The following is a 53,423-nucleotide window of genomic DNA, read 5'->3' as shown; positions in this document are numbered from 1 at the left end:
CGCAAGTTATTGATGAGCCAATTATAGAAAATACTAAAAGAGATGATGAAGATTCTAAAAAAGTAATTGAAGTAGAATCAGAATCAGAGCAAGAAGTTGAAAACCTTAAAGAAGCTAAAGAAAGGTATTTCCAAAGAGAAAATTTACGAGGTAAATTTGAAGATTACGAAGATGAAATAGAAGCTAATAAGGAATTTGATCCTGTTAGTAATAAGATAAGAGGTAGTATAGGAGAATATTTTGAATCAATCGTAGAGGGATTCGATAGGGATTATGATAGTATAAATGAGTTAAAATATACTAAGTGGTACAAAATACCTGTACATGATTTACATGAAATGTGCAATATGTCTAACTATAATAAGTATACATTAGCTTATTATCCAATGTTAAATTACTATCCTTATATAAAGAAATATGGATATTTTATGCTTGGCTATAAATGCGATTCGCAAGGAAATCTAAAACATATAATTTATGCAATTCCAGGAAAAAAGGATAAGGATGAACAACCTTATGATGGAAGAACTGGCTTTGTTACATGGGTTAACTTAAATGGCAAGGATAAGGATGGTTGTTGGTTAATGTTTTACGATTTTAAAAATTCTACAGTTGTTGTTCCAATGAAATAGTAGAATTTTAGGTGAAAAACATATGTTGAACTAAAGGAAAATATAAGATAATATGTAAAGTAAATTGCTAATATTGGAATAAAGTATTATAATTATCTTTATTAGGAGAAGCATAAGCTTCTCCTATTATTTTAGTATAAAAGTAAAAGGAGAAACGGATGTTAAGAATATTAAAAAGACATATCTTACTAGGGCTTTTAATAATAGGTATATTGAATTTCTCTGGATGTGCAGCACTTGAAAGTATAGAGAAAAAGTTAGGGTTAAGAAATGATTATTTTGATTATTTAAACTCAAATGAAGTAGAACAAATAAGTATACAGAGTACTAGAGATACAGGATTTAAATTTATAGTAACTGATGAAAGTGCTATAAAAGAAATGTCTAGCTTTTTATCTAAGGCTAAAATAAGTGAAAATAAGTCAACCTTAGAGCCAGACTATAAGTTTGAATTTGATTTAGGTGATGAAGTAAAAGAATTTTATTATGTTGTAGGAACTGATGAAGGAAATTTTTATAATGATGAAAATACATTTTCTGTTTCAAAAAGATTAGATGAAGCCATTATAAAAAATCTTTCATTTATAAGAAAACCTAGAGACTTCGATTATATATATTATCAATCTATTTTAGATGTATTACAAGTCGTTGATAAAAATAATGATATTAATGATTATAAAGTTGGTATTAATATAAAGGGAGATATGGATTGTTTAAAATATATATTTTCCACTGATTTAAATACATTTATGCAAAAGGCAAATCAAATTATACCTAATGTAGAATTGGTAGATAATAATGAAGGAGATTTTGATATTGTATTTACAGTTAAGAATAGAGGGTATGATAGTACTAATTTTAAGACTCTAATTACTGTAGCTAATAAGAAAGAAAATACAGAGATAAAATATTATGTTGTAGCAACTAATGAATTTAAAGAGTGGGATATACAAGTATTAGAAAGTAAACCTGACAATTGGTAGAAATAAAAAAATTATTTTAACTTACATAACAGATTAGGCTTTTGGAAATAATAATATTAAAATTTGTTAAAGGGGTTGAAATTATGAATGCATTTGTAGATAAGGATACTTGTATTGGATGTGGATTATGTCCATCAATATGTCCATCAGTTTTTGAGATGGATGACGATGGTAAAGCAGTAGCTAGAACTAATCCTGTACCAGCTGAAAATGAAGATGATGCAAGAGATGCTGAATCAAGTTGTCCAGTAAATGCAATAAGCCTAGATTAAAAATATACCATATAGCTTTAAGCTATATGGTATATTTTTAATGAAATAACTCTTCATAAATTATCAATTGAAGTTTTGATATCTAAATTAAAGATTTAGAAAATCATTTATGTTAATGATATATTTGATTTTAATATTTTAATTAATTGTTCCACAGGTAAAAATGCTAATAATACTAAACAAATTAGAAGTTCACCACCTACAGCAAGTCCATTTACAGCTAGAGAGTAAATTATAGGAGACATTCCTGATGGGGCATAAGAACCAAAAAATATTACTCCAGAAATAAAGTGACAAACAAATCGTAGGAGCATTCCTAATGTAGCGCCCCAATATTTATTTCTAAAGAGTCCTGCAACTCCAACTGCCATAAATGGTAAGGGATAATCAAATAGAACTTGAATTGGATTAAGGATATATGGATCAATAATTAATTTAAATACTCCAAATAAAAAACCAGTAAATAAGCCTATTGCTGGACCATAAACAAAAGAAATTAACATTATGGGAATCATACTTCCTAAAGAAATACTTCCACCACCATTTGGGAGAGTGTAAATTTTTATCATATCCAAAATGAAAGCAAGAGCAATAGCTAGTCCTATTCTAGTCACCAATTTTGAATTAAACTTTAATGATTTAAACTTTATAAGAGCAATTAATAAAATTGCACAACCTATTAAAGTAATTAGTGTAAGTGGATTACTGAAAAGTGTTTTGAAATTTTCTTGTAATATTGCTAGAAAATTTGACATAAAAAAATACCTCCTTATTTTGCGTAAGAGGGTACCGTGGAATGAGAATATAAAAAAACTCTATTATGGCTTTCCTACGCTGGAATTATCCAGATCAGGTTATAAAAGGGTTGATGAAAATTCATCTCTCAGCCTTAGGGCACCCCTAGCAACTTAAATATAATTTAATTTTAGGTAGAAATTTACAAAAAGTCAACAGTTTTATTTACCAACTGACAAGGTTTATAATTTGTATTGCAAGAATTACTATATAAATTAGATAAACTTATGTTACTACCTATTGGCATAAGTGTTTCAAAAGAAGTTAAAGGCATTGTTATAATAGAATCATCTTCTAATAAAATAAAAGCATCATTGCCAGTATAATCTAATATCATTCCTTTCATATTTAACACCGTCCTAAATAAGTTTATATTAGTTTATACATAAATAATAATAAAAATACATCTAAGAAAAATTCTTAGATGTATTTTTATAAATAAAGATCCTTATAAACAATTTGAAAGACCCTTAATGATTCTTCTATTTTATGTTTAAGTAATTTTTTTCTATTAGCAAATTCTATTTCACCTAATGGGGTTAAAGAATAAAATTTTTGAAATTTCTTTTTAGGATCATCCCATTTACCAATAACTAATCCTTCTTTTTCTAACTTTTTTAATAGTGGATATATTCCCCCAGTGCTAGGAGTCCATAATCCGTTAGTTCTTTCAGAAACCTTAGTAGAAATTTCATTACCGTTTGTGGGGCCAGATTTTAGTATATGAAGAACATATATAGGAAGTAATCCTTTAGTGAATACTTGACCAACAGCTTCTTTTTCTTTTTGAACCTTTTTTAGTTCTGCAAGTTTAGCCTTATATTCATCATATAATCGTTTCTCTTCAGCTTTTAAATCTTCAAGATTATTAAAGTCAAAATCACTCATAGATTATTTAACCATCTTTACAGAAAATCCCATCAACCCTGGACCACCATGAATGCCAAGAGAAGGACTTATTTCTGCAATTTTTATAGAGACTACATTTGTTAAATCTTTAAGTGAATTCATATATTTAATAGCTTCATCCTCACAACCTGCGTGTAAAACGGCAACTTCACATTTACCTTTGGCTAAGTATCCTTTTAATAATTCAGTCATTTTTGATAAAGATTGTTTTCTTCCTCTTACTTTTACAACATTATAAAAAACCCCATCTTCATCTGTAGTTATTATAGGCTTAAGATTTAGTAATTCACCAACAGTTCCAGCAAGTCTACCAATTCTTCCACCCTTTTTTAAATATTCTAATGTATTAATAGTAAAGTAACCAATAATTCTCTTTCTTATTTCAGGTATTTCTTTAACTATTTCTTCAAAAGATGTACCTTCTTTTATAAGTTTAGCAACTTCTAAAACTATTTCTCCTTGAGGGTATGCTAAGATTTTTGAGTCGTAAACAAAAGAAGTAAGCTTCGGATGATCTTCTAAAGCTAATCTTATTGCATTGAAGCTTCCAGAAAGACCACTAGAAATTGAAATATAAATTACATGAGTATAGCCTTCTTCTTCTAATCTATTTAAAGTTTCTTCAGTATCTTGAGCACTTGGTAAGGAAGTTTTAGGAACTTCTTTTTCTAAGTTATCATATACTTCTTGAGGTGAAATATCTATTCTATCTCTATAATCACCGTTAGAATAAATTATTCTAAGTGGTAATAGATTTATGTTATTTTCTTTTAATGTATTTAAATCAAGATCACATGCGCTATCTGTTATTAAAGCAATTTTTTGCATAAAAAATCCTCCGAAAATTTAATTTTATAAATTTAGTATATCATAGCAGATAATATTATCAATAGTGATAATGAAAAATAATTATCACTATTGATAAGCACTTTTTTTATATAAAATTTGTTTAAAAGTAGAGGAGAATAAAAGTTATACTAGAATTATATACTATATATTGTGTGTTAAGAATAAAATATACAATATATAGTGTAAATTCGTAGGAGGCGGTTATTTTGATATATGTAGTAAAACGGGATGGGAGAGAGGTTAAATTTGATAGTAATAAAATTGTTAATGCAATAAAAAAGGCAAGTGATGAAATTGGAGAGCAATTAGGAGAACAGCAAATATTAGAATGTATACAAAGGGTTATTGAATATATTCAATTGGCACAAAAAGAAAAAGTATCAGTAGAAGAAGTACAAAATTTAGTTGAAAAAGCCTTAGTTGATAGTAATCATAAAAATATTCAAAGAGCATATTCCTCTTATAGAAGAGAAAGAACTAGAATTAGAGAAATTAAATCAGACTTAATGAAAGCTATTGAAAAAATAGGAATAGAAACTGATAGAGACAATGCTAATGTTGGAAATAATTTTAGTTCTAAGTTGCTAAGAATAGCTTCAGAATCCAATAAGTGGCATAATCTTTATAATATGCCTAAATATCTAGCAAAAGCACATGAAGTAGGTGAACTCTATTTTCATGACCTTGATTCTTATAATTTAACTACAAACTGCCTTCATATACCTACAGGGGAAATATTAAAAAGAGGTTTTAACACTGGATATGGAACAATAAAGCCACCTAAACGTATAGAGACAGCTGCAGAATTATCTTGTATATTATTACAATCTACTCAAAATGATATGTTTGGAGGACAATCTCATCCGGATTTTGATAACGATATGGCTGAATTTATTGAACCAACAAGAAAGGAAATAAGAAAAGAATTAATTTCATATGGAATTGAAGGAGAAAAGCTAGAAAAATTAGTAGAAGAAAAGTTAAGATTACGAATACATCAAGCTATGCAAGGAATTGTATATAATTTAAATACTATGCATTCTCGAGCAGGATCACAAGTACCTTTTTCTTCTATAAATTTAGGTATACCAAATTCTAAGGATGCAGCTTTAGTATGTGAGATATTTTTAAAAGAATATGAAAAGGGGTTAGGAAAGGGTGAACAACCAATATTCCCCAATATAATTTTCAGGGTAAAGAAGGGAGTAAATAGGGAAATAGAAGACCCTTATTATTATTTATATAAATTAGCTTGTGAAGTAACATCGAAAAGAATGAATCCTACATTTATGAATATAGATGCAGATTTTAATAAGGAATATTATGATCAAGGATATTTACCAGCAACAATGGGATGTAGAACGTATTTAATGAAAAATATTAATGGAGAGCCAGGATGTAAGGGAAGAGGAAATATAGCACCAATAACTATTAATTTACCTCGTATAGGAATAGAAGCAAATAAAGATATAGATAAATTTTTTCAAATATTAGAAGAGAGATTAATATTATCAAAAGAAGCATTACTTCATAGATATAGTGTCCTTAAAAATTTGAGAGTTAAAGACTTGCCTTTTGTAGCAGGACAGGGGCTTATGAAGGGTTCAGAAGGCTTAGAAGCAGAGGATTCAATTGAGCCAATACTTAAACAAGGAACTTGGGGAATTGGATTTATTGGCTTAGCAGAAACATTATATTCTTTATTGGGGTGTCATCATGGAGAATCACAAGAAGCTAGAGAATTAGGATTAAGAATAGTGGGATTCATAAGAGAATACACAGATAGACTAATAGAAGAAACTAAGCTTAACTGGAGTTGCTATGCAACACCGGCGGAAGGATTATCTGGAAAATTTATAAAGAAAGATAAAAAGATATTTGGAATAATAAAAGGAGTAACAGATAAGGAATATTATACAAATAGTTTTCATATTCCTGTAAATTACAACATATCAATAAAAGATAAGATTGATATAGAAGCACCATACCATAAGCTTTGTAATGCAGGACATATTTCGTATATAGAAGTAGATGATTCACCTTCGCCAGAAAATATAATGGATATAATAAATTACGCATATAAACATACTAATATAAGTTATATAGGAGTAAATTTTCATATTAGGTACTGTAAAGATTGTGGTGAAACATTATTGAGTAATGAAAGTAAATGTCCTAAGTGCAATAGTAGAGATATACAGGGAGTTTCAAGAGTAACTGGATATTTAAGTCTTGATGAAAGATTTGGACCAGGAAAATATGAAGAAAGAATTGATAGAAAATCTCATACTGGAAGTTACAAAAATAATTATCAGGTATTATAAATAGTTTTAAAACCTTCATATAAGTTATATTGATATAACTTATATGAAGGTTTACAAAAAATGAAGGAAGTATAAAAATAGTTGCATAATTTAAAGGTATAATTAGTATAATATCAATTATATTTCTAAAAAATGAATTTAAAATTAAAAAACTTGCAATTATTAGAAAAAAGTATTGTTTTTTTATTGAGAAGTTCCTATAAATATGATATAATGGTAAAAAAAGGTATATATAAAATAAAGAGGTATAAACTTACCTCTATTTTTTATAAAACAAATTATGAAATATATACCGAAAATAAGGGGGCAAAAAAATGGCTATTACTAATGTCGATGGGGATAAAAAGATATATATAGTCGATACAACTCTTAGAGATGGGGAGCAAACAGCAGGAGTTGTTTTTGCAAATGAGGAAAAAGTAATTATTGCAGATATGTTAAGTGATCTTGGGGTTGATCAACTAGAGGTAGGAATTCCTACTATGGGTGGAGATGAAAAAGAAGCAATTACTCGAATTGTAAAAAGAAATAATGGCAAAAAGAGCATAATGGCTTGGAATAGAGCTGTTATTAGTGATATTGAACAATCTATAGATTGTGGAGTTGATGCAGTAGCAATTTCAGTATCAGTATCTGATATTCACATTAAACATAAACTTAAGACATCAAGAGAATGGGTACTGGAAAATATGATTAAATCAGTTGAGTTTGCAAAGAAAAATGGTTTATATGTATCAGTAAATGGTGAAGATGCTTCAAGAGCTGACAATGAATTCTTAGTGAAATTTATTAATGAAGCTAAGAAAGCAGGAGCTGATAGATTTAGATATTGTGATACAGTTGGAATAATGGAGCCATTTTCTATAAGAAAAAATATTGAGGAATTATATAAAAAAACAGGCTTTGATATAGAAATGCATACGCATAATGATTTTGGAATGGCTACAGCAAATGCTATTGCAGGAATATTGGGTGGAGCAAATTATGTTGGTTTAACTGTAAATGGACTTGGTGAAAGAGCAGGGAATGCAGCATTGGAAGAAGTATTAATGGCTCTTATATATGTTTATGGTTATAAGGTTGATGTAAATACAAAGATGTTTAGAGAGGTTTCGGAGTATGTTGCGCAAGCATCTGGTAGAGATCTTCCTATTTGGAAAGCTATTGTTGGAGATAATATGTTTGCTCATGAGTCAGGAATACATGCAGATGGAGCAATAAAGAATCCGAAAACTTATGAGGCGTTTGATCCAGATGTTGTTGGATTACAAAGACAAATTGTTATAGGAAAACATTCAGGTAAAGCGGGGATAATAAATAAGTTTAAGGAATATAATATTGAATTAAATGATGAAGAGGCAAAAGGAATACTAGAAATGGTAAGAGCTGCTTCTGTTAGATTAAAGAGAACATTATTTGATAAGGAATTAGTTAAGCTTTATAAAGAGTACAATCGATTAAATAAAGAAAAAGATAAGGAGAATTAAAGATGATAAAGTTATTTTCAAATGGTGTTTATCTTATTAATAATAAGGACATAGTAGAAGATTGCAATGAAATTAATTTAATATTAAAAAATAAACTTGGTAACAATTATATAAGTAAAGAGAATGCTAAAAAAAATACTATTGCTTATAATATTTTAAAAGAACATAATACATCAGAAGATATGGACAAACTAAAAATAAAATTTGATAAATTAGCATCTCATGATATTACTTTTGTGGGAATAATTCAAACAGCAAGAGCATCTGGGTTAGAAAAGTTCCCAGTACCATATGCCTTAACAAACTGTCATAATAGCTTATGTGCAGTTGGAGGAACAATAAATGAAGATGATCATATGTTTGGACTTTCATGTGCAAAAAAGTATGGTGGAATATATGTACCACCACATCAAGCAGTAATTCATCAATTTGCTAGAGAAATGTTATCTGGGTGTGGAAAAATGATATTAGGCTCTGATAGTCATACTCGTTATGGTGCTTTAGGAACTATGGCAATTGGAGAAGGTGGTCCTGAGATAGTTAAACAGTTATTATGCAAAACTTATGATATTAATAGACCAGAGGTAGTAGGTGTGTATTTAACAGGTTCACCTCAAAAGGGAGTTGGACCACAAGACGTTGCCTTAGCTATAATTGGAGCTGTTTTTGAAAATGGATATGTTAATAATAAAGTAATGGAATTTGTAGGTGACGGAGTTGCAAATCTAAGTGCTGATTTTAGAATTGGAATTGATGTTATGACTACTGAAACAACATGTTTATCATCTATATGGAAAACTGATAATAAGATAAAAGAGTTTTATGATATTCATGGAAGAGTAGATGAATATAAGGAATTAAATCCAGGAAGTGTAGCATACTATGATGGGATGATTTATGTTGATTTAGCTGAAATTAAGCCAATGATAGCTATGCCATTCCATCCAAGTAATGTTTATAGTATAGAAGAATTAAATACAAATCTAAATGATATATTAGCAGATGTTGAAAAGAAAGCTGGAATTAGTTTAGATAACAAGGTTAAATTTACATTAAGAGATAAGATTCATAATGGTAAGCTTTATGTTGAGCAAGGTATAATTGCAGGTTGTGCAGGTGGAGGATTTGAAAATATATGTGATGCAGCAGATATTTTAAGAGGTACTTCAATAGGTAGTGACGAGTTTTCATTAAGTGTTTATCCAGCTTCTCAGCCAGTATTTATGGAACTTGTTAAGAATGGTAGGATTGCAGATATTATGGCTACAGGTGCTACTGTGCGTACAGCATTCTGTGGACCTTGCTTTGGAGCAGGAGACGTCCCAGCAAATAATGGATTAAGTATACGTCATTCAACAAGAAACTTCCCTAATAGAGAAGGATCTAAGATAACTAATGGACAAATTGCATCAGTTGCATTAATGGATGCTAGATCTATTGCGGCAACAGCAGCTAATAAGGGATATTTAATAGCTGCTACTGATATAGATGTTAATTTTACAAAACCAAAGTATTATTTTGATAAATCTATATATGAGAATCGTGTTTATGATGGTGTAGGAAAAGCAGATCCATCAGTAGAAATTAAATTTGGTCCTAATATAGTAGATTGGCCTAAAATGTCAGCTTTAACTGATAATTTATTGTTAAAGGTAGTTTCTGTGATTCATGATCCAGTTACTACAACTGATGAACTTATTCCATCAGGTGAAACTTCATCATATCGTTCTAATCCATTAGGTTTAGCTGAATTTACTTTATCACGTAAAGATCCAGCATATGTTGGAAGAGCTAAGGAGATTCAAAAAGCTGAAAAAGCAAGAATAGCAAATGAATCACCAATTGATGCTGTTAATGAATTAGCTCCTGTATTTACTTCAATTAAAGAAGTATTTACTGATGTTAATAATGAAAACACTGGAATAGGAAGTACTATTTATGCTGTTAAACCTGGTGATGGATCAGCACGTGAGCAAGCTGCATCATGTCAAAAAGTATTAGGTGGATGGGCTAATATAGCTAAAGAGTATGCTACAAAAAGATATCGTTCTAATTTAATAAATTGGGGTATGCTTCCGTTTGTTTTTAAGGAAGATATATGTTTTGATAATGGAGACTATTTGTTTATACCTAATATAATAGAGGCAATTAAGGAAAAGAAGACTTTTATAAAGGCATATGTAGTTAATAAATCAATGAAAGAATTCGAGTTAGAATTAGGTGAACTTACAGATGATGAAAGAGAAATTATATTAAAAGGATGCTTAATTAATTATTATAAAGCATAAAATTATAATGCTTTTGGAGGTTTATTAAAAATGAATAAAACTGTGAGGTTAGCAGGAATAGCTTATGAAAGTTTAGTAAATGGACCTGGAATGAGAAGAGTATTTTTTGCACAAGGATGTAAACATAAATGTGAAGGTTGCTTTAATCCAGAAACACATAGTTTTGATGATGGAGAAATTATGGATATGGATAATTTAATAAAAGATGTTTTAGATAATCCTATGTTAAAGGGAGTAACTTTCAGCGGAGGTGATCCAATAGAGCAAGCTCACAGTTTTGCTTATATGGCAAAAGCATTTAAAGATTCCAATTTAAGTATATGGTGCTATACTGGATATACATTTGAGGAACTTCTAGAAGCTATGAAAGTAGATACATCACTAAGAGTTTTTTTAAATAATATAGATGTATTAGTTGATGGGAAATTTGAAATAAATAATAAAAAGGAAGGATTAAAGTATAAGGGATCAAGCAATCAAAGAATAATTGATGTGAAAGAAAGTCTTAAGCAAAATAAAGTAGTAATAATGAACTTATAATAGCGTAAAATCTAGATAATATGGGAATTAAATAGTTTATATGGAATTATTATATAAGTATAGATCTATTGGATTAAGATAAAAATATTATTGTAAAATAAATATTTATCTTAGGAGGAATGAAAGATGTCATCAAACAATAATAATGGTAATAGAAATTTAGTTCCAGAAGCTAAGCAAGGGTTAAACAGATTAAAAAATGAAGTTGCATCTGAAGTTGGATTACAAAATTATGAAAATATAAATAAAGGTGACCTTACTTCAAAACAAAATGGTAGTGTTGGTGGCGAAATGGTTAAGAGAATGGTTGAAAGCTACGAACAAAGTATAAAATAATAAAAATTATATAGTATATAACAAAAAGGAGATTATATTATTAATCTCCTTTTTGTTATTATATATTTTATTAATATTTAGATGTAAAAAAAAGCGCTTGCGCGCTTTTTTAATAATGGGGGGATGGGAACCTGTATATTACAGGTTTTATATTTACATTATAATTATGTACTTAATCGTAAGTTTTTATTCAAATAAATATAAAAAATAAAAATAACTCTAAATAAAAAACTAACAAGTATAAACTTGCTAGCTTTTTATTTAAACTTTAGAAGTCAGATTGACCAGTAGTTCTTGGGAATGGTATAACGTCTCTAATATTTGACATACCAGTAATGTACATTATTAATCTTTCGAATCCTAATCCAAATCCAGCGTGCTTAGTTTCTCCGTATTTTCTAAGCTCTAAATACCACCAGTAATCTTCTTCATTAAGACCTAATTCAGCCATTCTAGCCTTTAAAACATCAAGTCTTTCTTCTCTTTGGCTACCACCAATAATTTCACCAATTCCAGGAACTAAACAGTCAGTAGCTGCAACAGTTTTTCCATCATCATTAAGTCTCATGTAGAATGCTTTAATGTCTTTTGGATAATCTGTAACGAATACTGGCTTCTTGAATATTTCTTCAGTTAAATATCTTTCATGTTCAGTTTGAAGATCAACTCCCCATTCAACTGGATATTCGAATGTCTTACCACAGTTCTTTAACATTTCAACTGCTTCAGTGTAAGTAACTTTTCCAAAATCAGAGTTTACTATATGATTTAATTTATCTAATAGTCCTTTTTCAACGAATTGGTTAAAGAATGCCATTTCTTCTGGACATTCATCCATAACATATTTAATAACGTATTTTAACATTGCTTCTGCTAATTCCATATCGTCTTGTAAATCAGCAAATGCTATTTCAGGCTCAACCATCCAGAATTCAGCAGCATGTCTAGCTGTATTTGAGTTTTCAGCCCTAAAAGTTGGACCGAAAGTATAAACATTTCTAAATGCTAAAGCAAATGTTTCTGCATTTAATTGTCCAGAAACAGTAAGATTAGTTTCTTTACCAAAGAAATCTTCTTTGTAATCAACTTTTCCATCTTCAGTTCTTGGAACATTATCGAAGTCTAAGGTAGTAACCTTAAACATTTCACCAGCACCTTCACAGTCACTTCCAGTTAAGATTGGTGTATTTGTATATACAAAGCCTTGATCTTGGAAGAACTTGTGGATAGCATAAGCAGCAACAGAACGAACTCTAAATACTGCTGAAAAAGCATTACTTCTTGGTCTTAAATGAGCAATTGTTCTTAAGTACTCAAAAGTATGTCTTTTCTTTTGTAATGGATAATCAGAATCTGACATTCCTTCGATGATTACTTCTTTTGCTTGAATTTCAAATGGTTGTTTAGCTTCTGGTGTTGCAACTAAAGTACCAACAACTTTTATTGATGAGCTAATTGGTAATTTAGCAATATCCTTAAAGTTTTCTAATTTGTTATCAAAAACAACTTGAATATTTTTAAAGAAAGACCCATCATTTACTTCGATAAACCCAAATGCGTTAGAAGCTCTTAAAGTTCTTATCCATCCAGCAATTGTTACTTCTTTAGATAAGTATTCATTAGTGTTTCTATAAAGTGATTTTACTAAAACTACGTTTTTCATAATAACCTCCTGTTAAAAAATATTTTTATTATTTCAAATTTAAATAAAAGCAATAAAAAAATCCCTTCATCCCATACAAATGGGACGAAAGGAATTACTTACGTGGTACCACCCAAATTGCCTAATAAAAAGGCCACTTAGTAAATTAATAACGACATTTAGCCGTCTAAGCCTAATTAAGTGAGATTTTAAATTTAAATCTAGTTAATGGAATTTATATCTTTACAATAGAAAAAGATTATTCCTTTGTCACTTGTTCGGTTAGAAACTCGGAGATGTTCTTCACAGCTGATTTCGTATAAGGCTTACACCATCCCTTACTCGCTAAAACTACCTTCAAAAGTTACTCTTCTCGTCATAGTCAGTAAAATTTTGTGATTTTATTAATACGATTTTACAACACTTTGCTAACATTTGCAACTCAATTTCATAATATATATTTAAAGAATGTTTTTAGGAGAAAATAATGGCTAAAAAAGATTTCTTAGAACAAAAATATTGTGAAATTAATCAATTGAAAAATTTGCTACAAACATATCCAAAAGAATATTGTGAAACAATAATTAAGGTAATGGAGAATGTTTTTAAGGAAATAACAGAATACTTAGATGATGAAAGGGAGAAGCTCAAAACTACAGTAAAAAAGGTACAATCTAAAAGAGTATTTACAGTAAAGGAATTAGCTAAATACAATGGAAAAAATGGCGCAAAATCATATATTTCAGTAGGAGGAATAGTCTATGATGTGACTAATATATCAAAGTGGCATGGTGGTAATCATTATGGAGTAATAGCCGGAAAGGTGCTTGATAAAGAATTTGCTCAATGCCATGGAAATAAGATATCAATAATGAAACATGCTGCAGCTGTAGGCGTGTTAGATACAAATAAAAAGCGAGAAGAGAATATTAGTAATAATGAAGAATCGGAAACTGATTCTAATAGTAGGGAAGAGTTAAGATACTATAGATTAGAAGATATATGTAAATTTGATGGGAAAGATGGAACTCTAGCATATGTAGCTATTAATGGAACTGTATATGATGTTACATCTATGAGAGAATGGATTAATGGAAATCATTATGGATTAAGTGCAGGAAGAGATTTAACATCATATTTTGAAACATGCCACAAGGATGAAAAAGATATATTGAAAAAATTACGAATTGTTGGAACAATAATCGAATAATATTGCGAACTAAAGCGTTAATGCCGTGATGCCGAAAATTAATGATATAACCTGCATTAAGTCATATAATTTCGCTAAGAATTTATATTATTATTTCCATAAAATTAGCTAAAGCTTCGAAGTTCGCTATCGCTTACCTCAGCTTCTTAACGCTAATTTTATTACAATAATAATTAAATTCTAAAGCTTATTATATAATACTTTCTTCCGGTTATATCATTAATTTTTCTCTATCACTAGCTTTAAAGCTTAGGTCTGCAATTTAAAAGCGAAAAACCTATAAAGTTAATGTTCTGTGCTATAAATTATTTTGATAGAATAATTATCTTTTAATTTAAAAAGTTTTGTTTTATTCAGGTTAAAATACTTTTAGTTAACGACTTGTCATATAAAATGTAGCAAAAGACATTAACTGTAAGGGGTTATGTTATAGGTAGTTACGTGAAAAAAGAAAAAATGAAATATTAATTTGGAAGGGCAATTGAAATTAAGCCGTAGAATTTAATAATTGATGGAGTAAAGTTGCGTAAAGAAGTTTTTACTGTTTGAGCGAATGGCGAGTTTAAAAACTTTAGCAAACTTTACGGAATCAATTATATAAATTCTAGGTGAAAATTTCACGGTTACTGGAAAATAAATATTTCATTTTTTCGCTTCTACGTAACGAACAATTTAGTTATAAGTTTATTCTTTTCCGGTTTCGTAAGATGATGTAATGGCTGATGGAAAGTTTAGCATAGTACAATCTTTAACTATTCTTTTAAATTCGTATTCTAAATATCTAAATGTAACTTTAACCTCTCCATTTTCTTCAATTTCAATTATTGCATATGTGGGATTAGGTTTTCCTATTTTTGGCTTTCCAACACTACCAACGTTAATTAGCAGTTTATCTCCGTACTTTTTTGCACAAGGTATATGAGTGTGAGCACATACTAAAACATCATCTTCTAATTGATTCATAACTTCTATTGTGTTAGCTGCATCTTCGAATAAATAATCATTGATTGCATTAGGACTTCCATGAGTAAATAGAAAATTTACTCCGTTAAATGTATAGTTAAGTGAAGTTGGTAATGAATCTAAGAAGTATTTGTTTGCAATTCTAACTTCGTTAGTTGCCCAAGGTAATGCAAATGAGTTTATTGCTGTGTTTCTAATATAGGTATAGTCACCATCTACTACTGATGCATCATAGTTACCTTTTATACATGGAATTTCTCGTCTTTTAATTAGTGCTACAACTTCATTTGGATGAGGGCCATATCCAACTAAATCGCCTAAACAAATTATTTTATCAACTTTTTGTTCATCTATATCTTCAAGAGTTTTCATTAGTGCATAAATATTTCCGTGAATATCTGATATAACTGCTACTTTCATTTTACTATCCTCCAAGTACTCAAAATTAGACTATTTATATTATTATTACTAAAAAATAGAGATAAATTTTATAAAATAATTATATCATTATAAATAAAAAAAACGATAAAAGTAGCAAATTAAATTATGGATAATATGAAAATTTTAAGTTATTATAAAGACTATAAGATGAAATAATATATGGAGGTGTTACATATGAAAGATTCTAGGGTTAAGAAAGTATTAATAAAAATGGAGGAAAATAAAATTCCACAATTAATAGTTACTTCAGCGGAGTCTATATTTTATTTAACAGGAAAGATGATTCGTTCTGGTGAAAGATTAATAGCTTTATATTTGGATTCTAAAGGCAATCATAAATTTATAGTAAATAAGTTATTTCCTATACATGAGGATTTAGGTGTAGAAATAGTTTGGTATGATGATATAGAAAATCCAATAGATAGGTTAGCTAGTATAGTGAAAAAAGATGAAGTATTAGGAGTTGATAAGAATTTACCAGCACACTTCTTAATAGATCTTATGGGAAGAAATGTTGTAAAAGCTTTTGTTAATTCATCACCTATTATAGATACTTTAAGAATGATAAAGGATGACGAAGAAATCCAAATAATGAAGGAATCATCAAGAATAAATGATGCTGTTATGTTAAAGCTTTGGAAGAACTTAAAGGCAGGTTTTTCTGAAAAGTATTATGCGAATCTTTTATCTGAGATTTATGAAGAAGAAGGTGCTTCAGGATTTTCGTTTTCACCAATAATAGCAACAAGTCCTAATGGTGCTGATCCACATCATGGAACAGGTAAAGATAAAATAAAAGTTGGAGATAGTGTAGTTTTAGATATTGGAGGAAAATATAAAAATTACTGCTCAGATATGACTAGAACTGTATTTATAGGCAAAGAGCCAAGTAAAGAACATGCTGAAGTTTATAATATAGTAAAGAGCGCAAATGAAAAAGCAATTTCTATAATTAAAGAAGGGGTTAAATTCTCTGATATTGATAAGGCGGCTAGAAATTTAATTACTGATGCTGGATATGGAGAGTATTTTACTCACAGAACAGGTCATAGTATAGGTATTGAATGTCATGACTTTGGAAATGTTAGTTCTGTTAATGATGATGAAGTTAAAGCTGGTATGATATTCTCTGTTGAACCGGGAATTTACTTAAAGGATAATATAGGGGTTAGAATTGAAGACTTAGTTCTTGTAACTAAGGATGGATGTGAAGTATTAAACTCTGTTACTAAGGAAATCACAGTATTATAATCTTAAAATAATGAATAGTATAAATTTAGGGATTTTGAGTTTTTTATAAAATATAAACACGGTAGCTATCTTAAAAACATATACTATAATTGCGATATTTATAGTGCTGGAGAATTTATAATATGTGCACTGCTATTACATTACAATCTATGCAAGGTGAAAATTTTTTTGGAAGAACCATGGATTTTTCCTATCCAATTGAAGCAGGACTTTATGTAATACCTAAAAATTACGAATGGTATAGTACTGAAACAATGAAAAATTATATTGATAACTATAGCTTTATTTGTATAGGACAAAAAATTGATGATATGTTAGGGATTTTCGATGGAGTAAATGAAAAAGGATTTGCTGCAGCAGCTTTATATTTTAATGGTTATGCCTATTATGATTTACCAATAGAGAATAAAAATCCAATTACTTCTTTAGATTTTATACATTATATTTTAGGATGTTGTAGCACAGTAGATGAATTAAAGAGTTTATTAAAAAAAATAAGTATCATAGGTCAACCAGATCCTGTTACAAGAACATCAGCTCCATTACATTGGATTGCTACCGATAGAAGTGGTAAATGTGTTGTTATTGAGCAGACCAAAACAGGTCTTAAGATAATTAATAATCCAATAGGAGTTATGGCTAATAGTCCTGATTTTGGTTGGCATATGACTAATCTAAGAAATTATATGAATGTATCAGTTGATCAACAAAAGGAAGTTTACTGGGGAAATGTATCTTTAACTCCTTTCGGACAGGGTACAGGAAGTATACCTCTTCCAGGAGGATTTACATCACCTGAGCGTTTCGTTCGTACGGCATTTCTAAAAACTCATTCACAAGTTCCTAAAAGTCGTTCAGAAGCAATTATGACGTGTTTTCATATTATGAATAGCGTTTCTATTCCTAAAGGAATTATAATAACAGATAGGGGAACATATGATTATACAAAATATACTGCTTTTATAAATACTAATACATGTGAGTATTACTTTAAAACCCATGAAAATGATCAAATTATGATAGCAAGTCTTAGGGATTATTGTATGAATATTACAGAAGCAACCTTTATAGGCAGTATTATACAGCTTCCTATATTAATGGAATGTTTTGAGTTAAAAAGTTAAGTGTCAAGTACTTAACTTTTATATTAGTTGATAATATTATTAAAGCTACACACTAAAAGTGTGTAGCTTTAACTAATTATATTATTTCAATTACTCTATTCATTAACTTTATAAAATCATTTTTAACTCTAGCAGAAGTTTCAATAACTTCTTCATGGTTTAAAGGTTGATCTAATATTCCAGCGGCCATATTTGTTAAGCAAGAAATACCAACTGTTTTAATACCACAGTGGTTTGCAACAATTACTTCTGGAACAGTTGACATACCAACTGCATCTCCACCCATAATTTTTGCAAATCTTACTTCAGCAGGAGTTTCGTAAGTAGGTCCAGAGAACATTACATATACTCCTTGTTGTAATTTTATTCCTAACTCTTTACCAGCTTCTAGAACCTTATTTCTAAGTTCTAAGTTGTAAGCTTCAGACATATCAGGGAATCTAGGTCCAAATTCATCAATATTATGTCCAAATAAAGGATTTGATCCAGAAAAATTAATATGGTCAGTAATAACCATTAAATCTCCAGCATTAAAATCTTTATTAACAGCTCCAGCAGCATTTGTAACTATAAGTTTCGAAACGCCTAAAAGTTTCATTACTCTTACAGGAAAAGTTACTTTATCTAAAGAATATCCTTCATAGTAATGGAATCTTCCTTGCATAGCAACAACTTGCTTGTTTCCAAGTTTACCAATAACTAATCTACCAGCATGACCTTCTACAGTTGATGTAGGAAAGTTAGGAATATCTGAATAGTTATAATACTCTGCATCTTCAATGGTATCTGCTAATGAACCTAATCCAGACCCAAGTATTAATCCTATTTCTGGTTTGTATTTACTTTCTTTTAAAATAAAATCAGCTGAAGCCTTAATTTGAGTTAATAAATCCATAAAAATCACCTCGTTATTTTTCTTTTGCTTTATTTAAAAGTATTTCGCCAACTTTAACAACGTCTCCAGCACCTACTGTAAGGATTAAATCCTTAGGTTTAACCTTTGATGCTAAATAATCTGCAACTTCATCATGACTATGAAGATTTATACAACTTAATCCTGTTTTTCTTATAGAATCTCCAAGTTCATCAGATGAAACTAAGCCTGTATCTTTTTCTCTTGCAGCATAAATATCCATTAGAATTAGTTCATCAGCAGAAGAGAAGCAAGTTGTAAATTCATCAAAAAGTGTTTTTGTTCTAGTATAAGTATGTGGTTGGAATACACAATATGTTTTATTGTGATTAATAAGTTTGGCCGTATCTAAAGTTGCTTTTATTTCAACAGGATGATGAGCATAATCATCTATTATAGTAGCACCATTAAATTCGCCTTTATATTCAAATCTCTTATGAGCACCCTTACATTCAGCTAATCCGTTAATTATAGATTCTTTAGGAATATCTAATATTAAAGAAGTACATATAGTTGCAAGAGCATTAAGTATATTATGTTTTCCAGTTGTACTTAATGTTACATCGAATAAATTTTCACCATTTTTACAAACTGTAAATGTAGCACATCCTTTATTATTAAATGAAATATTAGTTGCAGTTACATCACCTTTAGTGAAACCATAGCTTATAGTATTACATTTTGCGTAATTAATAACTTCTAATACTCTAGGATCTTCTGCACATCCAATTAAATATCCATCAGATGGAATTAGGTCAGAGAATTTTTTAAAGGTATCTTCAATGTGGTTTATATCTCTATAGTAATCTAAATGATCTGCGTCTATATTTAAAATTATTCCTATATAAGGGTAGAACTTTAAGAACGATGCTTTATATTCACAAGCTTCTGTTACAAAATATTCACTTTCACCAATTTTGTAGTTACCATGAATAGCATCAACATCACCGCCCACTAATATTGTAGGATCTAAATTTGCATTTAATGTTATATGAGACAACATAGAAGTTGTTGTTGTTTTTCCATGAGTTCCAGCAACAGCAACATTGTATTTATGGCCTTTCATTATATAGCCTAAAAATTCGGCTCTATCCATTAATTCTATATTTTTATTTTTTGCTTCAATTATTTCAGGGTTAGTAGAAGGTATAGCAGCAGTATATACTACTAAATCAACATTTTTAAGATTTTCACCTTTATGCCCTATGTAAATTTCAGCACCAGATGCCCTAAGTTTATTTAAAACTTCAGATTCTTTAGCGTCAGATCCAGATACTTTATATCCCTTTGTTAATAAAACAGCAGCAAGTCCGCTCATGCTTACTCCGCCAATTCCAATAAAATGTACTTTTCTATTTTTACTTGAATTAAGATCAAAAGACAATGTAACAACCCCTTTATTGTATGATTATAATATGATATATTTTTTCTAATATTCAATTAGTATGTTATACGTAACTTAAATATAATTAAATTAAAAATTAGATTCTCATTTAAATATATATATATTTATAATTATATACAAATTTGCTAGGTTGAACACAAAAAATAAAAAATATATAAAATATTTTATGAAAAAAAAGAGAAAAACTATACATATGAAAGATAGTATTTATAAAACGTTTAAAATATGGAAGAAAAAAGATAAATTTTTATAATTAAACATAGAAAATAACTAATATAAGGAATTACCTATAAATAACTTAAAAAAGTATTGATAATGTATTAAATATAGAATAAAATATGAATATTCGGATAAAGGAAATTGAAAAAATTCGTGTTTTTGAGAAAATAAGGAAGGTGAATAGAGTGGAAAAATTAAGTAGAAATAATAGAGTTGTAGCCATTACAAAGATATTAATAGAAACTCCTAATAAGGTTATAGGGTTAAATAGATTTTCGGAACTTTTAAATGCAGCTAAGTCAACTATTAGTGAAGATATAGTAATTGTTAGAGAAGTATTAGAGAAATTAGAGATGGGGTCTATAGAAACCATTTCAGGGGCAGCGGGAGGAATTAAGTTTATTCCTTCAATGGGCAAACAAGCTAAAGAAGAATTTGCAAATGAATTATGTGAAGCTTTATTAGAGGAAGGTAGAATTGTACCAGGAAATTTTGTTTATTTAACAGATATAATGTACAATCCACAAATAGTAAGTAAAGCAGGGGTTATATTAGCATCTCATTTTCAAAATATGAATATAGACTATATAGTTACCGTTGAAACAAAGGGAATTCCTTTAGCATATGAAGTTGCTAAAAGTTTGGGTATAGAGTTAGTAATAATAAGAAAAGACAACAAAATTACAGAAGGGCCAACAGTTACAATTAATTATGTATCAGGTACAAGTGGAAGAATACAACAAATGGCATTAGCTAAAAAGTGCATGAAAGCATCAAGTAAGTGTGTATTTATAGATGATTTCTTAAGAGGTGGAGGAACGGCCGAAGGAATTAGAGCTCTTTTAAAAGAATTTGATAGTGAATTAGTTGGAACAGGGGTACTTGTTGATAATGTTGGAATAGAAAATAAAAGAACTAGTGATTATATTTCAATTATTGATTTAGAGTATAATAAGGAAGAGGAAAAGCTTAACGTTAGACCATCATCTTTTATAAAATAGTTATAAATTCAGTTGCTTTAAAATGTATAACAAATAAACAATGGAAAAAATTAAAAAAATTTAAGTAAAAAAAAGGATTTTTAAACTTTTTATAGAAATTATATTATTATAAAGCAACTGGAGGTGTAGTGAAATGACAATCACAGACGTTAGAATTAGAAAAATAGCAGCAGAAGGAAAAATGAAAGCTATAGTTTCTATAACATTTGATAATGAATTCGTTGTTCATGATATTAAGGTTATCGAAGGACAAAATGGTTTATTTATTGCAATGCCAAGTAGAAAAACACCAGATGGAGAATTTAAGGATATTGCCCACCCAATAAATACAGATACTAGGGAAAAAATTCAAACATCTATATTAAAGGCTTACGAGGCTGCAGTAGAAGAAGAAAACGTTGTTATAACTGAATAATAACTTAAAATGAGAGGAATATATTTACGTATATATTCCTCTCATTTTATAATTTTATTGAAGTGTTGAAATACTTTAGTTAATGCAATATAATATATAGGAAATATACACGAACGTTTTAGGAAAAAATTTATGTTTTATCCTTAAATTTTATAGAGAGGTGAGTTTATGTATAAATGTGCTCTGATATTAGCAGCAGGTCAAGGAAAGAGAATTAAATCAGATTTACCTAAGGTTTTACATAAAGTTTGTGGTAAAGAAATGGTTAATCATGTAATTGACACATTAAGAAAAGGGAATGTAGAGGATATAAATGTTATTGTAGGTAAGGGTGCAGAATTAGTTAAAGAAAATACTGCATCAAGAAATGTTAGTTATTCATTACAAGAGGAGCAATTAGGTACAGGTCATGCTGTTAAGTGTGCTATAGATTTCTTAAAAAATAAAAAGGGTACAGTTGCAGTTTTTAACGGAGATGCTCCTTTAATAGAAGAAGGAACTATAGAGAGATTATTTAAGGCTCACAAAGAAAGTGGAAATAGTGCAACTATACTAACTTCTATTTTAGATGATGCTTCAGGGTATGGAAGAATCATAAGAAGTGGAGATGAAGTATTAAAGATAGTTGAGCATAAAGATTGTAATGAGGAAGAACTTAAGGTTAAAGAGATAAACTCAGGAATGTACTGCTTTGAAATTGAAAGTTTAGTTGAATGTCTAGGAAACCTTTCTAATAATAATTCTCAAGGTGAATATTATTTAACAGATGTAATAGGAATGTTAAAAGAAAAGAATGAGAAGGTTGGAGCACTTGTAATAAACTATGAAGAGACATTAGGGGTAAATTCAAGAGTTCAGCTTGCAGAAGTTGAAGCTATTTTAAGAAAGAGAATAAATAATAAGCACTTAGAAAATGGTGTAACTATAATTGATCCAAACTCAACATACATTGGTATTGATGTAGAGATAGGTCAAGATACTATAATATATCCAGGAAATGTTATTGAAGGTAATACGGTAATAGGGAAGAATTGCATTCTATATCCAAATTCAAGAATAAACAATAGTATTATTAGTGAGGGTGTAGACATACAATCATCTGTAATATTAGAAAGTAAGATTGGTAAAAATACTACAGTTGGACCTTTCGCTTATATTCGTCCAGAATCTATTATCGGAAGTAATGTAAGAATTGGTGATTTTGTAGAAATAAAAAAATCTACAATAGGAAATAATACTAAGATATCTCATTTAACATATGTAGGAGATGCTGAGGTAGGAGAAGGCTGTAATTTTGGGTGCGGAACTGTTACTGTTAACTATGATGGTAAAAACAAGAATAAGACAATTATAGGGAATAACAGTTTTATTGGATGTAATACAAATTTAATTTCACCTGTTACAGTTGAAGATAATACTTATATTGCAGCTGGCTCAACTATTACTAATAATGTAAGAAGTGGAGAGTTAGCAGTTGCTAGGGCTAAGCAAAGAAATATCGAAGGCTGGGTAGATAAAAAAGGTCTTATTAATAAAAAATAATATATATTAAACTATAAGATAAATATGGCAAACGTTGTTGCAAATTAAGGAGGGTCTCATAATATGATATTTCATGGGAAAAAAATAAAAATATTTACAGGAAATTCACATCCTGAACTAGCTAAGGAAATTGCTGATTTGCTAGGAATACCACTAGGAAATGCGAAAGTTTCAACTTTCAGTGATGGTGAAATATCAGTAGATATTAATGAAACAGTAAGAGGTGTAGATGTATTTATAGTACAATCAACTAGTTCACCAGTTAATAATAACTTAATGGAGTTATTAATAATGATAGATGCCTTTAAGAGAGCATCAGCTGGTAGAATAACTGCAGTTATTCCGTATTATGGATATGCTAGACAAGATAGAAAGGCAAAATCAAGAGATCCGATTACTGCAAAATTAGTTGCAGACATATTAACAGCAGCAGGAGCAGATAGAGTATTAACAATGGATTTACATGCTTCTCAAATTCAAGGATACTTTAATATACCAGTGGATCATTTATTAGGTTCACCAATATTAGCTAAGAGTTTTGTTGACAAGGGATTTAGTGATCAAGATGATGTAGTTGTTGTATCACCAGACTTAGGAAGTGTTACTAGAGCAAGAAAATTTGCTGATAAATTAAATGCTCCAATTGCAATTATTGATAAGAGAAGACCAAAGGCAAATGTATCTGAGATAATGAATATTATCGGAGATGTTAATGGAAAGAGATGTATATTAATTGATGATATGATTGATACTGCTGGAACTATTGCAAATGCTGCAAATGCATTAAAAGAATTAGGAGCAAAGAATGTTTATGCTTGTTGTACTCACGGAGTATTATCAGGTCCAGCATTTGAAAGAATAAATAATTCTGCTATTGAAGAATTAGTAATGCTGAATACTATTCCACTTCCAGAAAAAGAAGGATTAGATAAATTTAAATCTATTTCTGTTGCACCACTATTTGCAGAAGCAATTAAGAGAATATATGACGATGAGCCAATAAGTAAATTATTTGAAAATTAATAATTTGTGACTGCTACATGGGTAGCAGTCTATTTTTATGTTTTTAAATATTGTGTTACAAATGTAAATTTTATAAAAACTTTATTATTGTTTATTTAAATATAGTATAAAATAGTAAATAAGGAAGGTGAATAAAAGATGGAAGATAAACTGGGAAAAGTTTTAATTGTAGATGATGATGCTCATATTAACGAACTTATAGATATGTATTTAAAAAGTGGTGGATATAGCACAAAAAAATGTTTTAATGGAAATGATGCGTGCAATATAGTATCAACAGAAGATATTGGTTTAGTAATATTAGATGTGATGTTACCAGGAAGAGATGGAATAGAGGTTCTAAAGCATATACGAAAAAGTAGTGATATTCCAGTAATAATGCTAACAGCTAAAGGGGAGGTTTTCGACAAGGTACTTGCATTAGAATTGGGTGCTGATGATTATATGGTTAAACCCTTTGATCCTAAGGAATTATTAGCAAGAGTTAAAGCTGTAACAAGAAGATATGCAGTTGATAATCAATCAAAGGATATAATAAGATATTCAGACTTAACAATTGATATCGGAGCATATGAGGTAACATATAAAGATGGTATTGTGAAATTAGCACCTAAAGAATTAGAATTACTTCATTTTATGGCTAGTAATCCTAATAAGGTTTTTACTAGAGAACAACTTATGTATGAAGTATGGGGCTATGATTATCCAGGAGATTCAAGAACGGTTGATGTTCATATAAAAAGGTTAAGAGAAAAAGTTAAAGGCGGAGAAAAGTGGGAACTTCAAACAGTATGGGGAGTTGGTTATAAGTTTGAGGTGAGATAGGTGAAGAAGAATAGTATAGTAAGAAAGTTAATAATTACTTTTTCTTCAATAACAGGCGGATTATTAATACTTGTTGGATTAGTATTAACTATAGGATTTTATAGAATTAACCATGATGAGCTTATACACACTTTAAATAAGCAATTAGATGTTGTTTCAGAAGCAGTAGGTAGTTATTTAAAATACCAAGAGGATACTTATGATGAAGTTAATAGATTATTAAAGATAGCCTGTTTAACTAATGATATGGATGGAATAGTAGTAGATAGATTAGGGTATGTCTATATGGTATCAAATAGTGAATATAGTGAATTTAAATATACTAACATAGACATAAGTAGCACAAAAATGCCTACTAATGGAGAAATTATTTATAAAAAAATTTCAATAGATAATACAAATAGTTCGAAAGTATCGGCGTTTATTAAGCCTATTTACTCAAATAATCAATTAGATGGCTATATAATAATGATTGAAAATGACCCTGTGAATGAAAAGCGGACAGTAATTATAATATGGATATCTATTGTATTAGCAGTAATAGTAGCAGGAGGAATTGTAAAGTATTTTGCTCAATTATTAGTAGTAGAGCCTATAGAGAAGATTAACAATTCTGCAAAAAGATTAGCAAAGGGTGATGTACAAGAAAGAGTAAAAGTTGTTGGAAAAAATGAGATTGGAGAACTAGCACAATCTTTCAATAGAATGGCACAATCTATTGAGGAGTCTGATAATATTAGAAAAGAGTTTATTTCAAATGTTTCTCATGAGTTACGCTCTCCTATAACTTCAATAAAGGGTTTTATTGGAGGAATATTAGATGGAGTTATTCCTAGAGATAAAGAAAATTATTATTTAAAAATAGCTTATGATGAAATAGATAGATTAGCTAGACTTGTTAATGATTTATTAGATATCTCTGCTATGGAATCAGGAAAGTTTAATTTACATATTTCTGAGTTTGACATTAATCAAACGGTAAGTCTGTGTATATTAAACTTAGAAAATAAGATACAGGCAAAGGGATTAAATGTTAAAGCAATATTTCATGAGAAACGATGTTTTGCAATAGGCGATAGAGATAGAATACTTCAAGTTATTACAAACTTATTTGAAAATGCGATTAAATATAGTGAGGATAACGGACAAATAGAGATAAATATATCAACAAAAGGTGAAAAAATATTTGTAAGTATATTTAATTCAGGGGATATTCTTTCAGAACATGATTTAAATCATATTTGGGATAGGTTTTATAAAAGTGATAAATCAAGAACTAATAAAATTAGTACAGGATTGGGTTTACCTATAGTAAGATTAATACTATCTCAACATAATCAAGACATATGGGTGGAAAATGTAGAAGATAAGGGTGTAAGATTTATATTTACATTACAACGAAATAACTAAAAGAATATACTATAATTTAATATTTAAAGTTAGATTTTACTATGTGATGTAGAAATATTGAGGTTAGTTTAGGGATGCAATATTTCAATAGTCGGAGGTGGATATGAATAATAAAGAATATATAAAGAGAAGAATATCAAATACTCCACAAGATAGGATATCTAATATAATTTTTGAAAAGAAAAACAGTACTAGGACAAGGGTTAAATTGGGCGTTAAGGTGATTTTATATGTGGCCATAGCAGGATTTTTAGGATCAATTATAGCTAATATAAGCATTAAAAATAAGTATGGTGGGGCCATTCAGCAAATTAAGGAAATTAAAGAAAGTGCAGATATGGTGATATTAGATTACACAAAAGTTATAAAAGAAGTATCCCAATCATTAGTTAGTATAAGTGATTCAAAAGAAAAGCTTACTGAAGATGAGTACTTTGAGGGAAATGCAACAGGAGTTATAATAGAGTCTAGTGGAATAATATTAACAAATTATTCTGCAATTAAGGATAAAAGTAATATATATGTAAAGTTATCATCAGCAGCTGCAATGCCAATAGAAGCAAATATATTAGTTGAAAATGAAGATAGAAATTTAGCGATAATAAAAATAGAATTTGATGGAGAATTACAAGCAATAAAAATAGCAGATTCTGATAGTATAAGAGAAGGGCAAGGAATAGTTGTATTAGGAAACGCTATAGGAGATGAATATATAGGAAGTTCAATTCCAGGAATTATAACATCAAGAAACGAAAAGCTAAATATAGGTGAAGGAAAAAGTCAATCACTTTTACAAATAAATGCACTTATAAATGAAAAAAATACAGGGGGTGCAATTTGTAACTCTAAAGGAGAATTAGTTGGAATTGCTGATTTAACTATTACTAATGAACGAAATGAAGATGGACTTTATTATGGAATACAGATGGAAGAGCTTCAGGATATGATTAATTCAACCAATGCATTTAAAAGAATTTTAGGAATAATTGAAGGTGGAGTAGTAACGGATGAAGCAAGGGATTTCGCCGGATTTTATATACAGGAACTCGATAAATATGGGAATGCCTATTTGGCTGGAGTTAAACCAACAGACATTATTATAGACATAGATGGATATGAAGTTGTTAATGCTGATGAGCTAATACAATTGTTACAAGATAAGAAAAAAGATGATATACTACATTGTAAGATTTTAAGTGATGGAGAAATGAAGAGTATAGATATTAAAATGCTAAAATAAATGAGTTTAGACTGATTCTGATTAAGAGTTGGTCTAAATTTTTATTTTAAAATAAGTAATATGTTTTATAAGTGAGAATTTTTTATTTGTTTATTATAGTTTGTAGCTAGGAATGAAAATAAATAATGTGTTTAACAATATATAATAATAAAAAACTTTTATTATTGAAAAAAATGGTATAATATAAAATGGTCACTTTAAAAGTAACGGAGGAATAAAGAATGTTTTTAATAGTTGGATTAGGAAATCCAGGAAAAGAATATGATGGTACAAGACATAATATAGGATTTGCAGCAGTAGATTATATTGCTGATAAGTATAATATAGAATTAAATAGGATAAAATTTAAAGGTGTGTTTGGTGAAGGATTTATAAACGGAAAGAAGGTAATTTTATTAAAGCCAACTACATATATGAACTTAAGTGGAGAAAGTATTAGGGAAGTAATTAACTTCTATAAAATATCTAATGAAGAAGTAATTGTAATTTATGATGATATTAGCTTAGAAGTGGGAAGATTAAGAATAAGAGAAAAGGGTAGCCATGGTGGACATAATGGAATAAAAAGTATCATAGCTAACTTAGGAACTGATGTGTTTCCAAGAGTTAAAATAGGTGTAGGAGCGCCAAAGGGAAATTTAGTTTCACATGTATTGGGGAAATTTAGTGAAGATGAGATTGAAATTTTAAGAGAAACGATAAAAGCTTCTAGTGAGGCAGTAAGTATAATAGTAAATACGGATACTAAAGAGGCGATGAATAAACTAAATGGATTTAATGCATGCAAAGAAATTTAAAGAGAAGTTATGGAGGGTGATAAGATGAGATTACAAGGGCTATTACAACCCTTACAGGAAAATGATAAGTTTATTACAACTATAAATAGTATAAAAAATAAAAGGTTTCCAATAAATATATCTGGTTTATCGGATTCTGGAAAAAGCTATGTAATAGATGGAGTATTTAATGAAATAGATAATTCTTTAGTTGTGGTAACACATAATGAGATTGAGGCTAAAAATCTATATGAGGATCTAAGTCTTTACTCTACTAATGTATATTTTTTACCAATAAGAGAAGTTGTGTTTTACAATGTTGATGCAGTTTCAGGAGATCTTAGATGGGCAAGGTTAAAGGTAATAAAAGAGATACTCAATAATAAAAGTAAAAAGATAATAGTTACATCAATTGATGCACTGACTGCATTATATACACCTAGAGAAAAATACTTAAAGTATAGTATTGGTATAAAAAGTGGGGACGAGGTAGATTTAAAAGACACTTCCAAAAGATTAATTGAGTGTGGCTATGAAAGAGTTGAAGTAGTAGAAGGTAAGGGTGAGTTTTCATTTAGAGGAGGGATACTAGATGTTTTCCCTCCTACAGCTGTTTATCCATATAGAATTGAGCTTTTTGGTGATGAAATAGATTCTATTAGAACTTTTAATATAGAATCTCAAAGAAGTATCGAAAAAGTTGAATTTATGGAGATTTTTCCAGCAAAAGAAGTAATAGTAGATGAAGAAGCCAAAAAAAGTGCAAATGATAAAATAATTGCTGAACTTGATTCAATAATTGAAAAATCAAATAAGAAAAATAATGAACAAATTGACAAGATAAGAGGAATAGTTAATAAAAATTTAGAAATGTTGAATGAAACTTCAACATTTGAAACTGTTGATAGTTATTTACCTTTCTTTTATAAAGAAATGGAATCATTTTTTGATTATTTAGAGGGATATACATTTATAATTGATGACTTAAAGAGATGCCAAGGAAAAGTTGAAAGTATATATTATGAATTTAACGAAAACTATTTAGCATTTCTTCAAAGGGGTGATATATTACCTTCTCAAAATAAATTGTTAATAGACAAAGAAGAGTTATTAATTAAATTAGAAAAAGCTAATGTTATAACATTGAATACATTTGATACAAGAACAGATATACTATTCCCAGTAACTAGTATAGAGCTAAACCAAATTACATCAAATAATTATAATGGACAGTTAGATTTACTTATCGAAGATATAAAATCAAGAAAAGCAAGTGGATTTAGAACTTTAATATTAGCTGGTACTAGAACTAGGGGAGAAAGATTAGTAAAAACACTTAGAGATAGGGAAGTTGAAAGTGTTTATAAGGATGAAGTAGATAGTATTGAGTTAGGTCAAGCGGTAGTTACATTTGGGAATTTAATTAAGGGATTTGAGTATCCTGATTTAAAAGTATGTGTAATATCTGATAAAGAGGTATTTGGTGAGGCTAAAAAATCCCTACCTAAAAAGACAAGTAAGAAAAAAGGTGTAGGAAAGATAACTAGCTTTGCAGAATTAAAGCCGGGCGATTATGTAGTACATGCAAATCATGGTATAGGTGTATTTAAAGGAATTAAGCAAATTGATATAGCTGGTAATACGAGAGATTACTTGGATATCGTATATGATAAGGGAGATAAGCTTTATGTTCCGGTGGATCAGTTAGATTTAGTTCAAAAATATATAGGAAGTGAAGGAAAGACTCCTAAGATTAATAAATTAGGTGGAAATGAATGGCAAAAGGCTAAAGCTAAAGTTAGAAAATCAATAAATGAAATTGCTGAAGATTTAGTGAAATTATATGCGGCAAGGGCTGCATTAAAAGGGTATAAATATTCTAAGGATACAGAGTGGCAAAGGCAATTTGAAGATGAGTTCCCATATGAAGAAACTCCTGACCAATTATCATCATTAGAAGAAATAAAGCATGATATGGAATCAGATAAGCCAATGGACAGATTACTTTGTGGAGATGTTGGTTATGGTAAAACAGAGGTAGCTATAAGAGCTGCTTTTAAAGCTGTTATGGATGGAAAGCAAGTTGCATTTCTTGTTCCAACAACTATATTGGCTGAGCAACATTATAAAAATTTAAAAAAGAGGTTTTCTGATTTCCCAGTTAAGATAGATATGATTAGCAGATTTAGAACTGCTAAGCAACAAAAGGCTACTTTACAGGCTTTAAAAGAAGGAAATGTAGATATATTAATAGGAACTCATAGATTAGTATCAAAGGATATTGCATTTAAGGATTTAGGATTGCTTATAGTAGATGAGGAACAAAGATTTGGAGTTGCTCAAAAGGAAAAAATAAAATCTTTAAAGAAAAATGTAGATGTACTTACATTAAGCGCAACACCAATTCCAAGAACACTTCATATGTCACTTACAGGTGTGAGGGACATATCAGTTATAGAAACCCCACCTGAGGAAAGATATCCTATTCAAACATATGTTGTAGAACAAAATGATCAGCTTGTTAGAGATGCAATTTTAAGAGAAGTTGGAAGAGATGGTCAAGTTTATTTTGTTTATAATAGAGTAGAAAGTATACAAAGTATAGCAAATTATATAAGAGAGTTAGTTCCTGAATGCAAAGTTGGAGTTATTCATGGACAGATGACAGAGAAAGAATTAGAAGCTGAAATGATTAATTTTATGAAAAAGGAATATGACGTTTTAGTATGTACAACTATTATAGAAACAGGTATTGATATACCTAATGTAAATACAATGATAGTAAATAATGCAGATAAAATGGGACTATCTCAATTATACCAATTAAGAGGAAGAGTTGGACGTTCTAATAAAATAGCTTATGCTTACTTTATGTATACTAAAGATAAGGTATTAACTGAAGTTGCTGAAAAGAGATTAAAAGCTTTAAAAGATTTTACAGAGCTTGGTTCTGGATTTAAAATAGCCATGAGAGATTTAGAAATAAGAGGAGCGGGAAATATGATGGGCTCATCTCAACATGGACATATGGCTGCTATAGGATATGATTTATACTGTAGAATGTTAGAAGATACTGTTAAGTTAATCAAAGGTGAAATAGAGCAAGAGCCTATTGAAACTACTGTTGATATAAAAATGGATGCATATATTCCATCTTCATATATTGAAGATGAAATACAAAAAATAGAGGTTTATAAGAAGATAGCAGCAATTGAAAATATGGATGATTATACTGAGATAAAAGAAGAATTAGAGGATAGATACTCTAGTATTCCAGAAGCCGTTTATAATTTAATGGATATAGCATATATTAAGAGTTTAGCTAAGATACTTTTAATTGAAGAGATAAAAGAAAATCAAAAAGAAATAAGATTTAAATTCCAGAAAGGATTTAAAAATGTTAATAAAGTATATAGGGTCCTTTTAAGTAAATATAAAGATAATGTAGTTTTATATTTTGGAGAAACGCCATTTTTTGCTGTAAGAATTAACACTATAAAGAGAGAGGAAATGTTGAATTTTTATAAAGAGCTTCTTAAGGAATTAATTGAAAATTCACGTAAAAAATAGACAGTAAAATTTGAATAAAAAGGGTATTACTGATATACTAATTTATGTAACAAATTATTATTTAAGTAAAGTGAGGGAAATAAATTGAGAAAAATAAAAAATATAGTAATATCTGCAGCTATTACTGCAATGGCTTTTTCAATAACAGGATGTAAAATGATAGAAAAAACTCCAGAGGCTATACAAAAAACAGTTTTGGCAAAAGTTGGAGGAGATAAAATTACTATGGCTGATGTTAATAGTGAATTACAAGCTGATATAGACTATTTAACAGAAACATATGGTGAAGATTATGAAAATAATATTGATGATAGCTTAAAAGAACAATTAAAAAAAGCTAGAAAGCAAGTATTAGAACAATTAGTTAATGATGAAGTATTAATAACTAAGGGTACAGAGCTTGGATATATCCCATCAGATGAAGAATTATCAACTGCTATAGAACAAGAAAAAGCTAAGTTTACAGAGGCATATGGTGGAGAAGAAGGATTAAAACAAGCTCTGGAATATTATAGAATGTCAGATGAAAAATTTAATTCATTTATAGAAAATTTAGTTAAAACTGACAAAGTTAAAGAAGCTATCATAAAGGATGTTACTGTAACTGATGAAGAAGTTGAACAATATTATAATGACAATATTGATAAGTATACAGTTAAAGCTGGGGCAAATGCTAAGCACATCTTATTTAAGACTGAAGAAGAAGCACAATCAGCTAAAAATAAAATTGATTCTGGTGAAGCTACATTTGATGAAATATATGCACAATATGAATCTAACAATAATGGAAGCGGAACACTACCTGTTTCTCAAGATTTAGGATATGTTGAAAATGAAAAAGAAAATTATGATAAAGATTTCTTAGCTGGATTTAAGACTTTAAAAGAAGGAGAAATTTCAGCACCAGTTAAGAGTTCATTTGGTTATCATATAATTAAAGTTGAAGGTGTTCAATCAGAAGATAGTGTAAAATCATTTGATGAAGTTAAAGATAGTATTAAATCTACTTTACTAACTGAAAAGCAAAAAGAAGTATATAATTCAACATTAGAACAATGGAAAAAAGATTTAAATGTTAAGACTTATGAGGATAGATTATAATTTTTAATTAAAAGGTTAAGCAAAATTTTAAATTTTGCTTAACCTTTTTTATATTTAAAAAATTTTCTTGTTTTATTGCCATAGACTTCAAGGAATTCCTCAATAGATAGGAAAGGATAAATATTGGGTATATGTGTATAAAATTTCTAATAGTTCAAATAATAATACTGCAGTTAATTATATAAACTAATCAAGGAGGTAGCTCATAATAATGAAAGCGACAGGAATAGTTAGACGTATTGATGATTTAGGAAGAGTAGTTATACCAAAAGAAATAAGAAGAACTTTAAGAATTAGAGAAGGGGATCCATTAGAAATATTTACAGATAGAGAAGGTGGGGTAATATTAAAAAAATATTCTCCTATTGGGGAATTAACAGATTTCTCCAAGGAGTATGCTGAAAGCTTACAACAATCAATTGGTCATATTGTTTTAATTGCGGACAAAGATGCGTTTATATCTGTAAGTGGAGCAACAAAAAAAGATTATTTTGAGAGAAAAATAAGTTCAGAACTAGAAGAAATTATGGATGGTAGAAAAGCTTCTATAATAACAGAAGAAGGTAAAACAATACCGCTACATAATGACGAGGACCAAGGAGAATATACAAGCCAAGTAATAGCACCAATAATAACAGAAGGAGATGCTATTGGAGCTGTACTTATTGTTTCAAAAGAAACTGGAGAAAAATTTGGCGATTTACAATTAAAATTAGCAGAAACTGCAGCCGCTTTCCTAGGAAAGCAAATGGAACAATAAGTTATTAAATTAGTATTACAATATTTAGAAAATAAACAAAGAATATATGTAATAATACCTCTAAGCTTTAAATAAAAATTAGTAGTAGTTAGTAATTTAAGTTTGGAGGTATTTTATGAAGAAACAATCTCTTATAAAGGGAAGTTTGGTTCTAGGATTAGCAGGAATGGTAGCAAAAGTGTTAGGTTTTTTCTTTAGATGGCCATTAATAATGCTAATAGGTGATGAAGGAATAGGATATTACCAATTGTCTTACCCTTTATATATGTTTTTCGTTGCCATGGCAAGTGGGGTTCCTGTTGCAGTTTCAAAAATGATTTCAGAAAGAAATGCAATGGGAGATGTTGAAGGTGGCTATGAAGTTGTTAAGGAATCATCTTATTTAATGATGACATTAGGTATTGGAACATCATTAATATTATTTTTCTTTGCTAAACCAATAATCAATTTTTTAAAATGGGATATGAAATCATATTACGCATTGATAGGAATCTCTTTCGCGCCTATGATGGTTTCTTTTGTAAATGTATATAGGGGCTTTTTTCAAGGATTACAAAATATGACTCCATCAGGAACATCACAAGTATTAGAACAAATAGGTAGAGTTATAATTGGAGTTGGACTAGCTTATATACTTTTACCTAAGGGTATAGAGTATTCAGCAGGAGGAGCTGCATTTGGAGCTGCGGGAGGTGCAATGATAGCAAGTATATATTTATGGATTAAATATATAAAAGTAAGAAAAGAGATGGGGATTAAGAAGATAAAAACCAATACAGATATATTAAATGAAATATTAAAAATAGCAATTCCTATTTCTTTAGGTGCTACAGTTGGAACTATAATGAATTTAATAGACTCTATTGTAGTTCCTCAAAAGTTAATAGAATCAGGAGTTACTAATGCTACCGCATTATATGGACAACTTACAGGTAAAGCTGCTGTATTAGTAAATATACCATTAACATTATCTGTAGCTATATGTACATCATTAATTCCAATAATTTCAGAGCATTATATACTAAACAGAAAAGAAGAAATGCAAAGTAAAATAAATATAGCAATGAAGTTGTCAGCCGTAATAGCATTGCCATGTAGCCTAGGAATGTTTTGTTTAGCGGGTCCAATAATGAAATTAGTATTTTTTGATAAGTATGAAGGAATAGAAATATTAAGATATTTGTCTATATCAATTCCCTTTGTAATAACAACTCAAACAACTACATCTATATTACAAGCAACCAATCATTATATAAGACCAGTTATTAATTTAATAATAGGATGTATTGTAAAGGTTGTTTTGACAATATTTTTAGTTCCTATTCCAACAATAAATATTTTTGGAGCTGTAATAGCAACTGTTTCTGCATATATTGTAGTTACTATATTAAATCTTATAGCACTTAGAACAAAAACTAAATGTAAAGTAAGTATTTATGATTCTTTTATAAAACCAGCTTATGCTTCTGTTGCAATGATAGTTGTAGTTTTATTTAGTTATAATTTTATTGTGGAAAGGTTAGATAATAATAGTATTTCTTGCTTATTATCAATATTTATGGGTATTATTATATATATGATAGCTATTTTACTCTTTAAAATATTTGAAGTTGATGAAATAAAGAATAGATTAGCAAGAAAATGATGTAAGGAGATTACTATATGATAAAAATAGTTGGATTAGGACCGGGTTCACCAGAGGCATTAACTATAGGAGCTGTTGAGGCTTTACAAGAAAGTAAAAATTTATATTTTAGAACAGAAAAGCATCCTACAGTTGATTATTTAAAGAATAGATTAGAAGATTTTAAAACTTGTGATAATTATTATGAAGAGGGAAGTAGTTTCGATGAGGTGTATTCTAATATTGCTAAAAGTATGATAGAGGAATATAAGATATCTGGAGAGTTAGTATATGCAGTGCCAGGTCATCCTTTAGTTGCAGAAAGATCAGTTTTAAATTTAATTAATTTATGTAACGAAAACAATATTGAATATAAGATATTACCAGCAGTTAGTTTCGTAGATGCTATGATGGATAGATTACAGATAGATCCAATAGAAGGATTAAAAATTATAGATGCTTTCGATATAAAAAATCAAATTTTAGATAAAAGAATTGGAACTATAATAACCCAAGTGTATAATCCATTAATAGCATCAGAAGTTAAACTTGAATTACTAGAGTATTATCATGATGAAACTGAAATTTATTACGTTAGAGCTGCAGGAATAGAAGGAGAAGAATCTATAAGAAAAATTCCAATATATGAACTTGATATGCAAGAAGATATAGATTATTTAACTTCTGTATATATTCCTAAGGATATAAATAACAAAAAGGATTTTTATGATTTAGTTGATACAATAGAAGTTTTAAGAGGTGAAAATGGATGTGCCTGGGATAGAGAACAAACTCATGAAAGTATAAAAAATTCGCTTTTAGAAGAGGCTTATGAAGTAATTGAAGCTATAGAAGATGATAATATAGATGGATTAATTGAAGAGTTAGGAGATGTTCTATTGCAAGTTGTATTCCATTCTGTTATAGGAAAAGAGGATGGATATTTTAATATATCAGATGTAATAGAAGCAATTACTTCTAAGATGATTTATAGGCATCCACATGTCTTTGGAGATGAAATTGCTAATAATTCAGAGGAAGTATTAGAAAACTGGGACGAATTAAAAAAGAAAGAGAAAAGTTATGAAACACTTACTGAAGAAATAAATGGAATAGCAAAAACACTACCAGCTTTAATAAAGGCACATAAGGTGCAAAAAAAGGTTGCTAAAGTGGGATTTGATTTTGAAAGTTTAGATGAAGCAGTTAAAAAGATTCAAGAAGAAATAAATGAAGTATTAGATGTATATAAAACCAATAATATGGAAAAAATAATGAATGAAGTTGGAGATTTATTATTTGCTTGTGTTAATGTATCGAGATTATTAAACGTAGATGAAGAAGAAGCATTAAACAAATCTACTAAAAAGTTCATAAAAAGATTTAGCTTTATTGAAGATAATGTATTAAAACAGGGAAAAGATTTAAAAAGTGTTACATTAGACGAAATGAATAAATTATGGGAAGATTCTAAGAAGTACGATTAGTAAAGAAAAAATTGAATTTTCTGCAGTAACAGGAGGATTTTTTTAGTTTATGCAGAATATTTTTAAGGGAATAACAAATTAATGACTATACTACAAGAAAAAGTTGTAATAAATATATTTTTATAGAAAACCACCCATATTACTATAGACTACTTTATAAAGTGGATATATAATAAGGTAATGTAGTTATAGTACATAATTAAAAATAGTTAACTACAATATTTTTAACTGTTTATTTAAGGAGGATGTAAATCGTGAATAAAGCAGAATTAATTACTAGCATGGCTGAAAAAAGCCAATTAACAAAGAAAGATGCAGAAACAGCTTTAAAGGCATTTATTGATTCAGTTCAAGAAGCTTTAGAAAATGGAGAAAAAGTTCAATTAGTTGGATTTGGTACTTTTGAAACTAGAGAAAGAGCAGCTAGAGAAGGAAGAAACCCAAGAACTAAAGAAACTATAAACATTCCAGCTTCAACTGTTCCAGTATTTAAAGCAGGAAAAGAGTTTAAAGAAAGAGTTAATAAGTAATTATAAATGTAAGCCCGAGTTATCTCGGGTTTTTTGATACACAAAAATAATTTTGAGATAAGGGGAAGTATAAATGAGATTAGATAAATATCTAAAGGTTTCAAGAATAATAAAAAGAAGAACAGTGGCAAAAGAGGCATGTGAAGGTGGAAGAGTAGCTATTAATGATAAAATAGCAAAGCCATCAACAGATGTTAAAGAAGGAGATATAATTGAAATTACATTTGCAAATAGAAAATTAAAAGCAAAAATAATAAATATAGCAGAGCATGTAAGAAAAGAAAATGCTAAGGAAATGTATGAAATCCTAGAAGGTGTAGAGGACCAAGAATAATTTTTTAAAATACTTCATATATTTAATCAAGAAATATATGGAGGAATAGATAATGGAGAAAAAAATAGATAATAAAATTGAGGATAATAGAGGAAACATTATACTAGAAAATAGAAAGAAGATGACATTAACAGGGGTAGAAGAAGTCATTAGTTTTGATGACGAAAAAATATTACTAAACACTAAATTAGGGGCACTAACTATAAAGGGATTAAACTTAAAAATGAATAAATTAGATGTGCAAAATGGCGATGTAATGATAAATGGAGATATATATTATATTGTTTATAGTGGAAAGGAAATAAAGAAAGAGAAGGAAAGTATAATAGGAAGACTTTTCAAGTAGGAGGTTATTATGCCATTAGATACTAATATACAGTTTAGCATTATATTGTATGCATTATTGGCTGGTATATTAACCGGCTTAATGTTTGACTTATATAGAATAATTAGGGGTAGCAAGGTGCCAAAATTTATAATAGCAATAGAAGATACACTATTTTGGATATTAGCTGCTATGATTATTTTTGCATTTCTTCTTTATACGAATTATGCATTTTTAGGAGCATATGTTTATATATTTATGTTAATATCCCTTGGATTATATATGAAATTTATTAGCAATAGGTGTATAAGATTTGAGTTAGAAGTTGTTAATATATTAAGTAAAGTGTTTAGAATTATTTTCAAAAATATTATATATCCATTTAAAATTATATTTTATAATATTACTGGAAAAAATAATTAGTATAAAAAATATCTTGAATTAAATATGTAGAGTGTTTACAATATATTTATAGAATGATATAAAAGAAGGGTACTATATATTTATGAAAAAAAACATAAACCTTAAGGGAATTATTGTTGTTTTAATTATAGGAGTTTTTAGTATATGCTTAGTAAAGCAATTAACTGTACTAAGAAGGATAAAGAACGATATTGCTATTCAAACTCAAGAATTACAAGAGTTGAAGGAAAAAAATATTAAGTTGCAAGCAGAGTTAGATAGAGCTCAGAGTAATAATGAATATTTAGAAAAATTAGCAAGAGAAAGATTAGGTCTGATAAAAGAAGGCGAGCAACAAGTTATTCCAGATAACAGTTCAGAATAGTATTGGTTTAAGTTTAAATTTCTATTAATGTGGTTATTATTATTAGTAACATAGATTATTTAATTTTAAGGAGGATTCTTTGTAAAATGACCTTAATGGCAGGAAACATATTAGAGGGTACAGTGGTAAATATTACGAACTTCGGAGCTTTCGTAGAAATAGAAGGTAAGACAGGATTAGTGCATATTTCAGAAGTTGCAGATTCTTTTGTTAAAGATATCAGACAACATCTTAATGAACAAGATAAGGTTAAGGTAAAAGTTATATCAATAGATGATAATGGAAAGATTAGCTTATCTATAAAGCAAGCTAATGTTAAGAAAAAATCAGTTAAGCCAGCAGAAATTGAATGGAAAACTGAGAAAAAAGCTGCTCCAGCAAATTTTGAAGATATAATGTCTAGATTCTTAAAAGATAGTGAAGAAAGACAACAAGACTTCAAAAAGCATCAAGAATTTAAAGCAAGATCAAGAAAAAGTTTTTAGATTTTAGACATAATATAGTTTTATATATAAGAGAGATGATATATTTAAATTTATCATTCTCTTTTTTTTATTTCTTTTTTTTAATTTTAATGCTTTTAATAATAAAATTAATATGAAAAGCTCAAAATTAATAAGGCTGAAAGTGGCTATTTTACTAGGGTTTATAAAAAGGTATAAAAAAATATAAAAAAAAGCAAAAAAAATGTTGACAGTATTATGTTCATCATATATAATTAATTTTGTCGTCAGATGACGGCGATAAAAAATACGCTGAAGTGGCGGAACAGGCAGACGCACAGGACTTAAAATCCTGCGGTAGCGATACCGTACCGGTTCGATTCCGGTCTTCAGCACCAAACTAAATTCAACTTAATAACGCGGGGTGGAGCAGTTGGCAGCTCGTCGGGCTCATAACCCGAAGGTCGTAGGTTCAAGTCCTGCCCCCGCAACCAACATGGCGGAATAGCTCAGCTGGCTAGAGCACTCGGTTCATACCCGAGGTGTCGTAGGTTCAAGTCCTATTTCCGCTACCATATACGCTGAAGTGGCGGAACAGGCAGACGCACAGGACTTAAAATCCTGCGGTAGCGATACCGTACCGGTTCGATTCCGGTCTTCAGCACCAAAAGAGATACAAAGTAATTTGTATCTCTTTTTTTGCGTAAAAATAAATATATTAAATAAACTTTCGTTTTATTACTAAAGCAATATATAAAATTGTTTTTCTTTTACGACAAAATGTACAAACTAATTATTTAAAATACCTCTAGAAAAACTTATGTTCTTACTTAAAAAGAATAGTTAAAGTTTCTAAAAAGAAAATATTAAAACTTTTGTTGGAAAAAAAAGGAATGATGTCTTACGAAATAAAATGTTAGCAAACATTAATTGACATAAGTTTAATTATAAAAATGATATTATTTTATTAGGAATTTTATGAGGAGAATGATAAGTATGGATTATGGTATTGAGGTGCCTAGTTATAGAAGGGTAGATAGTGAAAAAGAAAAAAAGAAATTAAATTTTGAAAAGGGAATACTTGGGGTGCTATTAACTATAGCTTCAGGAGCTATGCTTAGTAGAGTTGGATTTGGATTTGTAGAAGGATTATACTTAGCACCATTTGGAATAGGATATTTTTTATCTATAGCCAAAAAAGGTGATATAAAAAAGATAATTTTAATTTTTGCAGCAGTTTTAGTTGGTTATTTAACTGGAGGAAGCAAAAAAATAGATATTATACTATATATTTCTTTAGCAACAGTAATATTATTATGTAAAATTATTTTTAATGCTTTAAATAAAGAGTTTAAGAATGGAATAGCATTTTTAACTATTATTATAACATCTTTGATTTTAGGTTTATTAATTGGAGAGCAAAGTTTTGAAATAAATTTAATTTTTTCTTTGACTAAAGCAATAGTTATAATACCTGTATTTTATATACTTAATTATGCTATTGGATGTATGCAAGAAATAAATACTAATTATTTTTATTCTACAGAAGAATTAATTAGTATAGCTATATTAAGTTGCTTAGTTATAGCAGGAATAGGTGATTTTACCGTATTTGGAGTTGAAATAAGAACTATAGTAGCATTGGCCATGGTTATTACAACAGCATATGCTTCTGGAAGTAACTCAGGTGCAATATTAGGTATAACAATGGGAATAATAATAGGAATTGCTAATAATGATTTATTAATTTCAACTTCAATGTACGCTATATGTGGCTTAATTGTAGGAGTATTTAAGGAAACTGGAAAGGTATTTTCTATTTTAGCTTATTTAATATCATTATTTATGATATTAACGTATACAGGTAATATAACAATTCAATCAATTATAGAAGTTGCAGCAGCAGGTATTATTATGTTATTGATTCCTGAAAAAAATATTAAAGAAATATTAAGAGAACTTAATAATGAAGAAAAGAGTAAGATAATAAGTGATGCTCAGGTTGAAGGAATAAAATTAGAATTTGTAGATAGATTAGAAGCTTTAAGAGGATCATTAACTGCAGTAGCAACATCTATTGAAAGCTTATCAGGTAATGAAAAATTACTTATGAAAAATAAGGGAACGGCAATGATTGAAAGTTTAGCGGATAGAGTATGTCAAGAATGCGAAATGAATAATAAATGTTGGGGAAGAGAACTCCATAGTACTTTTTCTGATTTTGGAGAACTTATGCTAAGTTGTGAAAGTAAAAAGGTATATTTACCTAAAGACTTAAATTTAAAATGTGTGAAAAGAAGTACATTATTAAAAAGTGCAGAAGAGTTATTTTCAACTTATACAGTAAATGAAGCATTAAAATCTAGGCTTATAGAAGGGCGAAGTGCTATTGCAAATCAAATAAATAATATGGCTACTACAGTTTCTAGTATACTTGGAGATTTTAATAATAATGTTGATAGTTGCTTAGAAATAGATAAATTATTAAGAAAAACATTAGTAAAAAATCATATAAGATATGAAAATGTTTATTCATATACAGATAGAAAAGGTCGTTTAAAGATAAAGATAAAAGTAGATAGTCATGATGGTGAAAATTATTGTAGAAAGTCAATTATTCCTGTTATAAGTGAATTAGTAAGAACTCCATTAAGCATAGCTGAAGATGGATGCAAAATTAACCCAGAAACAGGGCAATGTTCAATTACTATAGAGGAATCTTATAAATATAATGTAGTTTCACATGTATCATTTAATGTTAAAGATGGAGAAAAATACTCTGGAGATAGTTATAGTTTTGGACAAAATAAAGTGGGAGAATATGTAACTATAGTTAGTGATGGTATGGGTTCAGGACCAGAAGCAGGTTTAGAAAGTGAAGCAGCAATAGAATTAATAGAGAAGTTTATGGAAGGTGGATTTAGTGAGGTTACTATGCTTAATGCTGTAAATTCTATAATGGGAATGAAGTTTAGTGAAGATGAAAAATTTACTACATTAGATATGAATTCTATAGATTTATATACAGGGGAAATAGAATTTATTAAAGTTGGAGCAAGTATGAGTTTTATTAAAAGAGGAACTGAAGTTGAAGTTATTAATAGTTCATCTTTACCTTTCGGAATAGTAGATGATATAAATATTACACCAATTAAGAAAAAAGTAAAAAATGGTGACATAATAGTAACAATAAGTGATGGAGTGATAGATGTGGATAAAGGAAACATTGGAGATTACTCTTGGATAGTGAATTATTTACAAGGACAGCAAAATAATCCTGAGTTAATTTCTAGAGAGATTTTAGAATTAGCTAAGAAAAAATGTAATGGAAGAGTACTTGATGATATGACTATAGTTGTTTCAAAACTTTATTCTTGTTAAATAAAAATAAATTATACTTGAGTAAATTATATAGGAAATAATTAGTGAAGAAATACTTTGTAAAGGTGCTCCATTGGAGCACTTTTATTTAATATTTAAAAAGGTTTATTTAATTATGAACTTAATACATATTGTGTTTACATTAAAAAAATGTAAATGTATTATAGAGGTATATTAAAAATAATAGGAGAATACAGGTGTTAGATAAAGTAATAGATTATATAAAAGAAAATGAACTTATACAACAAGATGATCAAATATTAGTTGCCTTATCAGGAGGTCCAGATTCTGTCTGTTTATTACATATATTATATGAATTAAAGGATAAATTTAATTTGAGGTTAGGAGCCATTCATATAAATCATATGTTAAGAGGAGAAGAATCTGATAAGGATGAAAAATATATAATTAAGTTATGTGATCAATTAGGAATAAATCATTATGTAAAAAGAATAAATATAGAATATGTTGCAAAAGATTCAAATGTATCTTTAGAAGTGGCTGGAAGAAACGAAAGATACAAAGCTTTTGAAGAAATAAGAAATAAATATGGATATAATAAAATTGCGGTAGCTCATAACGCTAATGATCAAGCGGAAACTGTATTGATGAGAGTTATGAGAGGAACAGGATTAGAAGGATTAACTGGTATAAAGGCAAAGAGAGATGATGGAATTATTAGACCTATATTATGCTTAAGTAGACAAGAGATTGAGAAATATTGTGAAGAAAAAAAACTTAATCCTAGGATAGATGCTAGTAATTATGAAAGAATTTATAGCAGAAATAAAATTAGATTAGATATATTGCCATATATGAAAGAGAATTTTAATAAGGATATAATTGATACCATTAATAGGATGACAATATTATTACAAAAAGATAACGAATTTATAGAAGAATATTCCCAAAAATGTTACAATATATATTGTAAAAATTATGGTAATAAATTGATAATATCACAAAAGTTATTTAAGGAAGAAATGGATTCAATTATAACTAGGGTTATAATAAGAGCGTTTAAGGAAATTTCTAATTCTCATCAAAATTTTGAAATGAAACACATATATGAAATTGTTAATTTAGCAAATAAGGGTACTGGGAAGAAGTTAAATTTAACTAATAAAATAATATGTGAAAATTTATATGGTGATATTATTTTTATTAAAGAGGATACAAATAAAGAAAAGGTATGCGAAGATTATGAAATTAGAATAAAAAAGGAGGAAATTAACAACAAAATTACTTTTGATAATTATGTCATAAATTTTGAAATAATTGAAAATAAAAATAAGGCAGAATTTCCTAAAAATAGCTTAATAAAGTTATTTGATTATGATAATATAGAAAAAGAGATTATAATTAGATACAGAAGAGATGGAGATAAAATTGTACCGTTAGGTATGAATGGAAGTAAAAAGCTTAAGGATATTTTTATTGATTTAAAAATACCAAGGGAAAATAGAAATAATATTCCTATCTTATGTTTTGATGATAAAATCTCATGGATTATTGGATATAAGACATCACAATTATTTAGAATAACAAAAGATACAAAAAAAATATTAAAAATAACAATTGATAGAAAGGAATAAGGATATGTTACAAGACATAAAAGAGATATTATTTAGTGAAGAGGTTATTAATGCTAAGACAAAGGAATTAGCAGGAAGAATTAGTAGTGACTACAAAGGAAAGGACTTATTAGTAGTTGGAGTGTTAAAAGGTTCTGTAATATTTGCTGCAGACTTAATTAAAAATATATCAATACCTTGTGAAATTGACTTTATGGCAGTATCTAGTTATGGTACTTCATCAGAGACTACTGGTATAGTTAGAATACTTAAGGATTTAGATCATGAAGTTTCAGGTAAAGATATTATTATAATAGAAGACATAGTTGATAGTGGAGTTACATTAGACTATTTATTAAATTATCTAAGGGGTAGAAAGGCTAATTCAGTTGAAATAGTATCACTATTAACTAAGCCATCTAGAAGAAAAGTAGATATAGATTGTAAATATATTGGGTTTGAAGCTCCAGATGAATTTTTAGTTGGATATGGACTTGACTATGCCGAAAAGTATAGAAACTTACCTTTTGTAGGAATATTAAAAAGAGAAGTTTATGAAAAATAATTTAAATTAATATTTAAATAATAAATATACAAAGAAAGGGGGGCCTTGAATGAAGAAGTATTCAAGTGCTACTGTATGGATAATAGCTATAATATTATTATTTTTTGCTGCATCATTTCTTTTAAGGGGAGAAAGTAGTTCTGATAGAATAGTATTTAGTGACTTCCAACAAAAATGGATAAACAACGAAATTGAAAGTATAAGAGTAGACCCTGATAAGATGATTGTAACAGGGCAAACAAGAGATGATAAAAACTTTACAGTATATGCACCGGATTCTATGGTGGAAATGCTAAATAGTCAATATGCAAAAAATGATGTTAAGATAGAGTATGTTGCACCATCTAACAACAGTGTATGGCTTAGTGTAATACCTAGTGTTTTAATAATAATACTGTTTTTAGTATTTATTTTCTTCTTTACACAACAATCCCAAGGTGGTAGTAGTGGAAAGGGAGTAATGAATTTTGGAAAAAGTAGAGCAAAAATGATGTCACCAGACGCAAAAAGAGTAACCTTTGATGATGTAGCTGGAGCCGATGAGGAAAAAGCAGAGCTAGAAGAAATTGTTGATTTCTTAAAGGCGCCATCTAGATACACAGAAATGGGTGCTAGAATACCAAAGGGTGTTTTATTAGTAGGTCCTCCTGGAACAGGTAAAACTTTACTTGCAAAAGCTATTGCAGGAGAAGCAGGGGTTCCATTCTTTAGTATTTCGGGTTCTGACTTTGTTGAAATGTTTGTTGGTGTGGGTGCATCAAGAGTTAGGGATTTGTTTGAGCAAGCAAAGAAAAATTCACCTGCTTTAATATTTATAGATGAAATTGATGCTGTAGGTAGACAAAGAGGTGCTGGCCTTGGTGGAGGTCATGATGAAAGAGAGCAAACACTTAATCAATTGTTAGTTGAGATGGATGGGTTTGGAGCAAATGAAGGTATAATAATGATAGCTGCTACCAATAGACCAGACATACTTGATCCAGCTTTATTAAGACCTGGTAGATTTGATAGACAAATAGTTGTTCAAAGACCAGATAGAAAGGGAAGAGAAGCTGTATTACAAGTTCATACACATAAGAAACCTTTAGAAATTGATGTAAGTTTAGAAGTTTTAGCCAAGAGAACTCCAGGATTTAGTGGAGCTGATCTAGAAAACTTAGCAAATGAAGCTGCACTTTTAGCTGTTAGAAAAAATAAGAAAGCTATAGGAATGGAAGAGTTTGAAGAAGCAATAACTAGAGTTATTGCCGGACCAGAAAAGAAGAGTAGAACTATTAGTGAGCATGACAGAAAGCTTACAGCTTATCATGAGGCAGGTCATGCAGTGGTAATGAAGTGTTTAAAACATTCAGATCCAGTTCATGAAATAAGCATTATACCAAGAGGTATGGCTGGTGGTTACACTATGCATTTACCTACAGAAGATAGAGCTTATACTTCTAAAGAAAAGTTACAAGATGAAATGGTAGGTCTTTTAGGTGGAAGAGTTGCTGAAAAATTAATTTTAGGAGATATAAGTACTGGTGCTAAAAATGATATTGATAGAGCAAGTTCAATAGCTAGAGCTATGGTTATGGAGTATGGAATGAGTGATAAAATTGGAACTATTTCATACGGGTCTGATAATAATGAAGTATTTTTAGGTAGAGATCTTGGTAGGGGAAGAAACTTTAGTGAGGAAATTGGTGCTGAAATAGATAAAGAAGTTAAAAAGTTTATTGAAGTAGCCTATGAAAGAGCTGAAGAGCTTTTAAAGACAAATATAAATAAGCTTCATGCAGTAGCAAAAGAATTATTAGATAAAGAAAAAATTGATGGTAAAGAATTCGAAATGATATTTGATGCAAATTAAAAAATAGCCGAAAGGCTATTTTTTTTGTTTTTTTATAAAAAGGGCGAAAATAATAATATTAAACAGAATTATTATACCGCACATAAAACGAAATATATATAATATAAAAATAAAAATATTCGCAATGTGTTTAAAAAAGAAATTTATGGTGATATAATTATATATATTTAAAATTCGAAAATTAAGGAGGTTTATTATATGAAAAGTGATATTCAAATAGCACAAGAGGCAAAAATGGAACCTATAGTTAAAATTGCAGAGAAGTTAAACTTGAGTGAGGATAATATAGAACTTTACGGGAAATATAAGTGTAAAATTTCCTTAGATGTATTAAATAATAATGATGATAAGAAGGATGGAAAATTAGTTCTTGTTACAGCAATAAATCCTACACCAGCTGGAGAAGGAAAATCTACAGTTACAGTAGGGTTAGGGCAAGCTTTATGTAAAACAGGTAAAAAAGCTGTAATAGCTTTAAGAGAACCGTCTTTAGGACCGGTATTTGGTGTAAAAGGAGGAGCAGCAGGAGGAGGTTATGCGCAAGTTGTTCCAATGGAAGATATAAACTTACATTTTACTGGAGATATGCATGCTATTACTACAGCAAATAACTTATTATGTGCTGCTATAGATAATCATATTCATCAGGGAAATGTTCTTAGAATAGATTCGAGAAGAATTATATTTAAAAGAGTCATGGATATGAATGATAGAGCCTTAAGAAACATAGTTGTAGGTATGGGAGGAAAAGTTAATGGATTCTTAAGAGAAGATGGATTCATGATAACTGTTGCTTCTGAAATAATGGCAATTCTTTGCTTAGCTACAAGTCTATCGGATTTAAAAGAAAGAATGGGTAATATATTAATTGCATATGATTTAGATGGAAATCCGGTATATGCAAGGCAATTAGAGATTCAAGGAGCTATGGCATTATTAATGAAAGATGCTATTAAGCCTAATCTAGTTCAAACTTTAGAGAATACACCAGCCATAATACATGGAGGCCCATTTGCAAATATTGCTCATGGGTGTAATTCTATAGTTGCAACGAAGATGGCATTAAAATTAGGAGATATTGTTGTTACTGAAGGAGGATTTGGTGCTGATTTAGGAGCAGAAAAATTCTTAGATATAAAATGTAGATATGGCAATTTAACTCCAAATTGTATAGTTATTGTTGCTACGATGAGAGCATTAAAGCATCATGGAGGGGTTAAAAAGGAAGATTTAAATACTCCAAATGTAGAGGCATTGGCTAAGGGAATAGTTAATTTAGAGAAACAAATAGAAAATATGAAGAAGTATAATGTACCAGTTGTAGTTGCTATTAATAAGTTTGTAACAGATTCAGATGAAGAAATACAATTTATTAAAGATTTCTGTAATAAGTTAGAAGTAAAAGTGGCTTTAAGTGATGTCTGGGCTAAGGGTGGAGAAGGAGGATTAGAATTAGCTAATATAGTAAATGAAGTATTAGATAATGAAGAGTCTAATTTTAAAGTATTATATGATGAGAAGGATACAATTAAGAGTAAAATTTTAACTATTGCCAAGGAAATATACGGAGCAAAAAATGTTTTATATACACCAGCAGCCAATAGACAAATTGCAGAGCTTGAGAAATTTGAATTAGATAAATTACCTATTTGTATGGCTAAAACCCAATATTCGTTATCAGATAATCCAGCATTATTAGGAAGACCAGAGAATTTTGATATAACAGTTAAGGAAGTAAGAGTATCAAATGGTGCAGGATTTATAGTTGTTCTAACTGGAGATATAATGACAATGCCAGGATTACCAAAAGTTCCTGCAGCTAATAGAATGGATATTCTAGAAAATGGAGAGATTGTAGGATTATTTTAATTTTTAAAATTTACAACACTTGACAAATAATATGTAATTGTTAAAATTAAAGTATTAGTTTTAATTACTGTTTAATATTACGATAAAGGCAGCTTTAGGGCTGCTTTAATTATGTTAAGGTGGTGCGTTTATGATTCTACTGGTAGATGTAGGGAATACCAATATAGTTATAGGAGTTTATAAAGATAATGATTATATAGCTGGTTGGAGAATTTCTACAGATTCCAAAAAAACTTCAGATGAATATGGGATACAAATGATACAATTATTTAATCAAAATGATTTAAATCCAAAAGAAGTTAAAGGAATAATAATATCTTCTGTTGTACCTAATATAATGCATTCTTTAGAGAATATGATGAAAAAGAGTTTTAATATAGATCCTATAGTTGTTGGACCAGGAGTAAAAACAGGTATAAATATTAAATATGATAATCCGAAGGAAGTAGGAGCAGATAGAATAGTAAATGCAGTGGCTGCTCATGAAATATATAGAAGAGATGTAATAATTATTGATTTTGGTACAGCGACTACTTATTGTGCAGTTACTGAAGGTGGTAATTATTTAGGTGGATGTATTTGTCCAGGTGTAAGAATATCTTCAGATGCATTATTTGAAAGAGCGGCAAAACTACCTAGGGTAGAATTAGAATTACCAAAAAGTATAATATGTAAAAATACAGTTTCAAGTATGCAAGCTGGTATATTGTATGGATATATAGGGCAAGTAGAATATATAGTTAATAAAATAAAAAGCGAAATGGTTGAAATGGGACTTGAAAACCCATATGTAATTGCAACCGGAGGATTAGCTAACTTAATAGCAAGGTCGACAGATGTAATAGATAAAGTTGATTCTAGCTTAACATTAGAGGGGTTAAGAATAATATATGATAAAAATAAGGAGTAAATAAATGAAAATAGGAAACCTTAATTTTGAAAAAAGTGTTTTCTTAGCACCTATGGCAGGAGTTACTGATATTTCTTTTAGAGGTTTATGTAAGGAAATGGGATGCGGATTAGTGTATACTGAAATGGTAAGTGCAAAAGCATTATATTATGGTAGTGAAAATACGCAAGCACTTCTAAGAATAGCTGATGAAGAAAAACCAGTAGCCGCTCAGATTTTTGGAAATGATCCTAAGATAATGGCTGATGTAGTACAAAATCATTTTAACAAAATAAATGATATATGTATTTTAGACATTAATATGGGATGTCCAGCACCTAAGATAACAAAAAATGGAGAAGGATCGGCATTAATGTTAAATCATAAATTGGCTGGGGAAATAGTAAGCGAAATAAAGAAAGTTTCAAATAAGCCAGTTACAGTTAAATTTAGAAAAGGATATGATGATGATAATATTAATGCAATAGAATTTGCCAAGATTATGGAGTATTCAGGAGCAGATGCAATTGCTATTCATGGAAGAACTAAAAAGCAAATGTATGAAGGTAAGGCTGATTGGGATATAATAGGTAAAGTAAAGAAAGCTGTTTCGATTCCTGTTATAGGCAATGGAGATGTATTTACACCAGAAGATGCTTTGAGAATGAAAGAAGTAACTAATTGTGATGCAATAATGATTGCAAGAGGAAGTATGGGAAATCCATGGATATTTAATCAAATAGAAAGAGTACTAAGTGGTAAAGAAGTATTACCTATTAGTGCAGAAGAAAAGATTAATATGTGCTTAAGGCATTATGAACTGGCAATTAAATATGATGGTGAGTTTAAAGCTGTTAGGGAAATGAGAAAGCATACAGCCTGGTATCTCAAAGGATTGCCTAAAAGTAGCGAAATTAGAAATGTAGTAAATAGTTTATCTACAACACAAGAAGTGATTAATACATTACAAAATTATAAGGCTGAATTAATACATTTATGTTTATAGAATATATTATTTATTATCACTATTTATAATAATATAGAAGTGTTTAAAATAGTTAGTTATTTTATTGACAGATGAAATAGCCTGATTTATAATATTTAAAATGATTTTAAGATTACTAAGCTTTTGTATTTAATATACGAATACGGTTAAGCTTTGAAGGGGAGAAAGATATGAGTCAATCAAAAAAATTTATAATGACTTACGAAGGTGTTAAAAAACTTGAAGAGGAATTAGAATACTTAAAAACTGTAAAAAGAAAAGAAATTACAGAAAAAATAAAAGTAGCTTTAGGATATGGGGATTTAAGTGAAAATTCTGAGTATGATGAAGCTAAAAACGACCAAGCTTTTACTGAAGGAAGAATAATTCAATTAGAGAACATGTTAAAAAATGCTGTAGTTGTTGATGAAAGTGAAATTCCTAAAGATAAGGTTTCAGTGGGGTCAATAGTTAAGGTTATGGATTACGAATTTGATGAAGAAGTTGAATATACAATAGTTGGTTCAGCAGAAGCAGATCCAATGAATTTTAAAATATCAAATGAATCACCAGTAGGTAGTGCGTTAATAGGAAAGAAAGTTGGAGATGTAGTAGAAGTTGCAGTTCCAAGTGGAGTAAGTAAGTTTGAGGTCTTAGAAATAAGAAGAGACTAATTGGAGGTATAGTGAATGTCAACTGAAGAAATGAACATGCAAGAACTAGAATCGCAATTCAATGAACAAGAAAGATTAAGAAGAGAGAAACTAGTTCAATTACAACAAGAGGGAAAAGATCCTTTTGATGTATATAAAGTTAATAGAACACATAGTTCACAACAAGTTAAAGATAACTTTGAAACTTTAGAAGGTAAAGAAGTTACTGTTGCTGGTAGAATTATGTCTAAGAGAGGACAAGGAAAAGTTGTTTTCTCTGATATACATGATAGAGATGGTAAAATTCAATTATTCATAAAGATTGATGAAGTTGGAGAAGAAGCTTTAAAACAATACAAGACTAATGATTTAGGTGATTGGGTTGCTTGTACTGGTGAAGTATTCAAAACTAAAACAGGAGAAATTTCTGTTAAAGCAAAAACTTTAGAGTTAATATGTAAGTCTTTAAAGCCACTTCCAGAAAAGTGGCATGGATTAAAAGATCCTGATTTAAGATACAGACAAAGAGAAGTAGATATAATAACTAACCCAGAAGTTAAAACTACTTTCATGAAGAGAAGTCAAATAATAAAAGGAATAAGAGAATTCTTAGATAATAGAGGATTCTTAGAAGTTGAAACTCCAATGCTTGCTACTATAGCTGGTGGAGCTTCTGCTAGACCGTTTATAACACATCACAATACGTTAGATTTAGATATGTATTTAAGAATAGCTCCAGAATTATACTTAAAGAGATGTATTGTTGCTGGATTTGAAAAAGTTTATGAATTAGGAAGAACTTTCAGAAATGAAGGTATGTCAGTAAGACATAATCCAGAGTTTACTATGATAGAATTATATCAAGCATTTGCTGATTATAATGATATGATGGAATTAACTGAAAATATGGTAGCTGAAGTATGTAAGAAAGTTAATGGAACTACTAAGGTTACTTATCAAGGAACTGAAATTGACTTCATGCCACCATGGAGAAGAATAACTATGGTTGATGCTGTTAAGGAATATGCTGGAGTAGATTTCAAAGAAATTAAATCTAATGAAGAAGCTCAGGCTATTGCTAAGGAAAAACATTTAGAGTTCCCAAAACCATTAAATACAGTAACTAAAGGTGAAGTGTTAAATGCGTTATATGAAGAATTCTGTGAAGAGCATATGATTCAACCAACATTTATTATAGATTACCCAGTAGAAATTTCACCTCTTACAAAGAAAAAGAGAGGCGATGAAATGTTTACTGAAAGATTTGAAGGATTCGTATTTGGTAGAGAATTATGTAATGCATATTCTGAATTAAATGATCCAATCGTTCAAAGAGAAAGATTCGCTCAACAAGAAAAAGAAAGAGAACTTGGAGATGATGAAGCTTACATGATAGATGAAGAGTTCATGAGCGCATTAGAAACAGGTATGCCACCAACAGGTGGATTAGGAATAGGAATAGATAGATTAATAATGTTCTTAACTGATTCAGCATCAATAAGAGACGTTATATTATTCCCAACAATGAAACCACAAAACTAATTTAAAAAACCACCTAAGGGTGGTTTTTTTGTTGTTTAAATAAGTTATTTTTAGGGTTTTACAATGTAATTTTATCTTTAAAAATAAAAAAATTAAAAAAAAAGAAAAAAAGGGTTGCATTTTATATAAAAGCTGATATAATAAATTATGCAATGACATTCCGCGATAGCTCAATGGTGGAGCACTCGGCTGTTAACCGATAGGCTGGAGGTTCGAGTCCTCTTCGCGGAGCCACTTTAAATTTCATTGTTGCAAATAATATTCCGCGATAGCTCAATGGTGGAGCACTCGGCTGTTAACCGATAGGCTGGAGGTTCGAGTCCTCTTCGCGGAGCCA

46 protein-coding genes, 6 tRNA genes, 1 pseudogene, 1 riboswitch and 1 other annotated feature are annotated in these 53,423 nt (G+C 29.2%); of the genes and pseudogenes, 45 read left to right on the top strand and 8 right to left on the bottom strand.

Going from position 1 to position 53,423, the window contains the following annotated elements:
• The 3 genes and pseudogenes from Q0G30_RS07845 to Q0G30_RS07835 form a co-directional block, all read left to right on the top strand.
• Positions 1-632, top strand: a pseudogene (locus Q0G30_RS07845) (hypothetical protein); the annotation flags it as partial.
• Between the two features lie 158 nt (positions 633-790).
• On the top strand, positions 791-1,615 hold the full coding sequence (locus Q0G30_RS07840; protein WP_294388647.1) for a hypothetical protein: 825 nt from the start codon (positions 791-793) through the stop codon (positions 1,613-1,615).
• Positions 1,616-1,698: 83 nt separating this feature from the next.
• The gene (locus tag Q0G30_RS07835) at positions 1,699-1,887 is read left to right on the top strand and encodes a ferredoxin (protein ID WP_294388644.1); all 189 of its coding nucleotides are present in this window, start codon (positions 1,699-1,701) and stop codon (positions 1,885-1,887) included.
• 107 nt (positions 1,888-1,994) lie between these two features.
• Here Q0G30_RS07835 and thiT read toward each other — a convergent pair whose 3' ends face one another.
• The 4 genes from thiT to Q0G30_RS07815 form a co-directional block, all read right to left on the bottom strand.
• Positions 1,995-2,642, bottom strand: coding sequence for an energy-coupled thiamine transporter ThiT (gene thiT / locus Q0G30_RS07830; RefSeq protein WP_294388643.1), 648 nt, complete (start codon positions 2,640-2,642; stop codon positions 1,995-1,997).
• Positions 2,643-2,696: 54 nt separating this feature from the next.
• Positions 2,697-2,799: riboswitch (TPP riboswitch) on the bottom strand.
• A 25-nt stretch (positions 2,800-2,824) separates the two neighbouring features.
• Positions 2,825-3,028, bottom strand: coding sequence for a hypothetical protein (locus tag Q0G30_RS07825; protein WP_294388641.1), 204 nt, complete (start codon positions 3,026-3,028; stop codon positions 2,825-2,827).
• Between the two features lie 86 nt (positions 3,029-3,114).
• A complete protein-coding gene (locus tag Q0G30_RS07820; protein WP_294388637.1) occupies positions 3,115-3,570 on the bottom strand; it encodes a PadR family transcriptional regulator in 456 nt (151 codons plus the stop codon).
• Positions 3,571-3,573: 3 nt separating this feature from the next.
• Positions 3,574-4,419, bottom strand: coding sequence for a DegV family protein (locus tag Q0G30_RS07815; RefSeq protein ID WP_294388634.1), 846 nt, complete (start codon positions 4,417-4,419; stop codon positions 3,574-3,576).
• 227 nt (positions 4,420-4,646) lie between these two features.
• Between Q0G30_RS07815 and nrdD the strand changes: the two genes are divergently transcribed.
• The 5 genes from nrdD (at position 4,647) to Q0G30_RS07790 (ending at position 11,415) form a co-directional block, all read left to right on the top strand.
• A complete protein-coding gene (nrdD, locus tag Q0G30_RS07810; protein ID WP_294388632.1) occupies positions 4,647-6,764 on the top strand; it encodes an anaerobic ribonucleoside-triphosphate reductase in 2,118 nt (705 codons plus the stop codon).
• A 314-nt stretch (positions 6,765-7,078) separates the two neighbouring features.
• Positions 7,079-8,251: a homocitrate synthase gene (gene nifV / locus Q0G30_RS07805; RefSeq protein ID WP_294388629.1), complete on the top strand. Its 1,173-nt coding sequence runs from the start codon at positions 7,079-7,081 to the stop codon at positions 8,249-8,251.
• A gap of 2 nt (positions 8,252-8,253) precedes the next feature.
• Entirely contained in the window at positions 8,254-10,539 is a 2,286-nt protein-coding gene (locus Q0G30_RS07800; protein WP_294388626.1) for a hydratase, read from the top strand.
• A 30-nt stretch (positions 10,540-10,569) separates the two neighbouring features.
• Positions 10,570-11,079 carry an anaerobic ribonucleoside-triphosphate reductase activating protein gene (gene nrdG, locus Q0G30_RS07795; RefSeq protein ID WP_294388624.1) on the top strand — a complete coding sequence of 170 codons (510 nt, stop codon included), beginning with the start codon at positions 10,570-10,572 and terminating at the stop codon, positions 11,077-11,079.
• Positions 11,080-11,205: 126 nt separating this feature from the next.
• Complete coding sequence (locus tag Q0G30_RS07790; RefSeq protein ID WP_291677071.1) at positions 11,206-11,415, top strand: alpha/beta-type small acid-soluble spore protein; 210 nt, start codon at positions 11,206-11,208, stop codon at positions 11,413-11,415.
• Positions 11,416-11,683: 268 nt separating this feature from the next.
• Here Q0G30_RS07790 and asnS read toward each other — a convergent pair whose 3' ends face one another.
• Entirely contained in the window at positions 11,684-13,078 is a 1,395-nt protein-coding gene (asnS, locus tag Q0G30_RS07785) for an asparagine--tRNA ligase (protein WP_294388622.1), read from the bottom strand.
• Positions 13,079-13,155: 77 nt separating this feature from the next.
• Positions 13,156-13,446, bottom strand: a binding site (T-box leader).
• Between the two features lie 98 nt (positions 13,447-13,544).
• Between asnS and Q0G30_RS07780 the strand changes: the two genes are divergently transcribed.
• Positions 13,545-14,267 carry a cytochrome b5 domain-containing protein gene (locus Q0G30_RS07780; RefSeq protein WP_294388620.1) on the top strand — a complete coding sequence of 241 codons (723 nt, stop codon included), beginning with the start codon at positions 13,545-13,547 and terminating at the stop codon, positions 14,265-14,267.
• Positions 14,268-14,951: 684 nt separating this feature from the next.
• Here the strand turns inward: Q0G30_RS07780 and Q0G30_RS07775 are convergent.
• Positions 14,952-15,650 carry a metallophosphoesterase family protein gene (locus Q0G30_RS07775; protein WP_294388618.1) on the bottom strand — a complete coding sequence of 233 codons (699 nt, stop codon included), beginning with the start codon at positions 15,648-15,650 and terminating at the stop codon, positions 14,952-14,954.
• Positions 15,651-15,845: 195 nt separating this feature from the next.
• Between Q0G30_RS07775 and Q0G30_RS07770 the strand changes: the two genes are divergently transcribed.
• Together Q0G30_RS07770 and Q0G30_RS07765 are read left to right on the top strand one after the other, a co-directional pair.
• Positions 15,846-16,922 carry a Xaa-Pro peptidase family protein gene (locus tag Q0G30_RS07770; RefSeq protein WP_133014584.1) on the top strand — a complete coding sequence of 359 codons (1,077 nt, stop codon included), beginning with the start codon at positions 15,846-15,848 and terminating at the stop codon, positions 16,920-16,922.
• A gap of 122 nt (positions 16,923-17,044) precedes the next feature.
• Entirely contained in the window at positions 17,045-18,046 is a 1,002-nt protein-coding gene (locus Q0G30_RS07765) for a choloylglycine hydrolase family protein (RefSeq protein ID WP_294388612.1), read from the top strand.
• 76 nt (positions 18,047-18,122) lie between these two features.
• Here Q0G30_RS07765 and Q0G30_RS07760 read toward each other — a convergent pair whose 3' ends face one another.
• Entirely contained in the window at positions 18,123-18,941 is an 819-nt protein-coding gene (locus Q0G30_RS07760; protein ID WP_294388608.1) for a purine-nucleoside phosphorylase, read from the bottom strand.
• Positions 18,942-18,954: 13 nt separating this feature from the next.
• Positions 18,955-20,343: a UDP-N-acetylmuramate--L-alanine ligase gene (gene murC / locus Q0G30_RS07755; RefSeq protein WP_294388604.1), complete on the bottom strand. Its 1,389-nt coding sequence runs from the start codon at positions 20,341-20,343 to the stop codon at positions 18,955-18,957.
• Positions 20,344-20,768: 425 nt separating this feature from the next.
• Here murC and purR point away from each other — a divergent pair, with 425 nt between their 5' ends.
• The 34 genes from purR (at position 20,769) to Q0G30_RS07585 (ending at position 53,423) form a co-directional block, all read left to right on the top strand.
• Positions 20,769-21,584 carry a pur operon repressor gene (gene purR, locus Q0G30_RS07750; protein WP_294388601.1) on the top strand — a complete coding sequence of 272 codons (816 nt, stop codon included), beginning with the start codon at positions 20,769-20,771 and terminating at the stop codon, positions 21,582-21,584.
• A 133-nt stretch (positions 21,585-21,717) separates the two neighbouring features.
• Positions 21,718-21,999 carry a septation regulator SpoVG gene (gene spoVG / locus Q0G30_RS07745; protein ID WP_294388598.1) on the top strand — a complete coding sequence of 94 codons (282 nt, stop codon included), beginning with the start codon at positions 21,718-21,720 and terminating at the stop codon, positions 21,997-21,999.
• A 168-nt stretch (positions 22,000-22,167) separates the two neighbouring features.
• Positions 22,168-23,541 (top strand): bifunctional UDP-N-acetylglucosamine diphosphorylase/glucosamine-1-phosphate N-acetyltransferase GlmU, encoded by a 1,374-nt coding sequence (gene glmU / locus Q0G30_RS07740; RefSeq protein WP_294388596.1) that lies wholly within the window; start codon positions 22,168-22,170, stop codon positions 23,539-23,541.
• 63 nt (positions 23,542-23,604) lie between these two features.
• A complete protein-coding gene (locus tag Q0G30_RS07735) occupies positions 23,605-24,564 on the top strand; it encodes a ribose-phosphate diphosphokinase (RefSeq protein WP_294388593.1) in 960 nt (319 codons plus the stop codon).
• 138 nt (positions 24,565-24,702) lie between these two features.
• Positions 24,703-25,389 carry a response regulator transcription factor gene (locus Q0G30_RS07730; RefSeq protein WP_294133502.1) on the top strand — a complete coding sequence of 229 codons (687 nt, stop codon included), beginning with the start codon at positions 24,703-24,705 and terminating at the stop codon, positions 25,387-25,389.
• A complete protein-coding gene (locus Q0G30_RS07725) occupies positions 25,390-26,799 on the top strand; it encodes a HAMP domain-containing sensor histidine kinase (RefSeq protein ID WP_294388588.1) in 1,410 nt (469 codons plus the stop codon).
• 103 nt (positions 26,800-26,902) lie between these two features.
• Positions 26,903-28,039 carry a S1C family serine protease gene (locus tag Q0G30_RS07720; protein ID WP_294388585.1) on the top strand — a complete coding sequence of 379 codons (1,137 nt, stop codon included), beginning with the start codon at positions 26,903-26,905 and terminating at the stop codon, positions 28,037-28,039.
• A 221-nt stretch (positions 28,040-28,260) separates the two neighbouring features.
• Positions 28,261-28,836, top strand: a complete 576-nt coding sequence (gene pth / locus Q0G30_RS07715) for an aminoacyl-tRNA hydrolase (RefSeq protein ID WP_294388583.1) — start codon at positions 28,261-28,263, stop codon at positions 28,834-28,836.
• 24 nt (positions 28,837-28,860) lie between these two features.
• Entirely contained in the window at positions 28,861-32,385 is a 3,525-nt protein-coding gene (mfd, locus tag Q0G30_RS07710) for a transcription-repair coupling factor (protein WP_294388580.1), read from the top strand.
• Between the two features lie 84 nt (positions 32,386-32,469).
• On the top strand, positions 32,470-33,486 hold the full coding sequence (locus tag Q0G30_RS07705) for a peptidylprolyl isomerase (protein WP_294388578.1): 1,017 nt from the start codon (positions 32,470-32,472) through the stop codon (positions 33,484-33,486).
• Positions 33,487-33,697: 211 nt separating this feature from the next.
• Positions 33,698-34,246, top strand: coding sequence for a stage V sporulation protein T (spoVT, locus tag Q0G30_RS07700; RefSeq protein WP_195468729.1), 549 nt, complete (start codon positions 33,698-33,700; stop codon positions 34,244-34,246).
• Positions 34,247-34,361: 115 nt separating this feature from the next.
• Positions 34,362-35,891 carry a polysaccharide biosynthesis protein gene (locus Q0G30_RS07695; RefSeq protein WP_294388577.1) on the top strand — a complete coding sequence of 510 codons (1,530 nt, stop codon included), beginning with the start codon at positions 34,362-34,364 and terminating at the stop codon, positions 35,889-35,891.
• A gap of 17 nt (positions 35,892-35,908) precedes the next feature.
• Entirely contained in the window at positions 35,909-37,357 is a 1,449-nt protein-coding gene (mazG, locus tag Q0G30_RS07690) for a nucleoside triphosphate pyrophosphohydrolase (protein WP_294388575.1), read from the top strand.
• Positions 37,358-37,611: 254 nt separating this feature from the next.
• Positions 37,612-37,887, top strand: coding sequence for an HU family DNA-binding protein (locus tag Q0G30_RS07685; protein ID WP_042400053.1), 276 nt, complete (start codon positions 37,612-37,614; stop codon positions 37,885-37,887).
• Between the two features lie 73 nt (positions 37,888-37,960).
• A complete protein-coding gene (locus tag Q0G30_RS07680) occupies positions 37,961-38,221 on the top strand; it encodes an RNA-binding S4 domain-containing protein (protein WP_294388573.1) in 261 nt (86 codons plus the stop codon).
• Between the two features lie 52 nt (positions 38,222-38,273).
• Entirely contained in the window at positions 38,274-38,567 is a 294-nt protein-coding gene (gene yabP, locus Q0G30_RS07675; RefSeq protein WP_294388570.1) for a sporulation protein YabP, read from the top strand.
• A gap of 9 nt (positions 38,568-38,576) precedes the next feature.
• Positions 38,577-38,969 (top strand): spore cortex biosynthesis protein YabQ, encoded by a 393-nt coding sequence (yabQ, locus tag Q0G30_RS07670; protein WP_294388567.1) that lies wholly within the window; start codon positions 38,577-38,579, stop codon positions 38,967-38,969.
• An 82-nt stretch (positions 38,970-39,051) separates the two neighbouring features.
• Complete coding sequence (locus Q0G30_RS07665) at positions 39,052-39,333, top strand: septum formation initiator family protein (protein ID WP_294388563.1); 282 nt, start codon at positions 39,052-39,054, stop codon at positions 39,331-39,333.
• An 86-nt stretch (positions 39,334-39,419) separates the two neighbouring features.
• The gene (locus Q0G30_RS07660; RefSeq protein WP_133014606.1) at positions 39,420-39,818 is read left to right on the top strand and encodes a S1 domain-containing RNA-binding protein; all 399 of its coding nucleotides are present in this window, start codon (positions 39,420-39,422) and stop codon (positions 39,816-39,818) included.
• 269 nt (positions 39,819-40,087) lie between these two features.
• A tRNA-Leu gene (locus tag Q0G30_RS07655) sits at positions 40,088-40,174 on the top strand.
• 20 nt (positions 40,175-40,194) lie between these two features.
• Positions 40,195-40,270 (top strand) — tRNA-Met (locus tag Q0G30_RS07650).
• 4 nt (positions 40,271-40,274) lie between these two features.
• A tRNA-Met gene (locus tag Q0G30_RS07645) sits at positions 40,275-40,351 on the top strand.
• Positions 40,352-40,356: 5 nt separating this feature from the next.
• Positions 40,357-40,443 (top strand) — tRNA-Leu (locus Q0G30_RS07640).
• Positions 40,444-40,772: 329 nt separating this feature from the next.
• Positions 40,773-43,157 (top strand): stage II sporulation protein E, encoded by a 2,385-nt coding sequence (gene spoIIE / locus Q0G30_RS07635; RefSeq protein ID WP_294388562.1) that lies wholly within the window; start codon positions 40,773-40,775, stop codon positions 43,155-43,157.
• A 197-nt stretch (positions 43,158-43,354) separates the two neighbouring features.
• The gene (tilS, locus tag Q0G30_RS07630) at positions 43,355-44,752 is read left to right on the top strand and encodes a tRNA lysidine(34) synthetase TilS (RefSeq protein WP_294388559.1); all 1,398 of its coding nucleotides are present in this window, start codon (positions 43,355-43,357) and stop codon (positions 44,750-44,752) included.
• Positions 44,753-44,756: 4 nt separating this feature from the next.
• Positions 44,757-45,296 carry a hypoxanthine phosphoribosyltransferase gene (gene hpt / locus Q0G30_RS07625; RefSeq protein ID WP_294388556.1) on the top strand — a complete coding sequence of 180 codons (540 nt, stop codon included), beginning with the start codon at positions 44,757-44,759 and terminating at the stop codon, positions 45,294-45,296.
• A 49-nt stretch (positions 45,297-45,345) separates the two neighbouring features.
• Complete coding sequence (ftsH, locus tag Q0G30_RS07620; RefSeq protein ID WP_294388553.1) at positions 45,346-47,148, top strand: ATP-dependent zinc metalloprotease FtsH; 1,803 nt, start codon at positions 45,346-45,348, stop codon at positions 47,146-47,148.
• A 198-nt stretch (positions 47,149-47,346) separates the two neighbouring features.
• Positions 47,347-49,017: a formate--tetrahydrofolate ligase gene (locus Q0G30_RS07615; protein ID WP_294388551.1), complete on the top strand. Its 1,671-nt coding sequence runs from the start codon at positions 47,347-47,349 to the stop codon at positions 49,015-49,017.
• A 130-nt stretch (positions 49,018-49,147) separates the two neighbouring features.
• On the top strand, positions 49,148-49,927 hold the full coding sequence (locus Q0G30_RS07610; protein ID WP_294388548.1) for a type III pantothenate kinase: 780 nt from the start codon (positions 49,148-49,150) through the stop codon (positions 49,925-49,927).
• Positions 49,928-49,931: 4 nt separating this feature from the next.
• Complete coding sequence (gene dusB / locus Q0G30_RS07605) at positions 49,932-50,912, top strand: tRNA dihydrouridine synthase DusB (protein ID WP_294388546.1); 981 nt, start codon at positions 49,932-49,934, stop codon at positions 50,910-50,912.
• 170 nt (positions 50,913-51,082) lie between these two features.
• Positions 51,083-51,565 (top strand): transcription elongation factor GreA, encoded by a 483-nt coding sequence (greA, locus tag Q0G30_RS07600; RefSeq protein ID WP_133017002.1) that lies wholly within the window; start codon positions 51,083-51,085, stop codon positions 51,563-51,565.
• Positions 51,566-51,580: 15 nt separating this feature from the next.
• Positions 51,581-53,086, top strand: coding sequence for a lysine--tRNA ligase (lysS, locus tag Q0G30_RS07595; protein ID WP_294388543.1), 1,506 nt, complete (start codon positions 51,581-51,583; stop codon positions 53,084-53,086).
• A 159-nt stretch (positions 53,087-53,245) separates the two neighbouring features.
• Positions 53,246-53,320, top strand: a tRNA-Asn gene (locus tag Q0G30_RS07590).
• Between the two features lie 28 nt (positions 53,321-53,348).
• A tRNA-Asn gene (locus Q0G30_RS07585) sits at positions 53,349-53,423 on the top strand.

The sequence above is a fragment of the uncultured Clostridium sp. genome (assembly GCF_934754925.1).
In the GTDB taxonomy this organism is placed as follows: domain Bacteria; phylum Bacillota; class Clostridia; order Clostridiales; family Clostridiaceae; genus Clostridium.
The sequence above is the reverse complement of the archived record's forward strand: the minus strand, read 5'-3'. Positions and strand labels throughout refer to the sequence as shown.

Bases quoted from the DNA above. Each gene is read 5' to 3' on its own strand.
- Q0G30_RS07840 (WP_294388647.1), top strand. From the start codon at position 791: ATGTTAAGAATATTAAAAAGACATATCTTACTAGGGCTTTTAATAATA.
- Q0G30_RS07835 (WP_294388644.1), top strand. From the start codon at position 1,699: ATGAATGCATTTGTAGATAAGGATACTTGTATTGGATGTGGATTATGT.
- thiT (WP_294388643.1), bottom strand. From the start codon at position 2,642: ATGTCAAATTTTCTAGCAATATTACAAGAAAATTTCAAAACACTTTTC.
- Q0G30_RS07825 (WP_294388641.1), bottom strand. From the start codon at position 3,028: ATGAAAGGAATGATATTAGATTATACTGGCAATGATGCTTTTATTTTA.
- Q0G30_RS07820 (WP_294388637.1), bottom strand. From the start codon at position 3,570: ATGAGTGATTTTGACTTTAATAATCTTGAAGATTTAAAAGCTGAAGAG.
- Q0G30_RS07815 (WP_294388634.1), bottom strand. From the start codon at position 4,419: ATGCAAAAAATTGCTTTAATAACAGATAGCGCATGTGATCTTGATTTA.
- nifV (WP_294388629.1), top strand. From the start codon at position 7,079: ATGGCTATTACTAATGTCGATGGGGATAAAAAGATATATATAGTCGAT.
- Q0G30_RS07800 (WP_294388626.1), top strand. From the start codon at position 8,254: ATGATAAAGTTATTTTCAAATGGTGTTTATCTTATTAATAATAAGGAC.
- nrdG (WP_294388624.1), top strand. From the start codon at position 10,570: ATGAATAAAACTGTGAGGTTAGCAGGAATAGCTTATGAAAGTTTAGTA.
- Q0G30_RS07790 (WP_291677071.1), top strand. From the start codon at position 11,206: ATGTCATCAAACAATAATAATGGTAATAGAAATTTAGTTCCAGAAGCT.
- asnS (WP_294388622.1), bottom strand. From the start codon at position 13,078: ATGAAAAACGTAGTTTTAGTAAAATCACTTTATAGAAACACTAATGAA.
- Q0G30_RS07780 (WP_294388620.1), top strand. From the start codon at position 13,545: ATGGCTAAAAAAGATTTCTTAGAACAAAAATATTGTGAAATTAATCAA.
- Q0G30_RS07775 (WP_294388618.1), bottom strand. From the start codon at position 15,650: ATGAAAGTAGCAGTTATATCAGATATTCACGGAAATATTTATGCACTA.
- Q0G30_RS07770 (WP_133014584.1), top strand. From the start codon at position 15,846: ATGAAAGATTCTAGGGTTAAGAAAGTATTAATAAAAATGGAGGAAAAT.
- Q0G30_RS07765 (WP_294388612.1), top strand. From the start codon at position 17,045: ATGTGCACTGCTATTACATTACAATCTATGCAAGGTGAAAATTTTTTT.
- Q0G30_RS07760 (WP_294388608.1), bottom strand. From the start codon at position 18,941: ATGGATTTATTAACTCAAATTAAGGCTTCAGCTGATTTTATTTTAAAA.
- spoVG (WP_294388598.1), top strand. From the start codon at position 21,718: ATGACAATCACAGACGTTAGAATTAGAAAAATAGCAGCAGAAGGAAAA.
- glmU (WP_294388596.1), top strand. From the start codon at position 22,168: ATGTATAAATGTGCTCTGATATTAGCAGCAGGTCAAGGAAAGAGAATT.
- Q0G30_RS07735 (WP_294388593.1), top strand. From the start codon at position 23,605: ATGATATTTCATGGGAAAAAAATAAAAATATTTACAGGAAATTCACAT.
- Q0G30_RS07730 (WP_294133502.1), top strand. From the start codon at position 24,703: ATGGAAGATAAACTGGGAAAAGTTTTAATTGTAGATGATGATGCTCAT.
- Q0G30_RS07720 (WP_294388585.1), top strand. From the start codon at position 26,903: ATGAATAATAAAGAATATATAAAGAGAAGAATATCAAATACTCCACAA.
- pth (WP_294388583.1), top strand. From the start codon at position 28,261: ATGTTTTTAATAGTTGGATTAGGAAATCCAGGAAAAGAATATGATGGT.
- mfd (WP_294388580.1), top strand. From the start codon at position 28,861: ATGAGATTACAAGGGCTATTACAACCCTTACAGGAAAATGATAAGTTT.
- spoVT (WP_195468729.1), top strand. From the start codon at position 33,698: ATGAAAGCGACAGGAATAGTTAGACGTATTGATGATTTAGGAAGAGTA.
- Q0G30_RS07695 (WP_294388577.1), top strand. From the start codon at position 34,362: ATGAAGAAACAATCTCTTATAAAGGGAAGTTTGGTTCTAGGATTAGCA.
- mazG (WP_294388575.1), top strand. From the start codon at position 35,909: ATGATAAAAATAGTTGGATTAGGACCGGGTTCACCAGAGGCATTAACT.
- Q0G30_RS07680 (WP_294388573.1), top strand. From the start codon at position 37,961: ATGAGATTAGATAAATATCTAAAGGTTTCAAGAATAATAAAAAGAAGA.
- yabP (WP_294388570.1), top strand. From the start codon at position 38,274: ATGGAGAAAAAAATAGATAATAAAATTGAGGATAATAGAGGAAACATT.
- yabQ (WP_294388567.1), top strand. From the start codon at position 38,577: ATGCCATTAGATACTAATATACAGTTTAGCATTATATTGTATGCATTA.
- Q0G30_RS07665 (WP_294388563.1), top strand. From the start codon at position 39,052: ATGAAAAAAAACATAAACCTTAAGGGAATTATTGTTGTTTTAATTATA.
- Q0G30_RS07660 (WP_133014606.1), top strand. From the start codon at position 39,420: ATGACCTTAATGGCAGGAAACATATTAGAGGGTACAGTGGTAAATATT.
- spoIIE (WP_294388562.1), top strand. From the start codon at position 40,773: ATGGATTATGGTATTGAGGTGCCTAGTTATAGAAGGGTAGATAGTGAA.
- hpt (WP_294388556.1), top strand. From the start codon at position 44,757: ATGTTACAAGACATAAAAGAGATATTATTTAGTGAAGAGGTTATTAAT.
- ftsH (WP_294388553.1), top strand. From the start codon at position 45,346: ATGAAGAAGTATTCAAGTGCTACTGTATGGATAATAGCTATAATATTA.
- Q0G30_RS07615 (WP_294388551.1), top strand. From the start codon at position 47,347: ATGAAAAGTGATATTCAAATAGCACAAGAGGCAAAAATGGAACCTATA.
- Q0G30_RS07610 (WP_294388548.1), top strand. From the start codon at position 49,148: ATGATTCTACTGGTAGATGTAGGGAATACCAATATAGTTATAGGAGTT.
- dusB (WP_294388546.1), top strand. From the start codon at position 49,932: ATGAAAATAGGAAACCTTAATTTTGAAAAAAGTGTTTTCTTAGCACCT.
- greA (WP_133017002.1), top strand. From the start codon at position 51,083: ATGAGTCAATCAAAAAAATTTATAATGACTTACGAAGGTGTTAAAAAA.
- lysS (WP_294388543.1), top strand. From the start codon at position 51,581: ATGTCAACTGAAGAAATGAACATGCAAGAACTAGAATCGCAATTCAAT.